The organism is uncultured Ruegeria sp., from assembly GCF_947497005.1.
In the GTDB taxonomy this organism is placed as follows: Bacteria; Pseudomonadota; Alphaproteobacteria; order Rhodobacterales; family Rhodobacteraceae; genus Ruegeria.
Window position 1 is genome coordinate 1 of the sequence record NZ_CANMFF010000014.1, and the last position, 56,018, is coordinate 56,018.

At 57.2% G+C, this 56,018-nt stretch carries 57 protein-coding genes (1 of these 57 running past the window's edge); 29 read left to right on the plus strand and 28 right to left on the minus strand.

The window, feature by feature from the left end; translation table 11 throughout:
* Window positions 1-68: 68 nt before the first annotated feature.
* The 3 genes from Q0816_RS18080 (at window position 69) to Q0816_RS18090 (ending at window position 2,282) form a co-directional block, all read left to right on the plus strand.
* Complete coding sequence (locus Q0816_RS18080) at window positions 69-374, plus strand: chorismate mutase (RefSeq protein ID WP_298853223.1); 306 nt, start codon at window positions 69-71, stop codon at window positions 372-374.
* A 53-nt stretch (window positions 375-427) separates the two neighbouring features.
* Window positions 428-1,318, plus strand: coding sequence for a bifunctional methylenetetrahydrofolate dehydrogenase/methenyltetrahydrofolate cyclohydrolase FolD (gene folD, locus Q0816_RS18085; protein ID WP_298853225.1), 891 nt, complete (start codon window positions 428-430; stop codon window positions 1,316-1,318).
* Window positions 1,319-1,688: 370 nt separating this feature from the next.
* On the plus strand, window positions 1,689-2,282 hold the full coding sequence (locus Q0816_RS18090; RefSeq protein ID WP_298853227.1) for a LytTR family DNA-binding domain-containing protein: 594 nt from the start codon (window positions 1,689-1,691) through the stop codon (window positions 2,280-2,282).
* Window positions 2,283-2,284: 2 nt separating this feature from the next.
* On the opposite strand, the gene pdeM is transcribed toward Q0816_RS18090, so the two are convergent.
* From pdeM to Q0816_RS18165, 15 genes are all read right to left on the minus strand, one after another.
* Window positions 2,285-2,947 carry a ligase-associated DNA damage response endonuclease PdeM gene (gene pdeM, locus Q0816_RS18095; RefSeq protein WP_298853230.1) on the minus strand — a complete coding sequence of 221 codons (663 nt, stop codon included), beginning with the start codon at window positions 2,945-2,947 and terminating at the stop codon, window positions 2,285-2,287.
* Window positions 2,948-2,987: 40 nt separating this feature from the next.
* Complete coding sequence (locus Q0816_RS18100) at window positions 2,988-5,399, minus strand: ligase-associated DNA damage response DEXH box helicase (RefSeq protein ID WP_298853232.1); 2,412 nt, start codon at window positions 5,397-5,399, stop codon at window positions 2,988-2,990.
* A 40-nt stretch (window positions 5,400-5,439) separates the two neighbouring features.
* On the minus strand, window positions 5,440-6,747 hold the full coding sequence (locus tag Q0816_RS18105) for an ATPase (RefSeq protein ID WP_298853235.1): 1,308 nt from the start codon (window positions 6,745-6,747) through the stop codon (window positions 5,440-5,442).
* 116 nt (window positions 6,748-6,863) lie between these two features.
* A complete protein-coding gene (locus Q0816_RS18110; protein ID WP_298853238.1) occupies window positions 6,864-7,409 on the minus strand; it encodes a prepilin peptidase in 546 nt (181 codons plus the stop codon).
* A gap of 3 nt (window positions 7,410-7,412) precedes the next feature.
* On the minus strand, window positions 7,413-8,264 hold the full coding sequence (locus tag Q0816_RS18115) for a tetratricopeptide repeat protein (RefSeq protein ID WP_298853240.1): 852 nt from the start codon (window positions 8,262-8,264) through the stop codon (window positions 7,413-7,415).
* Between the two features lie 29 nt (window positions 8,265-8,293).
* Window positions 8,294-8,821, minus strand: coding sequence for a tetratricopeptide repeat protein (locus tag Q0816_RS18120; protein WP_298853506.1), 528 nt, complete (start codon window positions 8,819-8,821; stop codon window positions 8,294-8,296).
* Window positions 8,822-8,884: 63 nt separating this feature from the next.
* Entirely contained in the window at window positions 8,885-9,868 is a 984-nt protein-coding gene (locus tag Q0816_RS18125; RefSeq protein ID WP_298853243.1) for a type II secretion system F family protein, read from the minus strand.
* A gap of 10 nt (window positions 9,869-9,878) precedes the next feature.
* Window positions 9,879-10,847: a type II secretion system F family protein gene (locus Q0816_RS18130; protein ID WP_298853246.1), complete on the minus strand. Its 969-nt coding sequence runs from the start codon at window positions 10,845-10,847 to the stop codon at window positions 9,879-9,881.
* 11 nt (window positions 10,848-10,858) lie between these two features.
* Complete coding sequence (locus Q0816_RS18135; RefSeq protein ID WP_298853249.1) at window positions 10,859-12,301, minus strand: CpaF family protein; 1,443 nt, start codon at window positions 12,299-12,301, stop codon at window positions 10,859-10,861.
* 22 nt (window positions 12,302-12,323) lie between these two features.
* Window positions 12,324-13,562, minus strand: a complete 1,239-nt coding sequence (locus tag Q0816_RS18140) for an AAA family ATPase (RefSeq protein ID WP_298853251.1) — start codon at window positions 13,560-13,562, stop codon at window positions 12,324-12,326.
* 199 nt (window positions 13,563-13,761) lie between these two features.
* Window positions 13,762-14,388 carry an OmpA family protein gene (locus Q0816_RS18145; protein ID WP_298853253.1) on the minus strand — a complete coding sequence of 209 codons (627 nt, stop codon included), beginning with the start codon at window positions 14,386-14,388 and terminating at the stop codon, window positions 13,762-13,764.
* A 17-nt stretch (window positions 14,389-14,405) separates the two neighbouring features.
* Complete coding sequence (locus tag Q0816_RS18150) at window positions 14,406-15,812, minus strand: type II and III secretion system protein family protein (protein WP_298853255.1); 1,407 nt, start codon at window positions 15,810-15,812, stop codon at window positions 14,406-14,408.
* A 195-nt stretch (window positions 15,813-16,007) separates the two neighbouring features.
* On the minus strand, window positions 16,008-16,886 hold the full coding sequence (gene cpaB / locus Q0816_RS18155; protein ID WP_298853257.1) for a Flp pilus assembly protein CpaB: 879 nt from the start codon (window positions 16,884-16,886) through the stop codon (window positions 16,008-16,010).
* A 292-nt stretch (window positions 16,887-17,178) separates the two neighbouring features.
* Entirely contained in the window at window positions 17,179-17,415 is a 237-nt protein-coding gene (locus Q0816_RS18160; protein WP_298853259.1) for a hypothetical protein, read from the minus strand.
* A gap of 310 nt (window positions 17,416-17,725) precedes the next feature.
* Window positions 17,726-17,956: a hypothetical protein gene (locus Q0816_RS18165; protein WP_298853261.1), complete on the minus strand. Its 231-nt coding sequence runs from the start codon at window positions 17,954-17,956 to the stop codon at window positions 17,726-17,728.
* 353 nt (window positions 17,957-18,309) lie between these two features.
* Between Q0816_RS18165 and Q0816_RS18170 the strand changes: the two genes are divergently transcribed.
* Window positions 18,310-19,176: a lytic transglycosylase domain-containing protein gene (locus Q0816_RS18170; protein ID WP_298853263.1), complete on the plus strand. Its 867-nt coding sequence runs from the start codon at window positions 18,310-18,312 to the stop codon at window positions 19,174-19,176.
* 39 nt (window positions 19,177-19,215) lie between these two features.
* On the opposite strand, the gene Q0816_RS18175 is transcribed toward Q0816_RS18170, so the two are convergent.
* The 5 genes from Q0816_RS18175 to tldD form a co-directional block, all read right to left on the minus strand.
* Window positions 19,216-19,842 carry a 3-oxoacid CoA-transferase subunit B gene (locus tag Q0816_RS18175; protein ID WP_298853265.1) on the minus strand — a complete coding sequence of 209 codons (627 nt, stop codon included), beginning with the start codon at window positions 19,840-19,842 and terminating at the stop codon, window positions 19,216-19,218.
* Window positions 19,842-20,546 (minus strand): CoA transferase subunit A, encoded by a 705-nt coding sequence (locus Q0816_RS18180; protein WP_298853267.1) that lies wholly within the window; start codon window positions 20,544-20,546, stop codon window positions 19,842-19,844. The genes Q0816_RS18175 and Q0816_RS18180 overlap by 1 nt, the downstream gene beginning before the upstream one ends.
* A 91-nt stretch (window positions 20,547-20,637) precedes the next feature.
* Complete coding sequence (gene topA / locus Q0816_RS18185; protein WP_298853270.1) at window positions 20,638-23,259, minus strand: type I DNA topoisomerase; 2,622 nt, start codon at window positions 23,257-23,259, stop codon at window positions 20,638-20,640.
* A 166-nt stretch (window positions 23,260-23,425) separates the two neighbouring features.
* On the minus strand, window positions 23,426-24,550 hold the full coding sequence (dprA, locus tag Q0816_RS18190; protein WP_298853272.1) for a DNA-processing protein DprA: 1,125 nt from the start codon (window positions 24,548-24,550) through the stop codon (window positions 23,426-23,428).
* Between the two features lie 239 nt (window positions 24,551-24,789).
* Window positions 24,790-26,211 carry a metalloprotease TldD gene (gene tldD, locus Q0816_RS18195; RefSeq protein ID WP_298853275.1) on the minus strand — a complete coding sequence of 474 codons (1,422 nt, stop codon included), beginning with the start codon at window positions 26,209-26,211 and terminating at the stop codon, window positions 24,790-24,792.
* 176 nt (window positions 26,212-26,387) lie between these two features.
* On the opposite strand from tldD, the gene coxB reads away from it, so the two are divergent.
* From coxB to Q0816_RS18250, 11 genes are all read left to right on the plus strand, one after another.
* Entirely contained in the window at window positions 26,388-27,299 is a 912-nt protein-coding gene (coxB, locus tag Q0816_RS18200) for a cytochrome c oxidase subunit II (protein WP_298853277.1), read from the plus strand.
* 87 nt (window positions 27,300-27,386) lie between these two features.
* On the plus strand, window positions 27,387-28,337 hold the full coding sequence (gene cyoE / locus Q0816_RS18205; protein ID WP_298853279.1) for a heme o synthase: 951 nt from the start codon (window positions 27,387-27,389) through the stop codon (window positions 28,335-28,337).
* Complete coding sequence (locus Q0816_RS18210; protein ID WP_298853281.1) at window positions 28,334-28,495, plus strand: hypothetical protein; 162 nt, start codon at window positions 28,334-28,336, stop codon at window positions 28,493-28,495. The genes cyoE and Q0816_RS18210 overlap by 4 nt, the downstream gene beginning before the upstream one ends.
* Window positions 28,495-29,070, plus strand: a complete 576-nt coding sequence (locus Q0816_RS18215; protein WP_298853283.1) for a cytochrome c oxidase assembly protein — start codon at window positions 28,495-28,497, stop codon at window positions 29,068-29,070. Before Q0816_RS18210 ends, Q0816_RS18215 begins: the two co-directional genes overlap by 1 nt.
* Window positions 29,071-29,092: 22 nt before the next feature.
* Entirely contained in the window at window positions 29,093-29,908 is an 816-nt protein-coding gene (locus Q0816_RS18220) for a cytochrome c oxidase subunit 3 (RefSeq protein ID WP_298853285.1), read from the plus strand.
* A 156-nt stretch (window positions 29,909-30,064) separates the two neighbouring features.
* Window positions 30,065-30,742, plus strand: a complete 678-nt coding sequence (locus tag Q0816_RS18225; RefSeq protein WP_298853287.1) for an SURF1 family protein — start codon at window positions 30,065-30,067, stop codon at window positions 30,740-30,742.
* Window positions 30,739-32,127, plus strand: a complete 1,389-nt coding sequence (thrC, locus tag Q0816_RS18230) for a threonine synthase (RefSeq protein WP_298853289.1) — start codon at window positions 30,739-30,741, stop codon at window positions 32,125-32,127. The genes Q0816_RS18225 and thrC overlap by 4 nt, the downstream gene beginning before the upstream one ends.
* Entirely contained in the window at window positions 32,124-33,386 is a 1,263-nt protein-coding gene (locus tag Q0816_RS18235) for a pitrilysin family protein (RefSeq protein ID WP_298853291.1), read from the plus strand. Before thrC ends, Q0816_RS18235 begins: the two co-directional genes overlap by 4 nt.
* Window positions 33,386-33,970 carry a GNAT family protein gene (locus tag Q0816_RS18240; RefSeq protein WP_298853293.1) on the plus strand — a complete coding sequence of 195 codons (585 nt, stop codon included), beginning with the start codon at window positions 33,386-33,388 and terminating at the stop codon, window positions 33,968-33,970. The genes Q0816_RS18235 and Q0816_RS18240 overlap by 1 nt, the downstream gene beginning before the upstream one ends.
* Window positions 33,971-34,072: 102 nt before the next feature.
* A complete protein-coding gene (locus Q0816_RS18245; protein ID WP_298853295.1) occupies window positions 34,073-34,891 on the plus strand; it encodes an MBL fold metallo-hydrolase in 819 nt (272 codons plus the stop codon).
* A 38-nt stretch (window positions 34,892-34,929) separates the two neighbouring features.
* Window positions 34,930-36,345, plus strand: a complete 1,416-nt coding sequence (locus tag Q0816_RS18250; RefSeq protein ID WP_298853298.1) for an FAD-binding oxidoreductase — start codon at window positions 34,930-34,932, stop codon at window positions 36,343-36,345.
* Window positions 36,346-36,380: 35 nt separating this feature from the next.
* On the opposite strand, the gene Q0816_RS18255 is transcribed toward Q0816_RS18250, so the two are convergent.
* The 3 genes from Q0816_RS18255 to Q0816_RS18265 form a co-directional block, all read right to left on the minus strand.
* Window positions 36,381-36,863, minus strand: coding sequence for a fasciclin domain-containing protein (locus Q0816_RS18255; protein ID WP_298853300.1), 483 nt, complete (start codon window positions 36,861-36,863; stop codon window positions 36,381-36,383).
* 170 nt (window positions 36,864-37,033) lie between these two features.
* Entirely contained in the window at window positions 37,034-37,573 is a 540-nt protein-coding gene (locus Q0816_RS18260; protein ID WP_298853303.1) for an adenine phosphoribosyltransferase, read from the minus strand.
* Window positions 37,574-37,644: 71 nt separating this feature from the next.
* Window positions 37,645-37,791 carry a hypothetical protein gene (locus tag Q0816_RS18265; protein WP_298853305.1) on the minus strand — a complete coding sequence of 49 codons (147 nt, stop codon included), beginning with the start codon at window positions 37,789-37,791 and terminating at the stop codon, window positions 37,645-37,647.
* Window positions 37,792-37,892: 101 nt separating this feature from the next.
* On the opposite strand from Q0816_RS18265, the gene Q0816_RS18270 reads away from it, so the two are divergent.
* Window positions 37,893-38,072 carry a hypothetical protein gene (locus Q0816_RS18270; protein WP_298853306.1) on the plus strand — a complete coding sequence of 60 codons (180 nt, stop codon included), beginning with the start codon at window positions 37,893-37,895 and terminating at the stop codon, window positions 38,070-38,072.
* Window positions 38,073-38,079: 7 nt separating this feature from the next.
* Here the strand turns inward: Q0816_RS18270 and Q0816_RS18275 are convergent, their stop codons facing one another.
* Window positions 38,080-38,709, minus strand: coding sequence for a LysE family translocator (locus Q0816_RS18275; protein ID WP_298853309.1), 630 nt, complete (start codon window positions 38,707-38,709; stop codon window positions 38,080-38,082).
* A gap of 294 nt (window positions 38,710-39,003) precedes the next feature.
* Here Q0816_RS18275 and Q0816_RS18280 point away from each other — a divergent pair, with 294 nt between their 5' ends.
* Complete coding sequence (locus Q0816_RS18280) at window positions 39,004-39,690, plus strand: hypothetical protein (protein ID WP_298853311.1); 687 nt, start codon at window positions 39,004-39,006, stop codon at window positions 39,688-39,690.
* Window positions 39,691-39,952: 262 nt separating this feature from the next.
* On the plus strand, window positions 39,953-40,738 hold the full coding sequence (locus Q0816_RS18285) for an alpha/beta hydrolase (protein ID WP_298853314.1): 786 nt from the start codon (window positions 39,953-39,955) through the stop codon (window positions 40,736-40,738).
* 91 nt (window positions 40,739-40,829) lie between these two features.
* On the opposite strand, the gene Q0816_RS18290 is transcribed toward Q0816_RS18285, so the two are convergent.
* Together Q0816_RS18290 and Q0816_RS18295 are read right to left on the minus strand one after the other, a co-directional pair.
* Window positions 40,830-41,702, minus strand: a complete 873-nt coding sequence (locus Q0816_RS18290; RefSeq protein WP_298853316.1) for an S-methyl-5'-thioadenosine phosphorylase — start codon at window positions 41,700-41,702, stop codon at window positions 40,830-40,832.
* Between the two features lie 66 nt (window positions 41,703-41,768).
* Window positions 41,769-42,404 (minus strand): hypothetical protein, encoded by a 636-nt coding sequence (locus Q0816_RS18295; protein WP_298853319.1) that lies wholly within the window; start codon window positions 42,402-42,404, stop codon window positions 41,769-41,771.
* Between the two features lie 91 nt (window positions 42,405-42,495).
* On the opposite strand from Q0816_RS18295, the gene Q0816_RS18300 reads away from it, so the two are divergent.
* Window positions 42,496-44,130 (plus strand): SulP family inorganic anion transporter, encoded by a 1,635-nt coding sequence (locus Q0816_RS18300; protein WP_298853321.1) that lies wholly within the window; start codon window positions 42,496-42,498, stop codon window positions 44,128-44,130.
* A 137-nt stretch (window positions 44,131-44,267) separates the two neighbouring features.
* Here the strand turns inward: Q0816_RS18300 and Q0816_RS18305 are convergent, their stop codons facing one another.
* Entirely contained in the window at window positions 44,268-44,873 is a 606-nt protein-coding gene (locus Q0816_RS18305) for a flavin reductase family protein (protein ID WP_298853323.1), read from the minus strand.
* A gap of 71 nt (window positions 44,874-44,944) precedes the next feature.
* On the opposite strand from Q0816_RS18305, the gene Q0816_RS18310 reads away from it, so the two are divergent.
* From Q0816_RS18310 to Q0816_RS18330, 5 genes are all read left to right on the plus strand, one after another.
* A complete protein-coding gene (locus Q0816_RS18310; protein ID WP_298853326.1) occupies window positions 44,945-45,439 on the plus strand; it encodes a GNAT family N-acetyltransferase in 495 nt (164 codons plus the stop codon).
* Window positions 45,440-45,491: 52 nt separating this feature from the next.
* A complete protein-coding gene (locus tag Q0816_RS18315) occupies window positions 45,492-46,235 on the plus strand; it encodes an EcsC family protein (protein WP_298853329.1) in 744 nt (247 codons plus the stop codon).
* Between the two features lie 139 nt (window positions 46,236-46,374).
* Window positions 46,375-46,836, plus strand: coding sequence for an NUDIX hydrolase (locus Q0816_RS18320; protein WP_298853332.1), 462 nt, complete (start codon window positions 46,375-46,377; stop codon window positions 46,834-46,836).
* 71 nt (window positions 46,837-46,907) lie between these two features.
* Window positions 46,908-47,363, plus strand: coding sequence for a DUF1178 family protein (locus Q0816_RS18325; protein ID WP_298853334.1), 456 nt, complete (start codon window positions 46,908-46,910; stop codon window positions 47,361-47,363).
* 2 nt (window positions 47,364-47,365) lie between these two features.
* Entirely contained in the window at window positions 47,366-48,004 is a 639-nt protein-coding gene (locus tag Q0816_RS18330) for an SDR family NAD(P)-dependent oxidoreductase (protein WP_298853337.1), read from the plus strand.
* Here the strand turns inward: Q0816_RS18330 and Q0816_RS18335 are convergent.
* Window positions 47,998-48,354: a hypothetical protein gene (locus tag Q0816_RS18335; protein WP_298853339.1), complete on the minus strand. Its 357-nt coding sequence runs from the start codon at window positions 48,352-48,354 to the stop codon at window positions 47,998-48,000. The genes Q0816_RS18330 and Q0816_RS18335 overlap by 7 nt on opposite strands.
* Window positions 48,355-48,520: 166 nt before the next feature.
* Here Q0816_RS18335 and Q0816_RS18340 point away from each other — a divergent pair, with 166 nt between their 5' ends.
* From Q0816_RS18340 to Q0816_RS18360, 5 genes are all read left to right on the plus strand, one after another.
* Window positions 48,521-49,759 (plus strand): aspartate kinase, encoded by a 1,239-nt coding sequence (locus Q0816_RS18340; protein WP_298853342.1) that lies wholly within the window; start codon window positions 48,521-48,523, stop codon window positions 49,757-49,759.
* 46 nt (window positions 49,760-49,805) lie between these two features.
* Window positions 49,806-52,049 (plus strand): phosphoenolpyruvate--protein phosphotransferase, encoded by a 2,244-nt coding sequence (ptsP, locus tag Q0816_RS18345; protein WP_298853345.1) that lies wholly within the window; start codon window positions 49,806-49,808, stop codon window positions 52,047-52,049.
* Window positions 52,050-52,198: 149 nt separating this feature from the next.
* Window positions 52,199-53,644, plus strand: coding sequence for a glucose-6-phosphate dehydrogenase (gene zwf / locus Q0816_RS18350; protein ID WP_298853347.1), 1,446 nt, complete (start codon window positions 52,199-52,201; stop codon window positions 53,642-53,644).
* A 2-nt stretch (window positions 53,645-53,646) separates the two neighbouring features.
* On the plus strand, window positions 53,647-55,452 hold the full coding sequence (edd, locus tag Q0816_RS18355; RefSeq protein ID WP_298853350.1) for a phosphogluconate dehydratase: 1,806 nt from the start codon (window positions 53,647-53,649) through the stop codon (window positions 55,450-55,452).
* Between the two features lie 3 nt (window positions 55,453-55,455).
* Window positions 55,456-56,018, plus strand: partial view of a bifunctional 4-hydroxy-2-oxoglutarate aldolase/2-dehydro-3-deoxy-phosphogluconate aldolase gene (locus Q0816_RS18360; RefSeq protein ID WP_298853352.1) — the 5' portion only. It continues 70 nt past the right edge of the window; the window shows 563 of its 633 coding nt (coding positions 1-563); it begins with the start codon at window positions 55,456-55,458; the stop codon falls past the right edge of the window.

The window sequence follows — 56,018 nt, forward strand, 5'->3', positions numbered from 1 at the left end:
TGTTCTAAGCCGCTTTTTGAACCATCTCGTGGTCCGGGGATATATTCCCGGGCCATGAGGAGATGACGATGCCCACTCTGACACCGCCCCAGGACTGTAATACGATGCAGAACCTGCGGGTTGAGATCGACAAGCTGGATCGCCAACTGATCGAGATGCTGGTGACACGCGCCAGCTATATCGACCGCGCGTCCCAGCTTAAGCCGGGTGAGGGCCTTCCGGCCCGAATACCGGCCCGCGTCGAAGAGGTGGTGCAACGTGTGCGCGCAAGTTCGGACGCGCTGGGGATGGACCCGGATCTGGCGGAAAAGCTGTGGCGCATCTTGATTGACTGGTCGATTGCACGCGAAGAGCGCGTAATTGGCATCGACTGACTGACCGGGCGCTTTGTGCGCCCGATTTGTTTTTTGAAAGAAGGGATCGAAGAATGGTAGCTCAGGTTATCGACGGTAAGGCCTTTGCCGCAAAAGTGCGCGGGCAAGTGGCCGATCAGGTCGCAAAGCTGAAAGAAGAAAACGGCATCACCCCAGGACTGGCCGTGGTTCTGGTGGGTGAAGATCCTGCCAGCCAGGTCTATGTCCGCTCGAAGGGCAAGATGACTGTCGAGGTCGGCATGAACTCGTACGAGCACAAGCTGGACGTGGAGACCTCGGAAGAAGATCTGCTGGCGTTGATCGACAAGCTGAACAACGATCCGGCTGTTCATGGCATTCTGGTTCAACTGCCGTTGCCCAAGCACCTGAACGAAGACCTGGTGATCAACTCGATTGACCCGGCCAAGGATGTTGATGGTTTCCACATCTCGAATGTCGGCCTGTTGGGCACCGGGCAGAAATCGATGGTGCCCTGCACTCCGCTGGGCTGCCTGATGATGCTGCGTGATCATCATGGTTCGCTGTCTGGATTGGACGCTGTGGTGATCGGTCGTTCGAACATCGTGGGCAAGCCGATGGCACAACTGCTGTTGGGCGACAGCTGCACCGTAACCATCGCGCATTCGCGCACGAAAGACCTGCCTGACGTCGTTCGCCGCGCCGACATCGTAGTCGCCGCTGTGGGCCGTCCTGAGATGGTGCCTGGTGACTGGATCAAGGAAGGCGCCACCGTGATCGATGTGGGTATCAACCGCATCGAACGCGACGGTAAGAACAAGCTGGTTGGTGACGTGGACTATGCCAGCGCGGCCGAACGCGCCGGTGCGATCACGCCGGTACCGGGGGGCGTCGGGCCGATGACCATCGCCTGCTTGCTGGCCAACACGCTGACTGCCTGCTGCCGGTCCAATGGCCTGCCCGAACCAGAAGGCTTGACGGCTTAAGATAAACCGGTCGGGCCGTTCCACTCGGCCCGCCTCCCTCTCTGATTGAGGAAAACTGCGCCAGACAATCTTCGGGTGTCTTGGTCAATATACCCCAAATTGGTTTGACAGCTTGATGAATCGTGATATCCCTGTATTCCCAGTTGGTTACAGGTAAAGGTGCTTCGGCGCCAGTCACGCTCAGGTCGAGCTTTGTTAAATCATGCACAAAAGCGGTATGACGTTTAAATTTAGTACTATACGAAAAGCATGTACCCCACAGCGAGTTACGGCTGGCTTGGTCTTTCTTCCGTTGCTTGCTTACGCATTTCCACCGTTTCTGGTCGCGGATCTGACATTTGGTTTGCGTCTATTGTTTTGGACCGGTGTGATGGTCCTTGCACTGTCTGTCACCGGGTTGGCACGCAAGCTGATGCAGAAAAATCCCGTATTGTTGAATGTTCCTGCCCGTGATCTGGCATTTGCCGGTTTGATCCTTGTTTTGTTTACACCGTCCCTCTGGATGTTGGCCTGGGTTTTGTTCACCTTTGGTGGTCAAATGGTGCCGGGTGCCCAGACAGTAGCGATATACGGGGTTCTGTTCGCCACAGGTTTGGTTCTGGTGCAGCGAAGTGATATGAACGTGTCGGCAGACCCTGTGCCAGAAGTCAAGATGCCACGTCTTTTCAAGCGTTTGCCACCCGGTTTCGACGGCCAAATCCATCGCCTCACGGTCAGAGATCACAACGTGGATGTTGTCACCTCTGACGGTACGTTCACAGTTCGCTCGCGCTTTACCGATGCAATTGCCGAGATGGAGCCTGTCTCCGGTCACTGTTCGCACCGTTCGCATTGGGTGGTGGACGCATCTATCGTTGACGTGGAAAAGACAGGCGGCAAGACATTTCTGCGTCTGGTGAACGGCGACCGTGTTCCGGTCAGTCGCAAATACAAACCCATGCTGGAAAAAGACGGGTTGATCTGATCTTAGCGCGGCATCGGGATCATATGCGGTCGCGGTCCGGTCAGAATGGCCATTGCGTCCGCGCCCATGAGGTCAGCCAGTGCCTGGTCCGTGCAGCGCAATCCCCCTGTGAAGGTGCCGTAGGCGGGCAGGATCAGCCTATCACTGTCCAGCAAAAAAGCTGGTCGCGTTATGCTCCTCCCTTTTAGCCGTATCTGCGCTTTGGGGTGGTAGTGACCCGAGATTTCACCCCGCATGTCACCCTGCGCGATATGGCGGAAGACAATTGGGTCGCAAGGCCATTCGAACAGATGTGCCCCACCCAGTTCAATGGGACCCGGATCGTGATTCCCTTCGATCCAGATCCACTGACGCCCGGCCTGTAATGTTGCGATCCTCAGGCCTTCGGTTACAGGTAAGGTTCTGGCGGCCTCAAGATCGTCGAAACTGTCGCCCAAACAAACGACGGTTTCGGCTTTGGTGTGCTCCAGATCGCCTGCCAGCCGGTCCAGCGTTTCGTGACTGTCATACGGAGGAAGCGTAGCCCCACCGCGCCGGGCCACGCGTTCGGATTTTCCCAGATGCAGGTCCGAGACACAGAGCAGTTGCCGCTCCGGCCACCACAGAGCGCCAGACGGCAAAGCACCGAACCGCTGGCCTGCAAAGGAAAACTCACACACGTTCATGATACGTTCTTGGCGTGATTCTGCGTTTTGTGCAAGAGAATCAAAGTCGGTTCAGCCCTGCAGTGTCCAGCAGACGCGCGCTCTCTTCCGCCAACAGCCTTTCTTCGGCAGCCCCCTTGACCGGCACCTTTCCAACCTCAAGAAACAGCGGCGCGGACAGTGGGGAAACGCGGTCCAGCCGCAACAGGTCGACCCGGTTGCCGATCCGGGCCAGCATCGCCTCGATCCGGCCAAAATCGACCAGCCCTCGCATGGCTTCTTCGTGGGTGATCTGCATCAGCAGGTGATCAGGATCGTATTTCAGCAGAGTGTCATACAAAATGTCCGAGGAAAACGTAGCCTGCCGACCGCTTTTGCGTTGCCCGCCCAAATTGCGCTCAATCAGACCGGCAATAGTGGCCGATGCGCGAAAGGTGCGCTTCATAACGGCGTTACCTGCCAACCAAGTATCCAGCCCGTCGCGCAGCGCGTCAGGCTGAAACAGCGGGGTGGGGTCGATGACTGCATCCAGACCCCAAATCAGCGTGGCATAGTCTGTGGCAACAAAACCCAAGGGGGCCAACCCGGTTTCCTCCATCCGTTTGGTCAGCAGCAGGCCCAGTGTTTGTTGCGCGTTGCGGCCGGCGAACCCGTAGACGCACAGGTGTTCCCGCCCGTCGGCTGGAAAGCTCTCGATCAGCAAGCGGTCGCGTTGAGGCAGTCGAGACATCTGGCGCTGCAAGGCCAACCAATCAGCGGTATGAGAGGGCAGTTGCGGCCAGTCAGTTTGGGCAAACATGCGCAGGATGCGGTCGCTCAACTGAGTGGAGGTCGCAAATTTTGTACCCGAGAAAGTGGCGATCTTGGGCTTGCGATCTGCGCGACGGCTGACCTCGACCACCATTTCACGCAGGCCCTCATACCGCACGATCTGCCCGCCGATCAGGAAGGTATCGCCTGGTGTCAGTGAAGTAGCAAAGGCTTCCTCAACCTCTCCCAACGGTTTACCGCCACGACTGCGTCTTAGGCGCACTTTCAGGGTGTCGGTGTCCTGAATCGTGCCCAGATTCATGCGAATGCGCGCCGCTACGCGCGGATCGCGCAGCTGCCATTTTCCGTCAGCGCGCTGTTGCAACCGTTGCCAGCGATCATAGGCCCGCAAGGCGTAGCCGCCGGTGGCGCAGAAATCCAGGCAGGCGTCGAATTCGGGCCGGGCCAGCCGCGCATAAGGCCCGGCGGATGTCATCTCGGTATACAGGTCATCGGCGTCAAATGGCCCGGCGCAGGCGGCGATCAGGATGTGCTGGCACAAGACATCGCGGGGGCCGGGGCCGCGAGGTTCTCCGTCAAGATCATGGGCCTTGGCGGCCTCCAGTGCGGCGACGCATTCGACCACCTCGAACCGGTTGGCAGGCACCAGCAGCGCCTTGGAAGGCGCGTTATAGCGGTGGTTGGCCCGCCCGATCCGTTGCACCAGCCGTTTGACGTTCTTGGGTGCGCCGATCTGGATCACCAGATCCACGTCGCCCCAGTCAATGCCCAGGTCCAGCGAGCCGGTGCACACGATGGCGCGCAAATCACCGCGGACCATTGCCGCCTCGACCCGCTCGCGTTGTTGCCGGTCAAGGCTGCCATGGTGGATGCCAATGGGCAGGCCGTCTTCATTGGCCAGCCACAGGTTGTGAAAGAAGATTTCCGCCTGAGCGCGCGTGTTATGGAAGATCAGCGTGGTCTTGTGCTGCCGGATTTGTTCCAGCACCGCCGGGATCGCATAGGCAGCGCCACCGCCAGACCAGGGCGGCATTTCGGTGGTTTCCAGCATTTGGATATCCGGGTCAGGGCCTGGGTCGGCCTGCACGATCTGGCAGGGATCCGGGTGCCGGGCCAGAAAGCGGGCAATCGCCGCGGGGTCTTCGACCGTGGCCGACAAGCCAACGCGGCGTAGCTCCGGGTTGAGGCGCTGCAGACGCGCCAAAGCCAACATCAACTGATCCCCGCGCTTGCTTTCGGCCAGAGCATGAATTTCATCAACGATGATCCGCTGAACCCCATCGAACATCCGTGGAGCATCCTCGTATGAGGTGAGCAGCGCCAGGCTTTCCGGTGTGGTCAGCAGGATATGGGGCGGGTCGACCCTTTGGCGTTTCTTCTGCGTGGCTGAGGTGTCACCAGTGCGATCTTCGATCCGGATGGGCAGGCCGATCTCGTCCACCGGTGTGCGCAGATTGCGTTTGATATCTGCCGCCAATGCCTTGAGTGGTGAGACATAGAGTGTGTGCAGCCCGCTATGGCCACCGTCAGCCAGCTCGGACAGTGAAGGCAGAAACCCGGCCATGGTCTTGCCCCCACCAGTAGGGGCGATTAGCACGGTGGCAGGGTCTTGCGCACGGTCGAACATCTCTTGCTGATGCGGGTGAATGGACCAGCCTTTGGTCGAGAACCACGTACCAATCCGAGCGGGAATCTGCGTCATGGACACAGATTACCCGCCCAGAGGAGGGATTGGCACGGCGTTATTTGACGATTTTCTCGTCTTTTACGAACATGTTGGCCCAGGCGCGGTCGATCAGGTCCGGGCTCATCTGATAGGGGATGCCCTCGAACTCGCAGATCGCGATCATCTGGTCGATCAGGAAGATCGGCTGATAGTTGGCATAGATGTTGTCGATAGTCGGGTATTTGACCTTCAGCAGGTGCACCAATGCCGCCTCGTCCAATGGTATTCCGCGTTTACGGGCCACCATGGCGAAGATTTTCAGGAAGTTCTCCTGGTTTGGACCGTCGATCTTGATCTTGAAGAAAATCCGGCGCAAGGCGGCTTGGTCGAAGATCTCGTTCGGGTGGAAGTTTGTCGAGAAGATGACCAGTGTGTCAAAGGGCACTTCGAATTTTTCGCCTGATTGCAGGCCAAGGATGTCCTTGTTTTCTTCCAGTGGAACAATCCAGCGGTTGACCAGCGCCTGTGGCGGTTCGGCCTGACGGCCAAGGTCGTCCACGATGAAGATGCCGCCGGTGGACTTCAGCTGTAGCGGCGCCTGATAGGTTCGCGCGGTTGGATTGTAGACCAGATCCAACATGCTGAGCGACAGTTCACCCCCGGTCACAACAGTGGGCCGTTCGCATTGCACATAACGCGAATCGAACCGTTTGCGACGACGCAGGCTGTTGGGGTCGTCGGCCTCTTGCTCAATCGCGGTGTGTACGATCGGGTCATAGACCGTGATCACCTGACCCGCATATTCGATGGCGTAAGGTACGTAGACGTTATCCCCCAGCGCATCACGGACACCGTTCGAGATCGAAGATTTACCGTTGCCCGGAGGGCCGTACATCAGGATCGACCGACCGGCGCTGACTGCGGGGCCCAAATGGTCCAGCAGACTGTTGGGCAGAACCAGATGACCCATTGCGCCGACCAGTTGGTCCCGCGTCACCTGAATATTTCGAATTGACTGGCGTTTGACCTGCTCGCGATAAACATCCAGCGGTACGGGCATTGCTCCGAAGTATTCCGACTGGCTAAGCGCATCCAGCGCGCGGGCCTTGCCCGCATCGGTCAGCTGGTACCCCATCTCGTTGCCGCTGTTGGCGTTCAGTGTCCCGGTTGCCTCAAGCAATTTCTGATCGCGCGCGATATCAACCAATTCCTGAGTGACCGATCCGGGAAGACAGATGGCTTCGGCCACTTCTGATACGGTGCTGACGTTCTTGCGGAAAATCGTCTTCAGCAGAATATCCCGCATCATTACCAGCGGAAGCTTCATTTCACCCAGACCCTTTGGGGTAGGGGGAGCCATAACAGAGGAAGTCTGCATATTCATGCGCGGTGCTCGTCCATCAAAATGTCACGCCAAAAACCCAAAAATGGGCGTCTTGGAGAAAAATGAACCAGCTTTGTGGCGGGACAAAGGCAGCGACAAGGCGCGCTGATGATAGTTTACGATCCGAGAACAGTGCCCAAAATCAGGTACATGGCCAGCGATCCGCCCAACGCAAAACCCATCGGAAATTGTTTGCCCCGATCCCAGCTTTCCCAATGCGGCGCGATGGTGCGCAGCTTTGTGATTTTTGCCAATCGGTGGGTGACCACGGCCGCCAGAATACATGCGGTCAGAATAAGCAACACAAGTTTGAGATCACCAAGCCAGACAAATGCCGCTGCCGCCGCCAGAAATTTGGCATCGCCTGCACCCATGGCGCCTGCAGCGTTCAGGATGATACCGATAACCAAGACTACAATGATATGCAGCAACTGCCAGAAATAGATCGGCATTGATACATTGAACGGCCCCAGGTTGCCGCTGACGCTTCCGGTGGACCACGGCGGGATGGCGATCAGACCGATCACGACGAAAACCACGGTCAGCGCCACAACTGCATGGTTCTTGATCCGCATCTCACGCATGTCCGTGAATGCCACGTAAAAGCAGATGGGCAGCACAAACGGCAGGAACCAGGCCGCTGCCACCGCTGGTATTTGCATGCGTCAGGCCCCTTCAAGCGCCCGAAGCGAACGTACCGCCTCGTCGAAATGCTGCGGGTGGGTGGAGATGGCTTCGCGGAACAGATTTTTGGCAGTTGTAATGTCACCCTGTTTTACCGCCGAAATACCCATCGTGTTCAGCAGGCGCGCCCGTTCGATCTGTGTCATGGATACGACAGGTAGGTTATAGTTCCCCTGCGCCGATCGGGCCAACACCAGGTTGTTCTTGGCGGTAAACAGCGAGTTGTCCTGACGGATCGCATCAGAGAAAAGCCGCTCGGCTTCGGCATACTGACCGCGGGTCAGTTTAGAGTAACCCCAGTTGTTCATCACACTGCCCGGACGTGTCGTCAGCCCGACAGCGGTTTCATAGAAATGATCTGCCCGTTTCCACTCTTTCCGGGAATCTGCAACCACCGCTTCAAGGCGATAACGTTTGAAAGTTTCAAACGTAGGGGGAACCGAATCCAGAACCGCCTTTGCCTGCGACCAGTCACCGTTCCGGACCAGCGCATCCGCGTATTCGACCTTGTCTGCGGCGTTCGTGCCCTTCATCGTTGTCACGCGCTTCCACGAGGCGGCGGCTTCGGTCGTGCGCTTGGCACGGCCCAAAGAAATTGCCAATCCGCGCTGAAGATCGATCCGGTCCGGGTTCTTTAATGCCGCACCGTGGAAGTAGGTTACCGCCTCGTTTGGGTCAGCGGCGTTCAGAAGCACATCGTTCAGGTTGGTTTCGTCAATAACGTTCACTTCCTGAAATGTGCGTTCAACCTTTTCCTCTTCGGATTCCTTTGCACAGGCCGAAAGGAACAGACCACTGATAATGACAGTCGGAATCAAGAATTGCTGGCGCATTTTTGCGTCCTTTACTGCTCTCGTCTCAATTACTGAATCTTGCGTAGCGTGAATTGCCCGTCGCCAAGCTGCTCCAGTGTATATTCTTGTTGTTCTTGAGGGGTATTATTAACAGGATTTTCCATTTTTGCGAGTGCTAAGCGCAGATTGTCCCGGATTGCGTCACTTTCGCCATTATCCAGTGCATAGGCCCGTTGAAACACTTGTGCAGCTTCTGGGTATTCCTGTTTTTCCATCAGCAAGACACCGAGGTTGTTCCAGGCCACGGGCCAATCCGGGTCATCTTCGACGGCACGGCGCAACAGTTTTTCAGCCTGCCCCAAACGCCGTAACCCGACATTCGCGGTGCCCAGAGAGGTCAGAACTTGGGTTGTCATACCCTGCTCAAGTGCGGCCCGGGTAAATGTTTCAAGCGCCAGTTCGTATTCGCCGGCGGCCATTAACCTGTTTCCGACCGTTATACTGTCTTCAGCCTGAGCTTTTGCGTCAATTCCCGGTGCATCCAGACCCTTCGGCGACTGGCCTTCTGTGCAAGAAGCCACCATGGCGAAAACCATGGTGGCCCGGAATACTCGGCGAAACCCGGAAGGGAAGCACCTGACTTCAGTTTTCATAGGGTTTTATCCGCCCGCACGCCCGAAACTCGAAATGACGTTTGCCGACGGGCCAATCAGAATGATCAGCAATGGCGGCACTGTCAGCATCATTGTGACAAGAGTCATCTTGGTAGGCAACTTGTTCGCTGCCTCTTCGGCGCGCATCACACGTTTGTCACGCATTTCACCGGCATAAACCCGCAACGCTTCGGCAATTGATGTACCAAATGTCGCCGATTGGATCATCACAGTGACAAAAGAATTCACGTCCTGCACGCCGCACCGTACGCCGAAATCGCGCAGGACTGTATCTTTGTCCTTACCGGCTTTCATTTCGTAGGCGACGATTTCGAACTCCTGAGCGATATCAGGGTAGGACGAGCTCATCTCGCTGGCTACGCGCACGATGGCCTGATCCAGCGATTGCCCAGCTTCAACGCAGACAAGCATCAGGTCAAGTGTGTCGGGAAACCCTGCAGTAATCGCTTCTTTCCGTTCTTCAACCCGACGCGTTATCCAGTATTTTGGCGCGAAATAGCCAATCGCCGCCGGAACAAATACCCGGATGATCATCTGCTGCCCGGTAAATTCCTGACCGCCGGAAAAAACCGTGATCAAAAGAACTCCAATCACGATACCAATGATACCCAGTGAAAACTGCGCAAAGTGAAAGAAGCGAACCGAATCCTTTGATCTGTAGCCCGCCTGGCGCAGTTTTAGTTCGACGGCCGAGTATTCTTCTTCATTCTTCGGTTCCAGAAAAGTCGCGAATTTCTCAAGCTGTTCGTTTCGGCCGCTGTTTCGAAGCTGCTCTTTCTTCCCCTTTTTTTGTTTCTGGGGCGCCGCATTCGATTTTTGCAGTCTCTTCAAGGGGTCTTCCGGCTGATTCAACATCAGCGAGACGGCGACCAGAACCATAATCAGGCCAAGGACTCCGACCACGATCAGGGGGCCGAACTCGCCAAGATGCTGGGTCAACAGGTCATTGATGCCGGTCAGAAATTCCATGGTGCTGCCCTCAGACCTTGATGTTGGTGATGATCTTCATGACGATCAGGTTCAGTGTCAGCATGATGGCGACAACAAAACACGCGGGGATGAACCAGGCGTGATCCAGAACCTCGTCATAATAGCCCGGATCCTTGACCAGGATAAAAACCAGACAGGCAATCGGAAACCCGGACAGGAATTTGCCAGACCACTGCGCCTCTGCCGTGATGGCCTTGACGCGGCGAAACAGACGGAAACGAGCGCGGATCACCTGTGCCAGCCCGGCCAGAATTTCAGCCAGGTTACCACCTGATTGCTGTTGAATACCCACGGCCACGGCCAGGAACCGCATATCCTGCATGTCCAGACGTTCGGCCATGTCTTTCAGCGCCTCGCCTACATCGCGGCCATAGGCACATTCATCAGCAATTACACCAAACTCGGTGCCCAACGGATCCTGAACCTCGTTTGAAACCACCTGAATTGTCGAGACAAACGGGTTGCCGACGCGCAAGGAACGCACCATCAGTTCAACCGCATCGGGCAATTGTTCCTCGATCATCCCCATGCGTTTCTTGGCTTTGTGATTGACCCACGCGTAAACGCCGCCGATGCCGATAGCGATTGAAATGACGATGCGCAGAACCGTGTCCGTGGCGGTGCCGATGCTCAGGCCGACAAAGGCCATGGCGGACACCAGACCCATGATCATGATCAACTGGCGCGGAGAGAATGCGATCGCAGCTTTTTGCGCCTTGTCCGCCAGCAGCGAATACAAAGGAATGCTCTGCGATTTCATATGCTGCTGCATCTCTTTGCGCAGCTGTTCCAGCACCTGTTCGCGCCCAGCACCTTTTTCCAGCATATCCAGACGCCGGTTGACCCGGCTGTTCAGGCTGATGGACTTGCCGAACGCGACAAGATAGATGCCCTCGACCAGGGCAAGGACCCCCACAAAGATGGCGACGTAGATGATCGCCTCCATAGGCAATTGCATACCTGGTTCTCCTACATTGTGGTTGGGTCGTAGATGGACGCTGGCAGATCAAAGCCCCACAGACGGAAACGTTCCGAATAGTGGCTGCGCACGCCGGTAGCGGTGAAGTGACCGATGATCTTGTTATCGGGTGTCAGGCCAACACGTTGAAAACGAAATATTTCTTGCATCGAAATTACATCGCCTTCCATCCCGGTGATCTCGGTGATCGACGTCATCCGGCGTGAACCGTCCTGCAGGCGGCTGGCCTGTACGATCAGGTTTACAGCGCTTGCGATCTGACTGCGAACCGCCTTGATAGGCATTTCGATTCCGGCCATTGCGATCATGTTTTCCAGACGCGAAATGCCATCCCGGGCCGAGTTGGCGTGGATCGTGGTCATCGATCCGTCGTGGCCGGTGTTCATGGCCTGGAGCATGTCGATCACCTCAGAGCCACGAGTCTCGCCCACGATGATGCGATCAGGACGCATACGCAGGGCGTTTTTCAAACAGTCGCGGGGGCTGACCTCGCCTTTGCCCTCCACGTTGGGCGGGCGGCTTTCCATGCGACCCACATGGGTCTGTTGCAGTTGCAGTTCTGCCGTATCCTCGATGGTCAGGATGCGTTCGGCATCGTCAATAAAACTGGACAGAGCGTTGAGCGTCGTCGTTTTACCAGAACCGGTACCGCCTGAAACAATGATGTTCAGACGGGTTGATACAGCAGCCTGCAGATAGGCGGCCATTTCTTCAGTGAACGCCCCGAAATTGACCAGATCGTCGATGGCCAGCTTGTCTTTTTTGAACTTACGAATCGACACCAGAGAACCGTCGACCGCAATCGGTGGCACCATGGCGTTGAAACGCGACCCGTCGGCCAGACGAGCATCAACATAAGGGTTTGATTCATCAACACGACGACCCACGGCGGATACGATCTTGTCGATGATTCGCATAAGGTGCTTCTCATCCTTGAAGGTAATGTCGCTGATTTCCAGCTTACCGGAACGTTCCACAAAAATCTGTTGCGGACCGTTCACCAGAATATCGTTGACCGTGTCGTCTTGCAGCAAGGCTTCAAGTGGGCCCAGACCCGTCACCTCGTCATATAGCTCTTTGTTCAGCTGCGTCCGGTCTTCGCGGTTCAGAACGATATTCTTGGTTTCCAGAACTTCGCCGGCGATTGCACTGATTTCGCTGCGCAACTCCGATTCGCCTGCATTTTCCAATGCCGCCAGGTTCAGGTTCTCCAACAATTCGCGATGCAGTTCGATCTTGATTTCGCCCAGCCGCTCTTTGCGCTTGCGGTCCCGGTCCGAACTTGCAACCTCGCCCGACTTCTTTTTTATGGGTTTGCGCGCCACAGCGGTCGCCGTGGGTGCATCCTGCGCAGCGGGCGTTGCCGCTTCGGTTGGTTGCGCCTGTGCTTTGACCGGCTGCGCTGCAGGTTGCTTCTTGTATCTTGAAAACACGGCTTACCCCCTCGGGATGATGTTACGCAGCTTCGTCGGCGCTGTTGCTGCCGAGGCTGTGAAGCGACTTTGCCAGCTTCGCGATTTCCCGGCGCAATGGATTCTTGGCGGCGGCATTTGCCAGGGGTAAACCGTGATCTCCGGCTTGCATGACCGGCTTGCCGCCTTCGGGCAACTGCAGATCTATAGAAATTCCAAGACTTTCCCCCATCCGTTTCACACGGCTTTTCCCGTTAAGATCGGTAAACTTGGGCGCGCGGTTCAACGCAAAACGCAACTTGTTGAACGGCAGCTCCTCGGCCTGCAATGCGCGCTTCAGGCGCAGCGCATTCTGGGCGGATCGCATATCCAGCTCGATCATGGCGAAATACACGTGTGCGGCCTGCAAAACTGTTTCAGACCACAGGACCAGCGTCTTTGGCATGTCGACGATGACGTAATCGAAATGCGCACGCGCCATATCAATCACGCGTTGGATATCTTCCGGTGTAATCAGATCCAGCGGTACCATGTCGGAAGGCGCGGTCAGGACCTGAAGTTTTTCTTCATATGTTTGAAGGGCTTGCGAGAATACCTCGTTATCCATTGCGTCCGTGTCCGACAGCATCTCAAACACTGTTTCCCGCCGTGGCAGATCAAGGTAGGTTGAAACGGTACCGTATTGAAGATCCAAGTCGATCAGACAGACTGAGGGCGCTTCTTTGTCAGAGACACTGGCAAGCTCCCAGGCCAAATTCACGGCCAGAGTTGTTGATCCGACACCGCCAGCCAAACCCTGGACTACGAACAACGCGCCTTCCTTTGATTCGCCGCTCGCCAGAGGAACAGCCGCTGCCTGCGCCACGGCAACTGGGTCCGGTTGCTTCATGCGCTCTATAGCTTCCTGCAATTCACCTTCAGGAAGAGGGTAGGGCACAAACTCATCCGCGCCCTTGCGCAGCAATTGATGCAGCGAAGCCGGAGTGACGTCCTCGGCAATCAGGACAATTTTTATCTTTTTTTCTTTGGCCTGGGCGATGATCTCACCCATCAAAGATAGGTTGTCTTCGTCCTCTCCATCGATGGCCAGCGCTACGAATTCCAGTGTCTCTGCTTCGGGTTGGCTGAAAAATGCCAACGCTTCTGCAAAACCCAAATCGCCCCACCGTTCACCCAGGATGGTTTCCATGTCTTCGATCAAAAGATCGAAATTCTGGACATCCCGACTGATTGTGCAGGCTAAGATTGCAGTATTATCGTCTTGCGGCGTTGCGCTGGTCATAAACATTTTCCTCGTCGTGAGGGCTCAGCATGTCATATGAACGAATTCCGCCAGATTGATGTGCTGTCGCCCCAATACGGTCAAATTTGGCCGCAGGTCACCCTATTGTTCACAATGTTGCTTTGAAGTTGGGCAAGAATTGGGCGCAAAAGAACCAATTGTAGGGAAATGGGCGACGATGCCGCCCATTTCGATTGAATTATCCACCAGCGCCGTCTTCAGCTGTGACTTCCTGGATTGTCGTCGTGTATGTCGCGCTCTCTACGTATTCGCGGTAGATGACGTCTGCGTATTTACCGTCCAGAAGCTGTTGATTTCTATCAACAAAACCCGAAACCTCGGTTACCGTTCTGCGGTTCCGGCGATCCCGATTCTGAGTTGCGACCAGGGGTTGTGTCTTGCCGAATGAAACCACCGCTTCAAGACGTGAGCGTGAGATCCCTTGTTGCCCCAGAAATGTGACGACAGCCTGGGCCCGGCGAAGCCCGAGGCTTTTGTTGTAGCTGGTCGATCCAACGGCATCCGTATGTCCGTAAACGCGGAATCGGGCCTCGGGGAACTGTTTGATCCAGTCAGCCTGTTGCAACAGAATACGCTGCGCCGATGCGTCCAGTTGCGAGCTGTTGAACGCAAAGTTCACCTGGCTGGGTACATCCGCAGCAAATCTGCGGCTGAGAATCTGCGCATAGGTCAGTTCACCGCTTTGAACCTGGACATTGTTTAATGTCGCGTTTCCAAAGGTACCTGTATCGATCTCGTACCCGGCCTCGCGCGTACATGCAGCGACAGCGACCGTAAGACCCAGTGTGATAATCCACTTCTGCATTGGTCCGATCCTCCTGATCAATCTAGGACGTAGCCGTAGGAGCTGCCGAAATCCTGCTTGGCAACCTCTGACGCGCCTCCGGCTCCGGTGCGTTCTGTGCGCGCCACCCGGCCATTTATGAACAGGTCAAATTCGCTGGGCGGTTTGACCCGATCGGTTGGCAGGGTAAGTGCTTCACCCCGTGTCGGTGTTACTAGATGCGCAGTGACGATAACGACGAGTTCGCTTTGCTCGCGCTGGTAGTTGGAGCTACGGAACAATGCACCTAGAATCGGCACATCGCCTAGCCACGGGACCTGGTTGCTCAGATCCGCGAAATCATCTTGGATCAGGCCGGCAATGGCAAAGCTTTCGCCATCACGCAGTTCGATCGTGGTGTTCGCCCGGCGCGTGATGAAACTTGGAACCGAATCGCCGTTAATGGTGAAATCCGAGCTGTTGTCGATGCTTGAAACCGCTGTAGCCATTTCAAGGTTAATCAGGTCGCCATCAACCACGCGTGGAATGAAGTCCATCTCGACACCGAAGGCTTTGTATTCGATGGCCACAACGCCATCATCCTGTGGTACCGGGATCGGAACTTCGCCACCGGCAAGGAACGATGCTTCCTGGCCCGACAGGGCGGACAGATTCGGTTCAGCCAGACTGCGTGCCAGCCCCTTGGTCTCGAGAGCCTCCAGCAACAGGCGAACCTGCGTCGAACCCGCGCCAAACCCAAAAAGGATCGCGCCGGTATTGGACTGAACGACCGGGATGTTGTTCGACAGAGCGTTGTCCAGTGAGAACTGGTTGTTGAGCGTGTTGAAGCCGCCGGTCACATCACCACCGCCGAAGCCAAGCGACGCTGTAAGGCTTTTGGCGACTGAGCGATTCATTTCGGCGAAGCGTACTTTCAGCATGACCTGCTGGACACCGCCAACAGACATCAGATTTGAGACACGCTCGGGCGCGTATCGCTCAGCCAGTTCCAGGGCCCGGGCCAATTTGGCTGAGCTGGACACAGTGCCGGACAAAACGATGCCATCATTGGCTGTGCGAACCTCGATGGGTTCGTTGGGCAGGATCTGGCGCAGACGTTCCTTGAATTCTGTAACGTCTGGCGCGACACGGACGCGTACGTTGGCCAACAGGTTGCCTGCGCCATCAAACAACGTCAGTGTGGTCAGACCCGGAGCCTTACCCAAAACATAGATTGTGCGATCCGACAAAGAAGAGATATCTGCAATGCCCGCGTTGGCAATGCTGAGCTCTGCAAAGGGTTCTTCGCTTTCTACGACAATCGCGCGGTTCATCGGGACGTCGAGTGTTTCCACTGTCCCTTTTTTCACCACGCGTAAAGATTCAGCCCAGGCGGCATCGCCGACGGGGCCCATAACAAGCGACAACCCCAGCAGGGTCGCGCTGATCCAGGAACGTATTGTCATGTGACCTGCCTCTCCGATCACGCCTCATTTTTTCGGGTCTTATGCCCTATAGGAAAAGAGACTGCGCGAAATCCGAATTTATTGCAATAATCAATGGTTTCCGGAAGTTTCCTTATGTGGGGAATTGGCAACAATCACAAAAAAATGAGCCGCACCAATGGCGCGGCTCTGACCTTGTAACGTTCTGAATTGGCGTCAATTTGTGCAGGGGATTGGTACGTTAACGATCTCGCCCCCGCGGCGAATACGTGTTGTGCAGACTTTTTCGATTTCTGCCTCGGGTTCCGGGGCTGCGTCCTGGATTCCCAATAGCTTGCGCTGGTCCACTTCGATCGTGGACGCAACGGTTTCATCCTGCACCCCGACCAGAGCCAAGGAAAGGCGCCCGGTGTTTTGCGCCTGAGCCAATGCAGCGACCTGTTCAGGTGTTGCTGCGACGGTGACAGTCCGCGCAATTGTCGTGTTGGTGACATCCGATCCTGCGGTCTGGTCGACAGCGATAAGTTGTACATTGGTTTCGATCAGACGAGTAATGCCGCCGCTGTTGCCTTCAATGGTTCCGCTGGAGCCGGTCCAGTAGATGTCGACATTGTCACCGGGTCGCAAAAAGCCAGAAACGCCCGAGGCCACGTCAACGCTGATCGCAAATGCGCGCATACCTTTTTCCAGGCGTGACGTCAGGCCAGCTTTTTCACCGGGGTTGGTGATCTTGACCTGCATGATCGCTTCGTCTTTTTCCATGGTTCTTAGAACGAAACGTTCATTCGCACCGCTTTCCGGGAACAGGGCCGCAAGATCAGAGAATGTACCCTCTGGAATGGCGTTTTCGGGCCAATCGACAGCGCGGATATCTTCTTCGGTCAACCGCTCGCCGTATTTCAGCGTGCGGGTAGAGACATAAACAGAGACAGTCGGAACAACGTCAACTTTGGCATTGGCCAGTGCTTCTTCTGCCGCGAGCCTTTGTTGGGCCAGCTCGTTCTGGTAAGCCGCAATATAATTGCGCGCCATGTAAACGGCGCCCCCAGCCAGAGCAACGCCGACAATCAGGACAAGTCCGAATACTGCTCGCATGCGTGTACCTCATTATTTTGTTTGGTCGATTATTTAGCGGCCAAGGAACCACATTGAAACAGCGTATTTGTTAACTGCAAATTGTGTCGAAATGTGGGACAAATATGCCTGATTGTCAGATTCTGCGTCGCTGTCCGCACAATTCTGTACAGCTAATGCCGTCTTTCACTGCGGCTTACACCACAGCAGGAACAACAAAAAACGCCGCACCTCCAAAGGTCACAGCGTTTTATGTTCAACCGGTCGAACACGAGGCCTGGGGAACCCAATTGATGCGTAATCCTGCCGAGGTTCAGTTCCCGCCCGCAGTTCCCGCCGTGATGATACCAGAGGGAGCGCTGTTTGAGCCGGTGCTGACAACCGCAGTGTTCATGGCTTCGTTGATATTGCCGCCCATGCTGTCCACGCTTGAGCTGATCACGAGGTAGGTTGCGCCTGACAATCCGATGACCACAGCCGTCAATACAACCCAGTCAACCGTCACCGCTCCTGTTTCGTCTGATTTGAATCGATTAAGGAATCTGATCATGTGCTTATCTCCCAATACGTCGTGTCAGTATTGTCATAAAGTTGGCCTATGACTGGTTCGCCTGAATGGCAAAAATTTGACTAAATGTTGGTTTCGTCAGGAAAATTGGGGTTCCAAGAGGATTCCCTTATTTTTTGACACGAATGTACCGCATGAGCTTGGGGTGCTTCGGGGGCGTATCTAGGGCGCGGCGTGGCCTGGAAAGCTTGTTCGAATATAAAGTCAGATAAGTTTGCGCTGGCGGTGTTTCAGAGCACAAAAAAGGCCGCGCCTGTTGGGCACGGCCTTGGAATTTCGCTATGTCTGCAGCTTACTGGCTTTTGCCTTCGCCGGTGATACCGCCAGCTGCGGTGTTGCTGCCGGTGCTCAGCGATGCGGCGTTCAGCGCTTCGTTAACGCCAGTTGCCAGGCCGGTGGCGCCAGTTTCGATCTGCTGGTATGCAACGGCTGCCAGGCCGATGACTGCTGCGGTCAGAACAACCCAGTCAACTGTTACTGCGCCGTCTTCGTCTTTGCGGAAGTTCTTGATGAACTTGATCATGTTACGTCCCTCCTAAAGGATCAAATAAAGTTTAACAAACCTCGGCGTCTTTCAGAGCTTTCTCTCTCAGTCCGCTCATGTCCGTCTCGGTATGGGACTATGTTTGACGGTTGGGCGTGGCAGGAATTGGGCCAAACGCCGATTTTTTTCCGTACAGCTTAACTTTTTGGTTATGAATTATGTAGAGCATTGAAAATAAATGAAAAAAAAATCAAACTGGTCCAAACGAACGCTCTGTAGCGATGCAAAATTGCGCCAAATGAGGCGAAATTGCCCCATTTCGCTTTGTTTTTCTGGCTTTGCGCGAAGATTCGGGGTTCAAATCGCGTAAAAAGAAAGCACGAGGCAGGCAAATGAATCTCCGGAACGCACTCCAATGCGCCGGTGTGCTGGCGTTTCTGATATCGGGCACTGCATCCTTGAATGCGACCGAGTTGGAACCGCGTGGCGTATACAAGCGAGTCAAAGCCCCCAAGACCGGCGAACGCCCGCGTGTAACCGTTCAGATTACACCGGAAGAACATGCAGCCAAACCGTCGGCGCCCAGTACGGGCACCGAACTGGTGGTTCCTGAAATCATCGCGCGTACCAAAGTCTCTCCACCTACAGTGCCGGGAACGGAAGTCAAACGGGATCCCAAAGGATCGTACAAGGCATTCTGGAACCGGATCTCACCGCATATTGATGAAGGCGGAGCCGGGCGGATTGATGCGGCTATCAACGCTTTGGCCGCGACCAACGTAAGATCACCGCGACTGCAAACGCTGCAAAACATCGCAAAAGAACGCGGGATCGAGATTCTGCGGTCTACTGTAGGAACAAATGTGTCACCTGCGCTGGTGCTGGCTGTGATTTCGGTGGAATCAGCCGGCCGTGCTGACGCTGTCAGTTCTGCCGGTGCGCAAGGTCTTATGCAGTTGATGCCCGCCACGGCGGCCCGGTTCGGAGTAAAAGACAGTCTTCAACCTTCCGAGAACATCGCGGGTGGCGTGAAATACCTCAACTGGCTGATGGAAGAGTTCGGGAATGACCCGATTCTTGTACTCGCCGGGTATAATGCGGGTGAGGGTGCGGTACGTAAACACAGCGGAGTGCCGCCTTATACCGAAACCCGGGATTATGTGCCCAAGGTTCTGGCCGCCTTTCAGATCGCGCGGGCCTTGTGCACCACGCCGCCGGATCTGATTTCGGATGGCTGCGTGTTCCAGACCTCTAACTGAAAAAAGGTCCGCCAAAATCTGGCGGGCCTTTCCATTTGATCAGGAAACGATTGTCGCCTCTGTGGCGGCGCGCATCTCTTCTGTGCTGACACCTTCTGCCAGTTCGACGATTTTCAATCCACCATCGACCACATCCAGCACACCCAGATTGGTGATGATGCGATCCACGACGCCCTTACCCGTCAACGGCAGGGTGCATTCCTTCAGGACCTTACTGTCGCCGTGTTTGTTGGTGTGATCCATCACAACGATCACGCGGCCAACGCCTGCGACCAGATCCATGGCACCGCCCATGCCTTTCACAAGCTTGCCGGGAATCATCCAGTTGGCCAGATCGCCTTTCTCATCCACCTCCATGGCGCCCAGAATCGCAGCTGCGATCTTGCCGCCGCGGATCATGGCGAAAGATGTGGCGCTGTCGAAATAGGCCGTGCGGGACAATTCGGTGATCGTCTGTTTGCCCGCGTTGATCAGGTCGGGGTCTTCTTCGCCTTCAAAAGGGAAGGGGCCCATGCCCAGCATTCCGTTTTCCGACTGCAGGGTGATATCCTTGTCCCCCACAAAATTCGCCACTAGCGTCGGAATCCCGATACCGAGGTTCACATACATGCCGTCTTCAAGCTCTTCCGCCGCACGTGCGGCCATCTGATCGCGATCCCAGGGCATTATGCTTCCTCCTTTTTACGGGTGGTGCGCTGTTCAATGCGCTTTTCATGGGTCCCCTGCACAATGCGGTTCACATAGATGCCGGGCAGATGGATCATGTCCGGGTCCAATGAGCCGCGCGGTACGATCTCTTCCACTTCAGCTACGCAGATCTTGCCGCAGGTCGCTGCGGGAACGTTGAAATTGCGGGCGGTCTTGCGGAATACCAGATTGCCGGTGTCGTCCGCTTTCCACGCTTTCACGATGGCCAGATCAGCAAAGATACCTTCTTCAAGGATGTAGGTTTCGCCGTTGAAGTCCTTGTGCTCCTTGCCATCGGCGATCACGGTGCCAACGCCGGTTTTTGTGTAGAATCCCGGGATGCCAGCGCCACCGGCACGCATCCGTTCCGCCAGAGTGCCCTGCGGGTTGAATTCCAGCTCCAACTCACCGCTCAGATACTGGCGCATGAATTCGGCGTTTTCGCCGACATACGAACTGATCATCTTCTTGACCTGTTTCGTTTGCAGCAGGATGCCGATGCCGAAATCGTCCACACCGGCGTTGTTCGATGCAAAGCTCAGGTCTTTGACGCCCGATTCCCTGATGGCCTCAAGCAACACTTCCGGAATGCCGCACAGGCCAAACCCGCCTGCGGCAATCAGCATGCCATCCGTCAGCACCCCATCGAGCGCCTCGGTGGCATTGGCATAGATTTTCTTCATGGAAAACTCCCCCAATGACATGGTGATGGGCAGGTTGTGCCGCCACGTCATTGGGAAGTCAATGAAACCAAGGGGGTGATGGTATTTCTACCTACCCAGCCGCTTTCTTGGTTGTCTTTTTAGCGGCGGCCTTTTTCTTGGTGCCTTTCTTGGCCGCGCGTTCGTTAACTAATTCGACGGCCATTTCCTGTGTCACGTCCTCGGGCTTAATATCTTTGGGGATGGTCGCGTTTACCTTTTCCCATTTCACATATGGCCCATAGCGTCCGTCCAGAACCTGCATCGCACCACCATCGGGGTGTTCGCCCAGTTCTTTCAGCGGCTTCGCGGCGGCACTTCCGCGCCGACCTGGGTTGGCACGCTTCTCGGCCAGCAGCTCGACGGCGCGGTTCATGCCGATCTCGAACACGTCGTTGGGATCCTTGAGATTGGCGTAGACCGGCTTGGATTCATCGGCCAGCTGATGCATCAGGTATGGGCCGAACCGTCCGAAATTCGAGCTTATCGTGCCGCCTTCGGGGTGTTCGCCGATCTGACGGGGCAGGGACAGCAGCGTCAGAGCCTTGTCCAAATCCATGTCGTCCTTGCTCCAGCCGCGTGGCAGTGAGGCACGTGGCGGTTTTTTGTTCTCGGGCGTTGGTTCGCCGCGCTGAACATAGGGGCCAAAGCGACCGGATTTCAGCCAGATATCGTCACCGGAATCTTCTCCCAGCAAACGTTCTTCACCCTCGGCGCCTTCGCCCGCGATCGGACGGGTATAGGTGCATTCGGGGTAATTGCCACAGCCCACGAACCCGCCTGTGCGCGAGGTTTTCAGGTGCAGCTGGCCTGCGCCGCATTTCGGGCAGACGCGCGGGTCTGATCCGTCCTCGCGGGGGGGGTAGAGCTGCGGCGCCAGTGCCTCATCCAGCTTGTCCAGCACTTCCGAGATGCGCAGTTCGGAGGTTTCGCCAATTGCGGCCGAGAAATCCCGCCAGAACTTGCTCAGCAACTCTTTGTAATCTCGGCCGCCCGCGCTGACATCGTCCAGTTGTTCTTCCAGATTGGCGGTGAACTCATAGCCCACATACTGGCGAAAGAAATTCAGCAGAAAAATCGTGACGATCCGCCCCTTTTCCTCAGGGATCAGGCGGTTCTTATCCTTGCGCACATATTCGCGGTCCTGAATCGTGGTTACGATCGACGCGTAGGTCGATGGGCGCCCGATCCCCAACTCTTCCATCCGCTTGACCAAAGTCGCCTCGGTATAGCGGGGTGGAGGTTGGGTGTGGTGCTGCAGGGCAAGAACGGATTCGTTCTCGGACAGGATTGCCTCTTTCGCGACCTTGTCACCGCTATCGCTGGTCGCCTTGGAGAACTGATCCTTCAGGGACGTCCTGGCAAAACGCGCCGGATCACCCTGCATGATTTGCGGCAGGCGTTTTTCATCCTCGTCTGCGACGTCATCACGGCCTTCTTCATAGACTCGCATAAATCCGTCGAACATCACGACCTGACCAGTGGCGCGCAGACCGACCTGCCCGTCATCGCTGCCAATCTCGACCGTCGTTCGCTCCAAACGGGCGGCAGCCATCTGACAGGCAATAGTGCGCTTCCAGATCAGATCATAAAGCTTGCGCTGATCCTCATCAGTAACTTTCAGGGCCTTGGCATCACGTGACATATCAGTTGGACGGATACATTCGTGCGCTTCCTGAGCGTTCTTGGCTTTGTTTTTGTAGATGCGCGGGCTGTCCGGCACATATTCCGCGCCATACCGATCGGTAATGGCGTTGCGTGCCGCAGAGACGGCTTCAGGCGCCATGTCGATGCCGTCGGTCCGCATATAAGTAATGTATCCGGCTTCATACAGCCGCTGCGCCACCTGCATTGCATGACGTGCACCCATGCCGAATTTGCGGCTGGCTTCCTGCTGCAGGGTCGAGGTCATAAACGGTGCGCTGGGGTTGCGAGCGGCAGGCTTGGCCTCGACTGAGGTGACAGAAAGCGCGCGGCTGGTTATGGCCTGAACCGCCAGTTCCGCCTGTGTGGCGTTGGCCAGATCGTGTCTGTCCAGCTTTTTGCCTGCCAGCGTGACCAGTCTCGCCTCATAGGTCTGACCGCGCGGTGTTTCGAACAACGCCCGGACCGACCAGTATTCGATCGGCTTGAAGGCCTCGATCTCCATCTCGCGCTCAACGATCAGGCGCAGGCAGACCGATTGCACGCGGCCTGCGGATTTCGCACCGGGCAGTTTGCGCCACAGAACCGGCGAAAGGTTAAAACCTACCAGATAGTCCAAAGCGCGGCGGGCCAGATAGGCCTCGACCAGCGGCATATCCACATCGCGTGGGTTTTGCATCGCCTCGGTCACGGCATCCTTGGTGATCGCGTTGAAAGTAACCCGGCTGACCGGTGTGTCTTTTTTGATCGAACGACGCTTGGTCAGCGTCTCTTGCAGGTGCCAGCTGATCGCCTCGCCCTCGCGATCAGGGTCGGTGGCGAGGATTAGCGCGTTGTCTTCCTTCAGCGCGTCAGCGATGGCTTTGACATGTTTGCGGCTGTCGTTTCCGACCTCCCATTTCATGGTAAATTCGTGCTCGGGATCGACCGATCCGTCTTTTGGCGGCAGGTCCCGCACATGGCCGTAAGAGGCCAAAACAATGTAGTCGGGGCCAAGGTACTTATTGATTGTTTTTGCTTTGGCCGGAGATTCTACAACAACTACAGGCATTTAAGGGAAAACCTCGCTCGACGAATATGGCGCCTTCTATGGTGGAGCAAAATGTGTGGGGCAAGCGGGAATTGTCAATGCGTTCCTTTCGCAGCTTGAAAAGCGTCGTTATTTCAGCACGCTATCCGATGTTTTTTATGCCTGATGCATCCAGAGATCAGCGAGATCAGCCAGCCAGCGACAACAAACCTCCGGGTTGACGCTGGATTCGCCCGTCCAGTTCAAGATCGACCAACGCAGGACCGAGCTCACCGGCAGTGGCCGTGATATCACGCAGCAATTGGTCTTCTGCGATGGGTGAAGGACCCAGCCGCTCGAGGATTTGCACATGCAAGTCCTGTGCAGGACGCACAATTGGTTCAGGGGGTGATGCGGGCTGTCTGGAAAACAGATCAGGCTTCTGCGGCAAGGCCTCAATAATGTCATCTGCAGATCGGACCAGCATTGCGCCATCGCGAATCAACAGATTGCATCCGGCGGCCCGCGCATCGAAGGGATGGCCGGGAACAGCCAGAACCTCGCGCCCCTGATCCAACGCGTCACGTGCCGTGATCAGGCTGCCGGACTTGGCGGCCGCCTCGACCACGACAACGGCCTGCGCCAGGCCCGAAATAATCCGATTTCGGCGTGGAAAGTGCCGGGCCTGGGGTGTCACGCCCATTGGTTGCTCCGACAAACGCAAACCTTTAACGGCGATTTCGTGGGCCAGTTCCGTGTTCTCAGCAGGGTAGATTACGTCCACACCGCCCGCCATGACTGCGATGGTGCCGGAATCCAGCGCAGCCCTATGCGCGGCCGTATCGATGCCACGCGCAAGACCGGAGACAATCACATGCTCTTTGTTGCCCAATTCGGTCGCCAGCCCACGTGCCATCCTGGCGCCTAGCGAAGAGCAGTTCCTTGCCCCTACCACCGCAACGGCGGATTGTTGCAAAAGCGAAACATCCCCGATCGCCCACAGCATCGGGGGGACGTCATTCAAGTCATTCAGCGCTTCGGGAAAATCAGCGGACCCAAGGCACAAAAGCCGCGCTTTGGCAGCTTTTGCGGCCTTGAGTTCCGTCTCGATCACGCCGGGGGGGCAGGTTTCATACCCTTCTATACCGGCAGCACGCGCCATTTCAGGCAGCGCGGCCAGCGCGTTCTGCGCCGAGCCGTGTTCGCGCAGCAGTCGACGAAACGTCGCCGGACCGACCTTGCGGGACCGCAAAAGGCGAAGCCACGAAAACCGGTCCTCTTCCGTGGTGGGTGGGAGTGGGGGGTGATTGGAAGAAAGCTGCTCTTCGGTCATCCGTTGCTCCGCCTTGTTGCAGAACTGGTTTACGGGACGGGCGGTTAACAGCTTGTGAATCGTCGAAAATTAGAAGCGAATTTTCGCAATCCAATAGGATGAAAGACATCTAAGTATATGAAAATAAGTAAAAGAATTAATCTGTGACAAAGGGCGTAATCTGAACACGCAGAACAAAATACGTGGGAAAAAGAGGCGCGATGTTAACCTTGCGCCTCTCTCCGAACCATGAAACCGACTCAGGCCGCCGAGCCGCCGACAGTCAACCCATCCATCAAGACGGTCGGCTGGCCAACGCCTACCGGTACCCATTGTCCATCCTTACCGCAGGTACCCATGCCCGGGTCCAGGGCCATGTCGTTGCCGAGACCACGGATACGTTTCAACGCCGAAGGTCCGTCGCCGATCAGCGTGGCCCCTTTGACGGGCGCGCCGATCTTGCCGTTTTCGACCCGGTAGGCTTCGGTGCACGAGAAAACGAACTTGCCATTGGTGATGTCCACCTGACCGCCGCCAAAACCAACCGCCCAGATGCCGTCTTTGATATCCGCCACCAGAGCCTCTGGGTTTGACACACCCCCCAACATGATTGTGTTGGTCATGCGTGGCATGGGTTTGTGCGCATAGCTCTGCCGCCGCCCGTTTCCAGTGGGCGCAACACCCATCAGCCGTGCGTTCTGACGGTCCTGCATATAGCCGGTCAGAACGCCGTCTTCGATCAGCACCGTGCGCGAACTGGGCGTGCCCTCGTCATCCACAGTGATTGAGCCGCGCCGGTCTGCAATCGTGCCGTCATCCACAACAGTCACACCCTTCGAGGCGATCTGTTGCCCCATCAACCCGGCAAAGGCCGAGCTGCCCTTGCGGTTGAAATCGCCCTCAAGCCCGTGACCAATGGCTTCGTGCAGCAGAATGCCAGGCCAGCCGGGGCCAAGCGCGACTTCCATGACACCCGCTGGGGCTGGGATTGCGTCCAGATTGACCAAAGCAATGCGCAGGGCTTCGCGGGCCTTGGCTTGCCAGTCGATAGGGTCGATCAACCCGCTCAGGCCGACCCGCCCGCCGCCGCCCGCCGATCCGCTTTCGCGACGCCCGTTCTGCTCGACGATCACCGAAACATTCACGCGTGTCATCGGCCGAACGTCGCGCACCAAAACGTCATCGGGGCGCAGAATCTCCACCTCCTGCACAGCTGCAGCAATCGTTGCGCTGACCTGAACGACACGCGGGTCAAGATCACGGGCAAAGGCGTCGATCTCGCGTAATGTCTCGATCTTGACCGGGAACGCGGCGGAATCGATTGGGTCTTCGCCCGTATACAGGCGGGCATTGGTCGAACGTGGAGCGTCGTCCAACGTGCCGCCGCCATCTCCCACTGCCAGCCTGGCGGTTTCTGCGGCCCGTTTCAGCGCCGAAATTGAAATATCCGTCGAATGCGCGTACCCGGCCACTTCACCCTGTACGGCGCGCAGACCGAACCCCTCGGACGCATCATAAGACGCGGTCCGCAAACGCCCGTCATCGAACACCAGAGATTCGGATTTTCGTCTTTCGACAAAAAGCTCCCCATCCTCGGCCCCGCCCGTTGCCGAGCGCAATATGGCCAGCGCTTCATCATGCGGAAGAGCGCTCTCAAAAGGGCGAAACGGTGCGTCGGACATGGGTTGGGACCTTTCGGGTTTGATCCAGATCAAAAATAGCGTCTGTTTGACGCAAGCATTTTGCTTTATCTACCCGACGGAATATGGTTTTTAACGCGGCCAAAGACAACGGGAGAGGTGTGACCGATTCACATCTTTTCGCCAGGGACGCAAAGATCAAACGATCAGGACAGAACATGAAGAATGCTTTGATGCTTTCAGGGTTTATGACAGCCCTCTCCAGCCTTCCCGCCATGGCTCAGGAGCTTGAGATTATTGGTAAGCCGGTTGACGGTGGCGTGGGTTTCCAGCCCGCAGCTACCAGTCTTGCTCAGGGTATCCGGGATCTGGACGACCTGATTCTAGTGATCATCACAGCGGTCTGTATCCTGGTCGCCGGCCTGCTGGTCTGGTGTATCGTACGCTATAACCAGCGCGTGAATCCGACCCCGGCGCGGTTCTCGCACTATACACCGGTCGAGATCGCTTGGACGCTGGGCCCGATCTTGATTCTGGTAATCATCGGTTCATTTTCGCTGCCGGTTCTGTTCAATCAGCAGGAAATTCCCGAAGGTGACATCACCATCAAGGTTGTGGGCAACCAGTGGTACTGGACCTACGAATATGTCGATCACGATTTTGCGTTCGACAGCTATCTGCTGGGTCATCCGGCCACTCTGGACGAAGGCGCGCGCCCGGCCGATGCGGATGTGACCCCGTTTGTTCTGGATGACGCGATGCGCGCCAAGCTGGCGGATGCAGGCTACAGCGATGACGAATGGCTGCTGGCTACTGACACCGCGGTTGTTGTTCCGGTCGGCAAGGTCATCGTGATGCAGGTTACCGCGTCTGATGTGATCCATTCCTGGACCATCCCGTCTTTTGGCGTGAAACAGGACGGCGTGCCCGGACGTCTGGCTGAACTGTGGTTCGAGGCGGATAAAGAAGGCATTTACTTCGGTCAGTGTTCTGAACTCTGCGGCAAGGATCATGCCTATATGCCGATCACAGTCAAAGTGGTCAGCCAGGAAGTCTATGACGCGTGGCTGCAAGGCGCGATCGACGAATATGCAGGATTGCCGCAAAGCTATCAGGTCGCTTCGAACTGAGCGCACCAAGGGCGGGTTGGTGCCCGTCTGACATAAACGCAGGCTGTGCGGTTGGACCGCGCAGCTTTGGCCCCCAAAGGACCCGAGATGACCGACGCAAGCATCAATGCCAGCACAGCGACTGCCCATGCGGACGAGGCCAGCTTCGGCGATTACTTCGCCCTGCTGAAGCCGCGGGTGATGTCTCTGGTTGTGTTCACGGCACTTGTCGGTTTGTTGGCGGCTCCTGTTCCGGTCCATCCCTTTGTCGGCTTCTGCGCCATTTTGTTTATCGCCATTGGTGGCGGCGCATCCGGCGCGCTGAACATGTGGTGGGACGCGGATATCGACAAGGTGATGAAGCGTACCAAAGGCCGTCCTATCCCATCCGGCAAGGTGGAAGAGGGCGAGGCAATGGCCATCGGTCTGGCCTTGTCCGGCCTTTCGGTGATCATGCTGGGACTTGCGACCAATTGGTTCGCAGGCGCGTTTCTGGGTTTTACCATCTTTTTCTATGTCGTGGTCTACACGATGTGGCTGAAACGTTCGACGCCGCAGAACATCGTGATCGGTGGCGCAGCGGGTGCGTTCCCGCCAGTGATCGGATGGGTCGCCGCAACCGGGTCCATGGCGGTTGAGCCCTGGCTGATGTTCGCCCTGACCTTCATGTGGACTCCGCCGCATTTCTGGGCGCTGGCCCTGTTCATGCGCTCGGATTATGACGATGCTGGCGTGCCAATGCTGACCGTTACGCACGGTCGTAGGGCGACGCGCGTTCATATTCTTGTCTACACGGCTTTGCTGGCGATTCTAGCCGTGGGGACTGCATTCTCTGGCATCGGCGGCCCGATTTACCTGACGGTCGCACTGGTGATGAACGCCTTGTTCCTGCGTGGCGCCTGGCGGATATCACGCCGGACAGAGGACGATTCTGAGTTCGATAACTTCAAGGTTGAGCGCAGTTTCTTCAAGCTATCTCTGCTATACCTGTTCCTGCATTTCGGCGCGATTCTGGTCGAAGCCCTGTTGAAACCCCATGTTCTGGGAGGCTGGTCATGAGCCTGCGCAAAAGTCACGAGCTGCATCAGCGCCGGTTCAGCCGCAATCTGGGGGTTGGTCTGACGCTGGCGGCCTTTATTGTGATTGTCTTTGGCCTGACCATCGTCAAGGTCTCGGGCACTGATTTTAGTATGGCCACGCAAGAGATCCAGAACTGATGGCGTTGTCCGGTCCTCAGAAAACAGTCGCTCAAACCGTCGGCGTGGTTGTCCTGATGGGCAGCCTGGCCTGGGCATCGGTTCCTTTCTACGACTGGTTTTGCCGCGTGACCGGGTTTGGTGGCACCACCGGTGTCGCCGAAGCCGCCCCGGAAGAAATTCTGGATCGTACCGTCACCGTAAGGTTTGACGCGTCCAAGGCCAGAGACATGGCCTGGGAATTCAAACCCGTCGTACGTGAGATGGAAGTGCGCATCGGCGAGACAGGACTGGCCTTCTATGAAGCGTACAACGCGACGGATCGCCCGATCGCTGGTCAGGCCTCATACAACGTGGCACCCTACTCGGCAGGCGGATATTTCCAGAAAATTGCCTGTTTCTGCTTTGAAGAGCAGGTGCTGCAACCCGGTGAACGCGTAGAGATGCCGGTAACTTTCTTCGTCGATCCCGACATGGTCGATGATCTTGAAGCAAAATATGTTCATACGATCACTCTGTCGTATACATTCTACGAAATTGACCTGCCCGAGGGCTACGCCGCCCTTGACGTGCAGGCTGAGACAACCAAGAACTAACGCCTGTAGGTGAGGGACGCTGATGGCACATGCTAAAGACCATGACTACCATATTCTGAACCCGTCGATCTGGCCGCTAATCGGCGCCGTCAGCGGCTTTGTGATGCTGTTCGGGGCCGTTTTGTGGATGCATGATAAGACCCCATGGATTTTCTGGATGGGGGTTGTGGGTGTACTCTACACCATGTTTGCCTGGTGGTCCGAAGTTGTTGTTGAAAGCCGTCAGGGGGACCACACACCGGTTGTTCGCATCGGCCTGCGCTATGGCTTCATCCTGTTCGTGATGTCCGAGGTGATGTTCTTCTTTGCCTGGTTCTGGTCGTTCTTCAAACATCGCATGTATCCGATGTATGATTATGCAGGCACCGAATATATCCAGCCGGATATCCATGCAGTCGACCCGTTCCACCTGCCATTGATCAATACTCTGGTCCTGCTGCTGTCGGGTTGTGCCATTACCTGGGCGCACCATGCTCTGGTTCATGACAATGACCGCAAAGCACTGATCAATGGTCTGGCCATAGGTATCGTATTGGGCATCGCCTTTACCGCGCTGCAGGCGTTCGAGTACTATGAACTGCTGGCCCATGAAGGCTGGGAATTCGGCGGCGACCAGTTCTATTCGAACTTCTTCATGGCAACTGGTTTCCACGGCGCGCATGTGCTTATCGGAACAATCTTCCTGTCGGTCTGTCTGATACGGGCCCTCAAGGGCGACTTTACACCCGAAAAGCATGTCGGCTTCGAAGCCGCAGCCTGGTACTGGCACTTCGTGGACGTCGTCTGGCTGTTCCTGTTCTTTGCCGTTTACATCTGGGGTCAAGCCCCGCTGATGTAACGCCGGTCAGGTGATCCAATTGCAAAAGCCGCCCTTCGGGGCGGCTTTTTCTCTATTCCGGGCGCAAGATTGCGCTCCATACAATTGCGTGGTTGCAATTTGGACCGCGCGCCCCTTAACAAGACGCCGGTTCCTGCAACGAGGTTTGATCCTGACATGCGCCGCATTCTGTTCCTGCTGATCTTCGGCCTCGCTGGTTTGGGCGTGCTGCTGTCGCTGGGCATTTGGCAGGTGCAGCGTCTTGCGTGGAAGCAGGAGGTGTTGGCCGAGATCGAAAGCCGTATCTCTGCCGATCCCATCGCCTTGCCGTTGCAGGTTTCAGAGGGCGCTGACAAGTACCGTCCGGTGACAATTTCGGGTGAGCTGGAACCAGGCGAAATCCATGTTCTGGTCTCGGTCAAACAAGTCGGGGCAGGGTATCGTATCATCCAGTCTTTCAGCACCAAGGACCGGACCATTCTGGTGGATCGGGGTTTTGTTCCGACAACAGCCAAACAGACGCGTCGCGAGACCGGCCCGATGGAGATCACCGGCAATCTACACTGGCCGGATGAGATCGACGGTTATACGCCTGAACCGGATATCGATGACAATATCTGGTTTGCCCGCGATGTGCCCAATCTGGCCTCCGCTTTGGGCGCCGAACCGGTGCTGCTGATCGCGCGCTCCGAGACTGACCCGAACGTGACGCCCTTGCCGGTTAGTACGGCAGGCATCCCCAACGATCACCTGCAATATGCAATCACCTGGTTTGGTCTGGCTCTGGTCTGGGCCGCGATGACCGGATACTTCCTGTGGCGCAAACGTGCCAATTCTGAGAGTGACGCGACATGAAATACATCTCGACCCGCGGGCAGGCGCCCGAACTGACCTTTGAAGAGGCAATGCTGACCGGCTTGGCCCGCGACGGTGGCCTGTATCTGCCGGCTGAGATCCCAGTGATGTCGCAGGACGAGATCGCAGCCTTGGCAGTTTTGCCGTACGAGGAGATCGCGTTCCGCGTGATGTGGCCCTATGTCAGCGGCTCGTTTGCCGAGGATGAGTTCAAGGCGATTATTGCCCGCGCCTATGAAAGTTTCGGCCACGATGCGCGCGCGCCGCTGAAACAGTTGAACGAGAACCACTTTCTGCTGGAGCTGTTCCATGGCCCGACGCTGGCCTTCAAGGACTTTGCCATGCAGTTGATTGGCCAGCTGTTCCAGGTGGCCTTGAAGCGTCGCGAAGACCGTGTGACCATCGTTGGGGCGACCAGTGGCGACACCGGTTCGGCAGCCATCGAGGCATTCCGGGGCCTGGATGCGGTGGATGTGTTCATCCTGTTCCCGCATGGCCGTGTATCCGAGGTGCAACGCCGCCAGATGACGACACCTAAGGACAGCAACGTACATGCCTTGGCCGTTGACGGAGACTTCGACGATTGTCAGGCTGCTGTAAAAGACATGTTCAACGATTTCGACTTCCGCGACGGGGTCAGGCTGGCGGGTGTGAACTCGATCAACTTCGCCCGCGTGTTGGCGCAAGTTGTCTATTATTTCTCCTCCGCCGTCACTCTTGGCGCGCCGCATCGCAAGGTCAGCTTCGCTGTACCGACCGGCAACTTCGGTGACATTTTCGCGGGCTATCTGGCAAAGCGCATGGGCCTGCCCATTGACCGGCTGGTAGTAGCGACCAACCAGAACGACATCCTGCATCGCTGTCTGTCGGGCGAGGGGTATTTCAAGGGCGAGACCATCCCTTCAATCAGCCCGTCGATGGATATTCAGGTCAGCTCGAACTTTGAACGGGCGCTGTATTATGCCTATGGCGAGGATGGTGGGGCCGTCGCGCAACTGATGGATGAGCTGAAGACCGGCGGTTTCAACGTCAGCCAAGGCGCGATGGAAGCGTTAAGTGAAAACTTCGACTCAGGTCGCGTTTCCGAAGAGGAAACGCTGGAGACGATCAGGCACACTCTGGCGCACAGCGCCGAACTGGTCTGTCCACACACCGCCGTGGGTATCAAAGTTGCCGAGGAACACCGTTCTGTCGACGTACCGATGATTACACTGGCCACCGCGCATCCGGCGAAATTCCCGGCTGCGGTGGAGAAGGCAAGCGGCGAACATCCGCCTCTTCCATCCCGCATGACTGATCTGTATGAACGTCCGGAACGGGTGACCCGCATTGCCAATGATCTGGGCGCCCTCGAGGATCATATCAAAAGGCATATTGCTGAGTGACTGTCAGACAAGACCAACTGAAGAACGGATTTCGTATCGTCAGTGAACATATGCCAGGGCTGCAATCAGCGTCCATTGGCATCTGGGTGACCGCAGGTGGGCGGCATGAGCGCATCGAACAGAACGGTATTGCGCACTTCCTTGAACATATGGCGTTCAAGGGAACTAAGCGCCGTTCTGCGCTGCAAATCGCCGAGGCGATCGAGGATGTGGGTGGCTATATTAATGCTTACACCTCACGCGAGGTCACGGCGTATTACGCGCGCGTCCTGAAAGACGACGTGGCACTGGCCATGGACGTGATCGGCGATATTGTCCTGAACCCAGTCTTTGATCCACGCGAGATCGAGGTCGAGCGTGGCGTGATCTTGCAGGAGATCGGTCAAGCCTATGACACGCCCGATGACGTGATCTTTGATTGGCTTCAAGAGCAGAGCTATCACGACCAGCCTTTGGGCCGCACCATTCTGGGCCCGACCGAACGGGTCAGCGCGTTTTCGCGCGAGGATCTGTCCGGCTTTGTGGCCCAGCACTATGGGCCGGAGCAGATGATCCTGTCGGCGGCAGGTGCCGTTGATCACGATGCGCTGATGAAAATGGCCGAAGAGATGTTTGGTCATCTGCAATCGCGCGAGGGCCTGATCCCTGAAACGGCTCGGTTTACCGGTGGAGAGGCACGACAGGAAAAAGAGCTTGAACAAGCCCATTTCGCGCTGGCGCTGGAAAGCCCGGGTTACAGCGATGACGCGATTTATACGGCGCAGGTTTATTCGACTGCTTTGGGTGGGGGCATGTCCTCGCGCCTGTTCCAGGAAGTGCGCGAGACGCGTGGGCTATGTTACACAATCTTTGCGCAGACTGGGGCCTATGCCGATACCGGTACGACGACGATCTATGCTGGCACCTCGGAGGATCAGGTGGGCGAACTGGCGACAATCACCATCGATGAGATGAAGCGAGCGGCCGAAGACATGAGCGCCGAAGAGGTTGCCCGTGCCCGGGCGCAGATGAAGGCCGGGATGTTGATGGGGCTTGAAAGCCCTTCGAACCGGGCCGAACGTCTGGCGCGGTTGGTGCAAATCTGGGGCCGGGTGCCTCCTTTAGAAGACACTGTTGCCAAGATCGATGCGGTCGGTACCGAGGATGTGCGCACCTTCGCTGAGACCATGGCCTTGCAAGCCCCGGCGGCACTGGCGCTGTATGGTCCGGTTTCAGGCGCACCGACACTGGCAGAGCTGCAGGAGAGGCGGGCGGCTTGATGCTGTTGGGCAGACGCAAGCTGAAACTCGAAACCGCGCGGCTCAGCTTGCGCCCGCCTGTGCACTCCGACTTTAATGACTGGGCGGCGTTGCGGCGGGCCTCAAAAGAATACCTGACACCTTGGGAGCCGATATGGGCGAGGGATCACCTGAGTCGCAAGTCCTTTACCAATCGTGTGTATTGGGCGCAGCGCTCGGTTGCGGGCGGGACGGCGATCCCGCTTTTCCTGTTTCGCCGCGAAGACAATGTTTTGGTTGGGGCCATTACGTTGGACAACATCCGGCGCGGACCTGCACAGGCGGGCACATTGGGATACTGGACCGGTCAGGCTTTTGCCCGGCAGGGATATATGCGTGAGGCGATCGGGGCCATGGTTCATCATGCCTTTACCCGCCTGGATCTGAGCCGGATCGAAGCGGCCTGCCTGCCGGAAAACCGGGCTTCGCGCGGGCTGCTAGAAAGCTCGTCCTTCAAGTACGAAGGCGTGGCGCAGTCTTATCTGCAGATCAACGGGCGGTGGCGAACGCATGTTCTGTATGCCAGCCTGCGATCAGACCGCCGCGGGAAAACCGACGCGGGGTAGGGGGCTCTGCCCCCGTCGCGGCAAGCCGCACCTCCCCCGAGGTATTTTGGGCCAGATGAACAAGGGGCATGACTTGTCGGCATTCTGCGCTACACTTCGATTATGCGCTGGTTGGTTGCGGCATTGATGGTGATTTCGGGCGGGGCCGCAGCGCAGGAGCGGCGGCCAAGCCATTGTATCGCCATCGCCGATGCAACGCCCGGAATTGAATTTCTGCACAAAGCGGCGTGGCAGGATCCTGTACCGGAGTTTTCAGTGCGGATCAGCTATATCGCGCACGCGTCTTTCATGATCCAGACCCGTGGCGGGCTGAATGCGGTCACCGACTTCACCGGGTTTATTGGCAGCGCAGACCTGATCCCTGATGTTGTGACGATGAACCATGCCCACAGCACGCATTGGACGGCACATCCCGACCCGGCCATACCGTACGCTCTGCCCGGCTGGGGTGCGTTCGGGCAAGGCATCGAGCATTATCTGGATCTGGGCGAGATGCTGGTGCGCAATGTCTCGACAGATATCCGTTCTGCCTTTAGCGGGATCGAGGAGCGCGGTAATTCGATCTTTGTGTTCGAGGTTGAGGGGCTGTGTATCGGTCATCTGGGGCATTTGCATCATGTCCCGTCGGATGAACAGTTTGCAGCGCTTGGGCGGTTGGATGTGGTGATGGCCGCTGTCGATGGTGGGACCACCATGCCTCTGCCGGATATGATCTCGGTTCTGAAACGGCTGAAGAGCTCTGTCATTATTCCGATGCACTGGTTCTCACAGTTTTCACTGGACCGGTTCCTGGTGGATATCCGGGATACATTTCCGGTTGAACGCAACGGGGTGTCGGAAATCACTGTTTCCTTGCGCGACCTTCCGGACCGGCCAACCGTTGTGGTACTGGAGCCGCGCTACCTGATTGATCAGGAATAGGGGTTGCCGCCGCGATATTGGTTGGGCAATGAAAGTGTATGAGTTTGAACCCTGCTGATGACCTTGTTGCCGCATTGATCCGTTCGAAATTGGGCGACCACGTACTGCGCCCCGTGGAAGAACGGTATCTGAATGAACCGCGCGGACGATTTGCAGGGCAGGCCGGTCTGTTGGCTTTGCCGCGCACCGCCGAAGAGGTGGCGACGCTGGTGCAGATGGCCTCTGACGCGCGGGTTCCGATCGTGCCTTATGGCGGCGGCACCGGTCTGGTCGGCGGGCAGGTGATGACGGATGGTCCGGCGCCTTTGCTGATCTCAATAGAACGGATGACGGCCATTCGATCTGTCTTCCCTATGGAGAATATCCTGATTGCCGAGGCGGGTGCCGTTCTTCAGGACGTTCAGGTCGCAGCCGAAGCGGCAGATCGGTTGTTCCCGCTGTCACTGGCGGCACAGGGGTCTTGCCGGATCGGAGGCAACCTGTCTACCAATGCTGGAGGCGTTAATGTTTTGCGCTATGGCAATGCCCGCGATCTGTGTCTGGGGCTCGAGGCGGTGCTGCCCAATGGCGAGATCTGGCACGGTCTCAGCCGGTTGCGAAAGGACAATACGGGCTACGATCTGCGCAACCTGATGATCGGGGCCGAGGGCACGCTGGGGATCATCACCGCGGCATCGCTCAAACTGTTCCCCCGGCCTGCTGCTGTGGGTACCGCGATGCTTCAGGTCACCTCACCCGAGGCGGCCATCGATCTTCTGGCCATGGCGCGGGATCAGGTGGGTGAGACGGTCAGCACCTTTGAACTGATCCATCGGCAAGGGCTTGATTTCCTGTCCGAGGTTCTACCGGATGTCCGCCAACCGTTCAGCGCGCGTCCTGAGTGGTCCGTGTTGATTGAACTGGGGATGGCCAAGGGGCAATCACCTTCCGAAGCGCTGGAAGACATTTATACCCGCGCAGAAGCGATCAATCTGGTTCAGAACGGTGTAATTGCGCAAAGCGAGGCGCAGCGGGCCGCTCTTTGGGCGATACGTGAACGCATCCCAGAGGCCAATCGCCTGATCGGTTCGGTGTCGAGCCATGATATCTCGATCCCGATTTCAAGAATTCCCGAATTCATTTGCAAGGCAGGTGCGACGATTACAAGCCTCGGTCCGTTTCGGATTAATTGTTTCGGTCATCTGGGCGACGGCAATCTGCATTACAATGTGTTCCCACCCAAGGGGCAAAGCCGATCGGATTTTGACAGCCAGAAGGCTGCCGTAAAGCACCTGGTGCATGATCTGGTTGACGCCTTTGACGGATCAATCAGTGCGGAACATGGCGTGGGCCGAATGAAAACCGACGATCTTGAACGCTATGGCGATCCGGTAAAGCTGGCGGCGATGCGGGCAATCAAGGCTGCCCTTGACCCTCTGGGCATCATGAATCCGGGGGCAGTCTTCAAGAGGTGAACACGGCCCAAGGGTGAGCCGTGCCCGATCCATGATTACGACGCAGGAAGGATCACCTTGTCGATCATGTGGATCACGCCGTTTTTGGTTTCAATGTCGGCCTTAACAACGTTGGCGTCATTCACCATCACACCGGAATCGAGGTCAATGGTGATATCACCGCCCTGCACGGTTGCAGCAGTCATATCATCGCTCAGATCACCCGACATCACCTTACCCGGCACCACATGGTAGGTCAGGATAGCAACAAGCTGATCTTTGTTTTCAGGTTTCAGCAGGTTCTCGACAGTACCTTCAGGCAATGCGGCAAACGCATCGTCGGTGGGGGCAAATACTGTGAACGGGCCTTCGCCCTTCAGTGTGTCCACCAGTTCAGCGGCTTGAACTGCGGCGACAAGGGTTTCAAAGCTGCCTGCCGCGACAGCAGTGTCGACAATGTCTTTACCATGGCCATCTGCGACGGCTGTAGTGGTAAGGATGATCGAAGCAACACTGGCGGCGGCGAATTTGCGGAACATAGCGTAGTCTCCCAAGGTTGAAATGCTTAATGCAGCATCACCCGGGGTACGCGTCATCCTCACAACAAGATCACTGGTTTTGAGCAGTGTTGTAGGTTGATCAAAACAAAAGCCGCGCTAAACCAGCACAGCTTTTGTTTTCCAATCACATCTTTGTGACGTTTCTTGGGTCAAAGACCTTCAAACTCGCACAGGATGTGCACGTCCATACCCATATCTTTCAGCACTTTGCGACCGCCAAGATCGGGCAGGTCGATGATGAATGCGCAGGAAACGATCTCACCCCCTAACCGCTCAATCAGTTTGATGCCGGCGGCAGCAGTGCCGCCCGTGGCCAACAGGTCGTCCACAACTAAAATCTTCTCGCCCGGCTGAATGGCATCGTCGTGAAGCTCGACAATCGCTTCACCGTATTCCAGTTTGTAATCTTGGCTGATCGTAGTGCCGGGCAACTTGCCCTTCTTGCGGATCGGTACGAACCCGACGCTCAGCTGGTGCGCAATAGCGCCGCCCAGAATGAACCCGCGCGCCTCAAGACCAACGACCTTGTCGATCTGTTCTCCGGCATAGGGGTGCAACATCTGGTCGATGGCCATCCGAAACCCGCGAGGGTCGGCAAAAAGAGTGGTCACATCCCGAAACATGATCCCTTCATGCGGGAAATCGACGATGGTTCGGATGTAATCTTTGACAGTTTTGTTCCTGGACATCAGCCAACCTTTATTGCGTCAAATACCAACACCGTGTTTGGCCCATGGGGGTTGACCATGCAAGGAACAATTCAATCGCGCGACCAGGAACGGCTTGAGATTACAGCCTTGGGCAGGCCGTAATACCGGTACAGCGTGGCTGGCAACCAAGACAGGTGCGGTTTGCGCCAATTGCGTTGATCTCGCAAAAGAAATGCCTGAGCAGCATGAAGGTTCATTGCCATATTCCTTTAATTGTTGTTAAGTGCCCGATAACGACAATCACTATGCTATGTATATACATTGCATCGTCATAAATTGCAAGATTTTGTTAGGAATAATGCGCGTGGCTAAGAAAGACGGCAAAGGATCAACCAAGAAAAACAGCCAGTTGGTCTTACGCCTGGACAAGGACGAACGTGACGCGTTTGTCGAGCTTTGCAAAGAACTGGACACGTCAGCTGCGCGCGAAATCCGCAGATTTATTCGCGGCTTCATGAAAGAACATGCCGAGGATTAAGGCAACCTCAGGCCGGACGGCGCAGCACTGCCGTGGCCACGCCCATCCCGATCAGGGTCAATCCGCCAAAACGTGTCATTGCAGTGATAACACCGGTTCGGCCGATCAGACGTCGCAACTTGTCCGCCAGAAGGGCATAGGCAAGCGCGTTCAACCAGGCCAGTCCCACGAAGGTGACGATCAGGATGGCGAATTGCGGCCCCAGAGGTTCGGCGGGGCGCAGGAATTGCGGCACGAATGCAATGAAGAAGGCGATTGATTTCGGGTTCAGCGCCGTAACCGCAGCCGCGTGGCCAAACACGCTGCGTGCGGTGACATCACGCCCGGTGTCGACCGTGCTCAAACCACCAGACGGCGCGCTGCGCAACAGTTTGATCCCAAGCCAGACCAGATAGGCTGCGCCGACCCATTTGAGCACAGAAAACAATGTGGCTGAGGCCAGAACAAGCGCGCCCAACCCCAGCAGTGACGCAGACATGGCCACAAGATCCCCCACCGCGACTCCGGTAGCAGAGGCAACGGCAACACTTCGCCCTTTGGACAAGGCATAGCTGAGCACCAGCAACACGGTCGGACCGGGGATCAACAGCAAAGCAGTGGAGGCCGCGACAAAGGTCAGCCAAAGTTCAAGGGACATCAATTTCAGACCATTGCATAGGTTTCGATTTCACCGCAGCAAAATCCGATGGCAGTGGATTGTCAATCGGATCTCCCAAGCTCCGGCTCTGACCCCTGACTGACTCGCTTTTTGTTCACGTTTATGTTACATTATGCATGTTTTAAGAAGGAATTTAGCTATGAAACACTTTGCTGCGGGGCTTTCGCTCCTTCTGTTTGTCGTTATTCCTACATATCTGCTGGCTCAGGGATGCCCAGAGGGTTACACGGATTGTGGAGGGAATTTGTGTTGTCCAACAGTGACGGAGCAACCATGACCTTTCCAAATCTCTTCGATGTATTTCGTAAACGGGCGGGGTATCTGATTGGAATCGCTGCCGTTATCGCCGTGCTGGCCTTCTGCAGGCCCTTAGTTCTGGACGCAGATGAAGCAGATCTGCGTTATGATCGCAACAGTATTCCGGCCCATCGGCTGGACAGCCCCAAACCCGGGGACGCTTATGCCTTTAATCACGGCACAGGTGATTTCTCACCTATCAAACTATGTGCATTGCATAAGGCTGACGAGTATCCCGTAACCCGCGTTCGGTTTGAGGGGATCAACGACTGGGGGCGGGGTTTGAATGGCGCGATCTCTGAAGTCGGTCAGTTTGTCGGTGAAAAGATTCTGGCCGGAATGCAAATGGACAAAGCCAGCGTTGTCTGGGAGTTCAACAAGACCTTCCGTGGGGACGAGCTTAGCACAACCCTTGAAACCGCGTGCCTGGACAAGGTTGTGGAACATGTCCGCAGACCGGACCAGTCCGTCTTCATCGTGGACATGGTGTATTTTGCACCGGATGACCCCAACCGACCGCAGATGGTTCAATTGTCGCGTTCCAGCATTATCCCCAAAGGATGTGATGCGGACTGCATCAATCCCGTGCCACAGCATCAGGTTCTCAAGATCGGTTGGCTGACGCGCAAGAAAGCAGATTGGGATCTGGTTCGGATCGAATAATTCGGATCCCCAACCATGGCTTCGGGCGGTTCAAAGACGCCGCCCGGTTGCCGAAAAAACCTCGCCGCCAAACCGGGATCACGCTTTCTGATCGGTCGCACATGCTTGCTTTGCATAAAAACAGGTGTGATCCTCGGGCTGAATGGTTGGCGCGGGGCAGGTCAAACACGATCTGAAGCGAGAATTAAGCCTTCTCCATGTTCCTTGAAACGCGCGAGTTCTCTACCAGTCTATGGTGCGAACGGATGCAAATGAGGGTGTGATGGATCAGAGCCAGTACGTAAATTCCGAACAGATTTCAAAAGCCGGTTCTTCGATCCGTCGCTGGAAGACTGCGGGTATTGCCCTGATCGTTCTGGTCGGGATGGTTTACGCCGCTGCCGTCGGGTACATGTACCTGAACCAGCGCACGCTGCTGTTCAAACCATCCGGGGTTTTGCCTGAACCCTCCGCAGTTGGATTGGCGGATGTAGATGTGTCCATGGTCTCCATGGCAGATGGAACAGAACTGACCGTCTGGTCTGCCTGCGCAGCTACCAAAGACGCGCCAACCGTATTGTTCTTTCACGGTCAAAGCGGAAACCTTGGGGACCGCGCGGACCGGCTCAAAGAGATACTGAACAGTGGTTACGGCCTGCTGGCTCCTAGCTACCGCGGGTATCCGGAAAGTAGCGGAACACCATCCGAAATGGCCTTGATCTCGGATGGGCTTGAGCTGTTTGATCAGCTGGACCGGGCGGGGGAAAGGATCGTTCTGCACGGTCAAAGCCTTGGCACTGCCGTCGCGGCAGCAGTTGCGGCTCAGCGACCCACGGCGGAACTGTTGGTGCTTGAGGCACCTTTCACGGCGACTGTGGATGTCGCAGCGGAACGGCACCCATGGTTGCCGGTTTCAGCCTTGATGAAAGACCATTTCGCCACGCGCGACATTATCACCGAAATCGACGTGCCCACGCTGATCTTCCACGGCACGGATGACGAAACCGTTCCGATGCATCATGGCAAACCCTTGCTGAATTGGCCGAAGACACGGTTCAGCTCTATATAGTACCCGGCGGCACGCATGGTGATTTGTGGACGCATGGTCTGTGGCAAACCGTACAGGACAGCCTGCCACGTAACTGAAGCCAACTCAGAACTTAAAGAATCCGCCCGGCTACCGCGTCCAGTTTGGCCAGCAGCGCCGGGTCGCGTTTTTCGGGGGCAGTGAGAATGGCAAACTCCAGCGCCCGGTCGCACCCATGTGGGCAGGGCGCGCGCTCGGACCCCAACAGGGGGGGCAGGCCTTTAACCAGTGCCCGACCTTTGTCGGCATTGCCGGTCAGGGTGGCGATGATGGTCGAAACGTCCACCTCACCATGGTCCGGGTGCCAGCTGTCATAATCCGTGACCATCGCGATCGAGGCATAACAGAGCTCGGCCTCGCGGGCGAGTTTGGCTTCGGGCATGTTGGTCATGCCGATCACATCGCAGCCCCATTGCTCGCGATACATCTTCGATTCAGCAAGGCTGGAAAATTGCGGCCCTTCCATCGCCAGATATGTTCCACCACGATGGATGGTGATACCTGCAGTCCTGCCTGCAGTCTCGCAAGCGTCCGACAGGCGCGGGCAAGTGGGATGGGCGACGCTGACATGGGCGACGCACCCGGTGCCGAAAAAGCTCTTGTCTCGTGCAAAAGTGCGGTCGATGAATTGATCGACAACCACGAAATCGCCGGGCGCCATATGCTCTCGGAACGACCCGCAGGCCGAAACCGAGATCACATCGGTCACCCCCAACCGCTTCAACGCGTCGATATTGGCGCGATAGGGTACATCGGTCGGCGAATGCACATGACCGCGCCCATGACGCGGCAGAAAAGCCATTTCGACGCCGTCCAGCGATCCGGTCAGGATCTGGTCCGAGGGCGTCCCCCATGGGGTCTCAACTTCAACCCATTCCGCGTTTTCCAGCCCATCGATTTCATAGATGCCTGATCCGCCTATGACGGCTATCTTGGTTTGGGTCACTGTCCTGCTCCGCCTGAAAAACTGATATTGAATTTGTGCGGGTTCAGCCGGGATTTGACAAGAGGTCTAATCCTGTACCGCCAACAGGTTGCGCTGTTGCGATTGCGCAGTGAAATCGGCCCACGCAGAACCAAACGTGTCCAGTGGCCAGGTCAGATCCTGCGATTGCCCGTGCCGGTCTCGGAACACAAAGCGATACGCGTCTCCATTCAGCATGGCATCCAGCACTTCCTGGCCGCGATGGTCGTCGAAGGTGCAGCTCAACCCTGTCAGGCATCCCGGACGCCGTGTGCGCCAGATGGTTTCGTCACCTTTGTCGATGCGAAACCCTGAAGGGCTGTAAAAGGTGCCGGGCTCTATCCCGAACTCAACTTTGAACCCTTCTGGTTCTGGCGTTATGAATACGAACTGCGCCGCAAACTTTGGCCGAAGCGAAAACACCTCTGCCCGCCGGATGTAACACCGCTGCCGCAACGCGCCGTTTTCTTCGCGCTCGTCGCAGATCGAATTCCAGATCCCGAAAATCTCATGATGGGTGACACGCCAGTTTCCGGCCGTGTCATTGCCCTGCAAGTCCTGCCCAAAGGCGGGAAGGGCTGAGACGAGAAAGAGGATGATCCAACGCATGGTCTCACAGTTGGGTGCCTGGCTTGGGTCCGGCAAATCACGTTGCCGCGAGGTTGAGGTATGTGAGGGGTGCATGGCTGCATCCCACCTAATGCAGTAGCTCAACACTGTCGTGCCCGCTACAACGGCCCCTTCGCGCGAACATAAAACCCCATAGGACTGATCAATGCCCCGAGCCTTGCTGGCAAGCTTTGCCAAACGCGTCGCCATACCCGATCTGCGCTGGGTTCCGGATGAGGGGCTGACCGTCTCGCGCCTGCGGATCGAGCTGCTGTCCGGCCTGACCGTGGCCCTTGCACTGGTGCCCGAGGCCGTGGCCTTTGCCTTTGTGGCAGGCGTGCACCCGCTGGTCGGTCTGTATGCGGCCTTTTTGGTGGGTCTGATCACCGCGCTGATCGGCGGGCGACCCGGCATGATCTCGGGCGCGACCGGCGCTCTGGCTGTCGTCATGGTGGCGCTGGTGGCCGAACATGGAGTGGAATACCTGTTCGCGACCGTTGTCCTTATGGGCATTCTCCAGATTATCGCGGGGGCCATGCATTGGGGGCGCTTTATCCGATTGGTGCCGCACCCGGTGATGCTGGGTTTTGTGAATGGCCTGGCCATTGTGATTTTCCTGGCGCAGATGGGGCAGTTCAAAGTGCCTGGAACCATGGAAAACACCGGTCACGGCATGAGCGGCGGAGACTGGCTGCCGGGGATGCAGCTTTACACCATGCTGGGTCTTGTTGCTCTGACCATGGCGGTGATATGGGTGATGCCCCGCATCACGCGTGTTGTACCAGCTCCTCTGGCGGGGATTGTTGTCGTGGCGGCAATTGTGATCGGCTTTGGCCTGGATGTTCCACGGGTCGGCGATCTGGCGTCGATCGAGGGCGGTCTGCCTGCATTCCACATTCCAATGGTCCCGCTGAACTGGGAAACATTCGAAATCATCCTGCCCTATGCTGTCATTCTGGCCGCCATTGGCCTGATCGAATCCCTGCTGACCCTGAACCTTGTTGGCGAGATCACCGGCAAGCGCGGTGGCGCGTCTCAGGAGTGTATCGCTCAGGGTGCATCAAACATTGTAACCGGTTTCTTCAGCGGTATGGGCGGCTGCGCGATGATTGGTCAGTCGATGATCAACGTGAAATCTGGTGGCCGTACCCGCATCGCCGGTATCGCGGCGGCACTTTTCCTGCTGGTCTTCATCCTGTTTGCGTCGCCTCTGATCGAGCAAATCCCACTGGCAGCGCTGGTCGGCGTGATGTTCATGGTGGTGATAGGCACCTTCGCGTGGAACTCGTTCAAGATCATGCGCAAAGTGCCCATGACCGATGCCTTCGTCATCGTTCTGGTCACCGTCGTCACAGTGATGGAGGACCTTGCGGTTGCCGTTGTTGTCGGTGTTATTGTCTCGGCGCTGGCCTATGCGTGGAACAACGCCAAACGCATTCACGCCGTCACGCGCGAATCCGAGACCGAGAAGGGTGCGAAAGTCTATGAAATTCAGGGGCCGTTGTTCTTTGGATCGTCGGAAGGCTTTATCGAATTGTTCGAAGTAGTGAACGACCCTGAAACTGTCATCGTCGATTTCGCCGAAAGCCGTGTCGTGGATCAGTCCGCCCTTCAGGCCATCGAAAACATTGCGGCAAAATACGAGGCTGCGGGCAAACGCGTTATGCTGCGTCATCTGAGCCGCGATTGTCACAAGCTGCTGAACAAAGCAGGTCACCTGATGGTCGACAGTGATGATGACCCGGATTACGAGCTGGCGGTCGATTACTCTGTTCGAACCGGTATTCTAGGCGGTCACTGAAGCCTTATGCGAGGCTCTGCCTCGCGCTCCGAGGTATTTGAAGCCAGATGAAAACAGGATCCCTAGTTCATCTGGCCTAAAAATACCTCGGGGGAGGCGCCCGGAACGGGCGGCGGGGGCAGAGCCCCTGGATCACGTCAATCATCCGGGCGATCGAGTGAGAATAACTCGGATACTACTGAATAATCCCTATACCCGAGCCGCGCCAGAGGTTTGAAAGAGGTCACATCGAACTTGCCGTCTCGGATGTGCTCGTCGTGAAGGTGAACGCCAGTTACTTCGCCAAATACAACCCGGTTGGCTTTGCCGGGCAGGGTTATGATCTGGGTCAGTTTGCATTCCAGCGCAGCGGGAACCCCTTCAATCCGTGCGCAGGGAATGGTTTCGCATTCGGTGGGTTTCAGCCCGGCATGTGAAAACTCGTCAACGTCTTTCGGCAGGCCAGCCGAGCTTGCGTTCATCGCGTCCCGATGAGCATGTGCAACGACGTTCACGCAGAAAACACTCGTTGCCTCGATATTGGCGATACTGTCTTTGCCGCCATTCTGATCGTGCTTGGTGCCAGTCGAGGCAAACATCACTTGCGGCGGCGCGTATGCAACGCCGTTGAAAAAGGAATACGGTGCCAGATTGTTGATCCCATCTGCATCCCGGGTTGATATCCAGCCGATCGGGCGCGGTGTGATAATGGCGTTGAACGGGTTGTGCGGCAGGCCATGGCCGTCTTCGGGGCGATAGAACATCTGATCTCCAAGCGTTTGCCCAAGGCGTACCGAAGTGCTAGGGCGAATTCCAGCAAGGAAAAGAGGGCAGGGTGCAGCAATTCGGGATCAGGCCGGAAGAGCCGGACGATTGGTGGGAGGTCGAGGCGCTCTATGATCTGTGCTTCGCACCAGGTCGTGAGGCTCTATCGTCGTATCGGTTGCGCGATGATGTGCCGCCGGTTGCGGGCCTGTCTCTGGTCGCGCGCGACGGTCAGGGCATTCTGGCTGGTGCGATCCGGTTCTGGCCCGTCCATGTTGGCGATCACGATGCTTTGCTGTTGGGGCCGGTAGCCGTGCACCCGACCCATCAGGGCGAAGGGTTGGGCCGTTACCTGATCCACGCCGGAGTAGAAGCGGGTCGGAGCCGCGGGTGGAAACGCGTTATGTTGGTCGGGGACGAGCCCTATTACAAGCGATTTGGATTCGCCCGGTTGCGGGGGGTCGAGATGCCTCCGCCCACCAACCCGGACCGGGTTTTGGGGTTGGAACTGGTCCCCGGTGTCTGGTGCGGGGTTCAGGGAACAGTTACGCGCTGGAGCCGCTGACCTATTGAATCCACACCGTCCAACGCCGATGTTGATAAGCAGGAGGGCGTGAATGCAGAACGTGGTTCTTGTCGAAAATGTGGATGCCGAGGCCGAACTGGATCGTCTGGCGGATCACTATCGATCTGCCGGAGGCGTTGGTGTCAAACTGCTGAACAAACTGGGCGGTTCAGCTGAGTCTTTGTTGGAGCAATTGCCGGAACCTGTGCGACACGGCCTGACCGGCGCAACCGAGCAGGCGTTATGGCTGGCGATGCACGCGGCTCAGGGCTCGCGGCGCGCTGTGCCCGATCAGCAGCCCTGGGTGAACACCGCCGTGACCACCGCCATGGGCGCGGCCGGAGGGCTGGGCGGTGTTTCGACAGCCCTTATGGAGCTTCCGGCAACCACAACCATGCTGCTGCGCGCCATTCAGGGGGCCGCCGCCCGTGAAGGGTTTGATCCATCTGAAGAAAATGTAAAGTTTGACTGTGTACGTGTGTTGTCGGCGGCAGGACCGCTATCGCATGACGACGGGGCAGATCTGGGCTTTTTCTCCGTGCGTCTGACCTTGACCGGTCCGGCGATGCAACGTCTTATTGCTGCCGTTGCGCCTCGTTTTTCGATTGTGCTGGGGCAAAAACTGGCGGCCCAGTCCATTCCTGTACTCGGGGCCTTGGCCGGCGGTGGCACGAACTACGTCTACACACGGTATTATCAACAGATCGCGCGCGTGCATTTCGGTCTGCGGCGACTGGCGATTGATGCCGACGTAGCGCACGACGAACTGATGCGACGGCTTTCAGCCCGGATGTGAGCAATACCTTTGACAATGTGACAGCCTTGGCGGGCGCCACATCATGTGGTATCCTCGTAGGTGCTAGCCGCTAAATAAGTCTGTTTTGGACCAGGGCGGCAGGCCGACGAGGGATATGGCCGAAAGGGTGTGCCGCTCAATGAATGCAAGACCGTTGCTTCAGGACCGTCCCAAAGCTGCAAAGCAGCCTGTTTTGCAGCAATACTCGGCCTTATGTTTTCGGATCAAACGCGGCCGCCCAGAGGTGCTGCTGATCACGACACGCAAGTCACGCCGCTGGATTATTCCCAAAGGGTGGCTCATCCCCGGCCTGAGTCCGCAGGAAACCGCATTGCAAGAGGCGTGGGAAGAGGCAGGCGTTACCGGCCATTGCAGCGAGGTGCGGTTAGGGCAGTTCCTGTATCATAAGCACCGTTTGAACCGGCTCCCAACCTTGTGCCTTGTGGATGTTTTCCCGGTGCATGTGCTGGCAGTGGAGCAGAACTATCCCGAAACTGGCGCGCGAAAGCGCAAGTGGTTTTCGCCCAAAAAAGCGGCGCAAAAGGTCAATTCGCCCGAGCTTGCTGAAATGTTACGCGACTTTAAGCCGTACACACATTAAGATCGCATCTGACAGGCTTGATATTGTCACTTCAATCGGTATCTATTCGCCAATCTTTTTTTGGACTGAACATGATTCAATACGCGTTGAAATGTAGCCACGACCACACATTCGACAGTTGGTTCCAATCCGCCGAAGCCTATGACAAGCTGGCCGCTGCGGGTATGGTCACTTGCGCGGTTTGCGGATGTACGCAGGTTGAAAAAGCGATCATGACGCCACGGGTCCGCCCGGCGCGGAGCGCGCAGAAGAAAGTCGAAAACCTGCCCGCCGCCGAAGAAAGAATTGACGTGGCTACCTCATCGCCAAAGATCGAGAAGGTGCTGGCTGAGATGCGACGCCACGTCGAAGAGAACTCGGACTACGTGGGTAGGGACTTTGCCAGCGAGGCGCGCAAGATACACTTGGGCGAGGCCCCGGACCGCGCCATCTATGGCGAAGCTAAGCCCGATGAGGCGAAATCGCTGATCGAAGACGGCGTGCCAGTGGCCCCGCTGCCGTTTGTGCCCAGCAGAAAGACCAACTGACCATGCATATCGTGATCACCGGTGCCAATCGCGGCATCGGGCAAACCCTGGCAGAGCAGTATCGCCACCGGGGGGATAGCGTCATCGGAACGGCGCGCGATGGCAGTATGCAGGTTCGCCTTGATGTATCTGATACCGCGCAGCAATCGGCTATGGCGGAACAGTTGAAGGGTCAGCCCGTTGATCTGTTGGTCTGCAACGCCGGAGTGTATTTGGACAAAGGTCACTCGATCAACGATTATCCGGCGGACATGTGGGCGCAAAGCTTTGCGATAAATGTCACCGGTGTGTTTCTGACGGTTCAGGCCTTGTTGCCAAATCTGCGCGCTGCGGGCGGCAAAGTCGCGATCATCTCGTCGCAAATGGCATCGCACACCCGTGCGCCAGGCGGCAGCTATATCTACCGGGCGTCCAAAGCGGCGGCTTTGAATCTTGGGCGGAATCTGGCGACGGATCTCAAAGAGGACAGCATTGCCGTGGGTATTTATCATCCGGGCTGGGTTCAGACAGATATGGGCGGTGAGACAGCCGACATCAATGTGGATCATGCCGTGCTCGGCCTGATTGAACGCTTTGATGCCCTGTCACTCAGCACCACTGGCTGTTTTGAAACCTATGACGGGCAGCAGCACGCCTACTGAGAGGTCAGCGCCGCTTTGGGAATCTCAAAGACCTCACCCGGGTCAATGTAGACAACCAGCAAATCACCGCGCGTCTCATACGACATTTTCGAAGTCGAACTGCTGGATTCCGGCACGCCTTCCTTGAAATAGATGTTGCGCACATGTCCACCACCCAAGGCCACCGCAACAGTTATGGTGCCGTCGTCATGTCGGCGCAGCTCGGCGTTGCAGCTTTGCACGGGATCACCGGCATTTGCGGCGCAAGGAATTGTACCCAGTGCGTTCTTGCCGTCCGTCCCGGCGACACTCGCGCTCTGGGCCAGTGCTGGCGATGACAAAAGGGCAAAGGCAAGGGCTAGGCGAAACATGAAGAACCTCTTGATTTGGTTGTTGTCCATAGGCTGACACCGCGCCTGTGCAATGTAAAGTGGCCCAGCGCCGCAGGGGGCAACTCCTTTGCGCCCTTGCCCTTGCGGTGCCCCTCGCTTATGAGGCACGGAACTTCCAATCCAAGGCGCGGAGACTTTTGCCCCCATGCCCGTACTCGTAATGAAATTCGGCGGCACATCGGTCGCCAATCTGGACCGCATCCGCCGCGCCGCCAAGCGTATCGGCGTTGAAGTTGCCAAAGGCTATGACGTGATCGTCATCGTCTCGGCCATGTCGGGCAAAACCAATGAGTTGGTGGGCTGGGTGAACGAAACATCGCCTCTGTTCGATGCGCGGGAATACGACGCGGTTGTGTCTTCGGGTGAGAATGTGACCGCAGGTCTGATGGCCTTGACGTTGCAGGAAATGGACGTCCCAGCGCGCAGCTGGCAGGGCTGGCAGGTGCCGCTTATGACCACCAGCGCGCACAGCCAGGCGCGGATCGAAGAAATCCCGACCGAGAATCTGAACCAGAAATTCGGTGAAGGAATGCGCGTGGCCGTGGTTGCCGGGTTCCAGGGCATCAGCCCCGAAGGCCGGATCACAACGCTGGGCAGGGGGGGGTCGGACACCACCGCCGTCGCCTTTGCGGCAGCCTTCGGTGCAGAACGTTGTGACATCTATACGGACGTTGATGGGGTCTACACGACCGATCCGCGCATCTGCGAAAAGGCCCGCAAGCTGGACCGCATTTCGTTCGAGGAAATGCTCGAACTGGCGTCACTGGGGGCGAAGGTGCTGCAGACCCGCTCGGTCGAGCTGGCGATGCGGTACAAGGTGAAACTGCGCGTTCTTTCAAGCTTTGAAGAGCAATCCGATGAGGCCGGCACGCTGGTCTGCGACGAGGAGGATATCATGGAATCCAATGTTGTGGCCGGAGTGGCCTATTCCCGCGACGAAGCCAAGATGACCGTTGTTTCCGTGGCTGACCGCCCGGGCATCGCCACGACCATCTTCTCGGCCCTCAGCGAAGAGGGCGTGAACGTCGACATGATCGTCCAGAACATTTCGGACGAGGGCCGCACGGACATGACCTTCTCGTGCCCCACCGATCAGGTGGCCCGCGCCGAAAAAGCACTGCTGGCGATCAAGGAAAATGGCGAGCTGAACTATGCCGAGCTGGTTGCAGACATTGATGTCTGCAAGGTTTCGGTTGTGGGAATCGGCATGCGCTCGCAATCGGGTGTTGCGGCCAAGATGTTCAAGGTGCTCTCGGATGAGGGGATCAACATCAAGGTCATTACAACCTCCGAGATCAAAATTTCCGTGTTGGTGGACAGGAAATACATGGAACTTGCTGTTCAGGCACTGCATGATGCCTTTGAACTGGACAAGGCGGCCTGAGCTGATCGGCCAAAGGTTTCGCCTGACACACTAAATTGGTTGGGCCATGTCGGACGGCACGGAAACTGAATCCCGCAAGCTGCTGCGGCGGCTGCGCGAAGAAATGGCGAGCGAAGCCGCCGGTCAGGAACGTCTAGACCGGATCACCCACCTTATTGCAGACAGCATCAGGGCTGAGGTGTGCTCGATCTACCTGTTCCGGGATGAAGACACGCTCGAGCTTTGTGCAACCGAAGGTCTGTCACCGGAATCGGTCCACAAGACCCGGATGCGCATGGGCGAAGGCCTTGTGGGGCGGGTTGCCAAATTCGGCAAGGTTGTGAACACCGCCGACGCGCCGTCCGAAAAAGGCTTCCGCTATATGCCGGAAACCGGCGAGGAACGGTATTCGTCCTTCCTGGGCGTGCCGGTCCAGCGCCTTGGGGAAAAGCTGGGTGTTCTGGTCGTTCAGTCCCGCGATGCGCGGGAATTTTCAGCGGACGAGATATATGCGCTGGAAGTTGTCGCCATGGTGTTGGCCGAAATGGCCGAGCTTGGTGCCTTTGTCGGCGAGGGCGCGGCCCTGTCACCACTACACCAGCAATCGGTTCTGTTGCGCGGCGGCCCTGCGCAGGAAGGTTCTGCCGAAGGGCATGTCTGGCTGCACGAACCCCGCGTTGTTGTGACTAACCCTATTGCCGAAGACCCACACCGGGAACGCGAGCGTTTGGTCGAGGCGGTGGAAGAACTGCGCGTCGGTGTCGACAAGATGCTCGAGATTTCGCAGGGCGGCGACAAGGACCAGCTCAAGGTGCTGGAAGCCTACCGCATGTTCGCCAATTCCAAAGGCTGGATGCGACGGATGGAAGAGGACATTGCCCTGGGCCTCAGTGCCGAAGCCGCGGTCGAGAAAGAACAATCTCAAGCCCGTGCGCGCATGGGGCAGGTCACTGACCCCTACCTGCGCGAACGGTTGGCGGATTTGGATGACCTCAGCAACCGCCTGCTGCGCATTCTGACCGGGCAGGGCAAGACCGACAGTGCCGACCTGCCACCGGACCCGATCCTGATTGCACGCAATATCGGCCCCGGCGACCTGCTGGAATACGGGCGGGCGTTAAAAGGCATCGTACTCGAAGAAGGGTCGGTCGGCAGCCACGCCACCATTGTGGCAAGAGCATTGGCGATTCCTTTGGTCGTACATGTCGGCCGGATTACGACCGAGGCCTTGAACGGCGATCACGTTCTGGTCGATGGCGACCAAGGTGTAGTTCATCTGCGTCCGGAAGACAGCGTGGTCAGCGCCTTCCGCGACAAGATCGCGATGCAGGCTAAGGCGCAGGAGCGCTATGCCTCGATCCGCGAAACCCCGTGTGTGACGCGGGATGGATCGCGCATCAATCTGGTGATGAATGCGGGCTTGATGGCCGACCTGCCGTCGCTTGGAACTTCGGGCGCCGAAGGGGTTGGCCTGTTCCGCACTGAACTGCAATTCCTGATCCGCAACCAGATGCCCAAACGGTCTGAACTGGTCACGCAGTATCAGCGCGTTCTGGACGCAGCGGGTGACAAAAGGGTTGTGTTTCGCACGCTCGATATCGGGTCCGATAAGGTTTTGCCTTACATGAAACATGTGGCCGAGCCGAACCCGGCTTTAGGTTGGCGCGCCATTCGGGTTGGTCTGGACAAGCGGGGCGTCATGCGGATGCAGCTACAAGCTCTGTTGCGTGCCGCAAACGGCCGTCCGCTGACTATTATGTTCCCGTTTGTTGCTCAGGCCGAAGAATTCCGGGAAGCCCGCTGGGAGGTGAACAAAACCATCGAGCGTGAGAAGCGGTTGGGCCATGTCCTGCCTGAAACGCTTGAGGTTGGCGCGATGCTGGAAACCCCGTCGCTGGCCTTTTCCCCGCAGAAGTTCTTTGATGAGGTTGATTTCATCTCGATCGGAGGCAACGACCTCAAGCAGTTCTTTTTCGCCGCCGACCGAGAAAACGAACTGGTCCGGCGCCGTTATGACACGCTGAACGTCAGCTTCCTGAGCCTGATGGAGCGCATCGTGGAGCGTTGCGATATCTCTGACACGCCACTCAGCTTCTGTGGTGAAGATGCGGGTCGCCCGGTCGAGGCACTGTGCCTTGCGGCGATGGGGATACGGACGCTGTCGATGCGCCCTGCCTCGATTGGCCCGGTCAAAAGCCTTCTGTTGCGATCCAACCTGACAGAGGTTCGCAAAATCATTGCCGATGCACGCCATCGCGGCGACCAATCCGTGCGTCCTGCGGTGATGGAATGGCTGCGCAATCAGACTTAATGCGGAAAACGACCGGGTTTCCTCAAACTATGCTTGATTTTTTTGCGGCATCTTTCTATCAGACAAGCAATGTTAGCGATAACATATCAAGTTTTGCGCAGTATCACACCGTGCTAACCTGATATCGGCAAACTCAAAAGGAGCCTGAGATGGTTTCACGCGTAATTCCGGTAGAACCATTCGATTTGGTGCTGTTCGGCGCGACCGGCGATCTGGCGCAGCGGAAAATCCTGCCCGGCCTGTACCATCGCTTCGAGGTCGGGCAAATGCCCGACGGCGCGCGGATTATTGGCACGGCACGCTCAGATATGGACAGCGACGGTTTTCGTGATCAGGTTCGCAAATCGATGCAACAATTCGCTCCGGGTTTCTCGAAAGAGACGTTGGATCGGTTTCTTGCCCATGTCGAATACATTCCCGTGGACGCTCTAGGCGAAGCGGGATGGTCCGATCTGAAAAAGCTGGTGCGCGATGATGTCGTGCGGGCCTTTTATTTGTCTGTTAGCCCAAGCCTGTTTTCGGGTATCGCGAAGCGGCTGCATGACTTCGGTTTGGCGACGCCGGACAGCCGTATCGTCGTCGAAAAACCGTTCGGTCATGACCTCGCCTCGGCCAAGGCACTTAACGAAGGCTTGCGTGCCTGTTTCGAAGAACATCAGATTTACCGGATCGACCATTATCTGGGTAAAGAAACCGTGCAGAACCTGATGGCGCTGCGCTTTGCGAACTCACTGTTCGAGCCGCTTTGGAACTCGACCCATGTTGATCACGTGCAGATCACCGTTGCCGAGACCGTGGGCGTCGAAGGGCGCGGCGCTTATTTCGATCAATCCGGCGCGATGCGAGACATGATCCAGAACCATCTGGTGCAGTTGCTGTGTCTGACTGCGATGGAACCGCCGTCGAAATTCTCGCCTAATGCCGTGCGCGATGAAAAGGTCAAGGTGATCGAAGCATTGGATCCTGTGGCGCCGTCAGACATCGCGCGCGGCCAGTACCGGGCCGAAAAGGGCGAGGGCGGTTATGTTGATCATGTCGGCAACCCGGCCAGTCGCACGGAAAGCTTCATTGCGCTCAAGGTGCACTTGGGCAATTGGCGCTGGGCGGGTGTTCCGTTTTATCTGCGTACCGGTAAACGTCTGCGCGCGCGCGAATCCGAGATTGCGGTGTTCTTTCGTGACCCACCGCATACGATCTTCCCCAATGTCGGTCCGCTGCATGGCAACGTGCTGGTGATCCGGTTGCAACCCGACGAAGGCATCACCCTGCGCACCACGATCAAGGATCCAGGTCCGGGTGGCTTCCGCCTGTCGGACGTCGCTCTGGACATGAGTTTTGCTGACGCGCTGGGGGCAGAGGCTCAGGCTCCGGACGCCTATGAGCGCTTGGTGATGGACGTTATCCGCGGCGACCAGACCCTGTTCATGCGCGGGGACGAGGCTGAGGCCGCCTGGGCCTGGGTCGACCCCATCATACAAGGATGGGAACAACGCGGTGATCGTCCCTCACGATACGATCAGGGCAGTTCAGGCCCCGAAGAAGCATTGATGCTGATGCATCGCGATGGACGCCGCTGGCGTCAGATCGGAGGGTAATCATGGTTCACTCTGTAATTTCCGATGTCACCAAACGGATCATCGACCGCAGCGCCGATCTGCGTGGCCCACATCTTGAGCAAATGGAGCACGCGCGATCCAAAGGCCCCGCCCGTGCGCATCTGTCTTGCAGTGGTCAGGCTCATGCCTATGCGGGCGCAGGCGAAGATCAGCAGTCCATGGCCAGCGGCACCGCCGGAAACCTCGGCATCGTCACGGCCTATAACGACATGCTCTCGGCCCACCAGCCGTTCGAACGCTATCCCGGCCTGATCCGCGACGCGATCCGCGCCGCCGGAGGTACTGCTCAGGTGGCGGGCGGCGTGCCGGCCATGTGTGATGGCGTCACTCAGGGCGAAGCTGGGATGGAGTTGTCGCTGTTCTCGCGCGACGTGATTGCGCTGGCGACCGGTGTGGCGCTTAGCCACAACACCTATGACGCGGCGGTGTTCCTTGGCGTCTGTGACAAGATCGTCCCCGGTCTGATCATCGGAGCGCAGGCCTTTGGCCATCTGCCTGCCGTATTCCTGCCCGCAGGACCAATGACCAGTGGCTTGCCGAATGATGAGAAAGCCAATGTTCGTCAGAAATTCGCTGCCGGAGAGGTGGGGCGCGAAGACCTGATGAAGGCGGAAATGGCTGCCTATCACGGTCCCGGCACCTGCACTTTCTATGGCACCGCCAACACCAACCAGATGTTGATGGAGTTCATGGGCTTGCACCTGCCGGGCTCCAGTTTCGTCAATCCGAACACCCCTTTGCGTGATGCCCTGACCGAGGAAGGCGCCCGTAGGGCCCTGTCGCTCAGCGCGCTGGGCAACAATTATACGCCAGTCTATCAGGTTCTGGATGAACGCGCTTTTGTGAACGGTATTGTCGGCCTAATGGCAACCGGAGGTTCAACCAATCTGCTGATCCACCTGATCGCCATGGCGCGCGCTGGTGGTATCGTATTGGACTGGCAGGATTTTTCAGACATCTCCGCCGTGGTGCCGCTCGTCGCTCGGGTTTACCCCAACGGTCTGGCGGATGTGAACCATTACCACGCCGCAGGCGGTCTGGGATACACGATCGGCACGCTGCTCGAGGATGGCTTGCTGCACGCAGACACGCTGACCGTCGCGGGGCAGGGACTGCAAAACTACACCAAGGAACCCAAGCTGATCGGTGGCGAACTGATTTGGCAGGATGGTGCGGGCCACAGCCTGAACGACAAGATTCTGCGCCCGGCCAAGGATCCGTTCCAACGCACTGGCGGCCTCTCGCGCCTGACGGGCAATCTGGGCACCGCTGTCATGAAAGTTTCCGCTGTAGCGCCTGAACATCAGATCGTCGAAGCCCCCGTACGCGTCTTCCACGGTCAGGATGAGGTCAAAGCCGCCTTCAAATCCGGAGAGTTCACCGATGACGTCATTGTGGTCGTGCGTTTTCAAGGGCCAAAGGCAAACGGGATGCCCGAACTGCATTCACTGACACCGATCCTTTCGATTTTGCAGGGTCGCGGGCACAAAGTTGCGCTGGTCACCGACGGACGGATGTCAGGTGCCTCGGGTAAGGTTCCCGCCGCCATTCATGTCTGCCCCGAGGCGTTGGACGGCGGTCCCATCGCTTACCTACAAGACGGTGACCTACTGCGCGTCGATGCAGTCAAGGGCGAATTGGAAATCCTGACCGAAGGCGCTCTGGACCGCGCACCCGTCACTGCCGATCTTTCGGCCAATCAACACGGTGTCGGGCGCGACCTCTTCGGTGCGTTCCGCCGGAATGTCGGGTCTGCCGATACCGGTGCCAGCATATTCGGAGCATGAGAGATGTCGAAAACCCAACGCACCCGCGAAATCTGCGCTCTTGCGCCCATTGTTCCGGTACTGGTCGTCGATGACGTCGCACAGGCCCGCCCTCTGGCCGAGGCACTTGTCGCGGGTGGTTTGCCCGCGCTCGAAGTCACCTTGCGCACACCAGCTGCATTGGACGTCATCCGCGCCATGGCTGAAGTGCCCGGGGGTGTCGTCGGCGCAGGGACTTTGGTCACGGCCGACGATGTTCGCGCTGCCAAAGCAGCGGGAGCGCTGTTCGGCGTTTCCCCTGGAGCCACAGATGCCCTGATCGCGGCTTGCGAGGCCGAAGGCCTGCCGCTGTTGCCCGGTGCCGCCACAGCAAGCGAAGCGATGGCGTTGCTGGAAAAAGGCTATGACATGCTGAAATTCTTTCCGGCCGAGGCTTCGGGCGGTGCGCCAGCATTGAAGGCAATCGGTGCGCCCCTGCCACAGATCAGCTTCTGTCCGACAGGCGGGGTATCCCCGTCCAACGTCCTCGACTACTTGTCATTGTCCAACGTGGTCTGCGCAGGCGGCAGCTGGGTCGCACCGAAGCA

Excerpts from the sequence above, each read along its gene's own strand:
- Q0816_RS18080 (WP_298853223.1), top strand. The coding sequence starts at position 69 with ATGCCCACTCTGACACCGCCCCAGGACTGTAATACGATGCAGAACCTG.
- folD (WP_298853225.1), top strand. The coding sequence starts at position 428 with ATGGTAGCTCAGGTTATCGACGGTAAGGCCTTTGCCGCAAAAGTGCGC.
- Q0816_RS18090 (WP_298853227.1), top strand. The coding sequence starts at position 1,689 with ATGGTCCTTGCACTGTCTGTCACCGGGTTGGCACGCAAGCTGATGCAG.
- pdeM (WP_298853230.1), bottom strand. The coding sequence starts at position 2,947 with ATGAACGTGTGTGAGTTTTCCTTTGCAGGCCAGCGGTTCGGTGCTTTG.
- Q0816_RS18100 (WP_298853232.1), bottom strand. The coding sequence starts at position 5,399 with ATGACGCAGATTCCCGCTCGGATTGGTACGTGGTTCTCGACCAAAGGC.
- Q0816_RS18105 (WP_298853235.1), bottom strand. The coding sequence starts at position 6,747 with ATGAATATGCAGACTTCCTCTGTTATGGCTCCCCCTACCCCAAAGGGT.
- Q0816_RS18110 (WP_298853238.1), bottom strand. The coding sequence starts at position 7,409 with ATGCAAATACCAGCGGTGGCAGCGGCCTGGTTCCTGCCGTTTGTGCTG.
- Q0816_RS18115 (WP_298853240.1), bottom strand. The coding sequence starts at position 8,264 with ATGCGCCAGCAATTCTTGATTCCGACTGTCATTATCAGTGGTCTGTTC.
- Q0816_RS18120 (WP_298853506.1), bottom strand. The coding sequence starts at position 8,821 with ATGGTTTTCGCCATGGTGGCTTCTTGCACAGAAGGCCAGTCGCCGAAG.
- Q0816_RS18125 (WP_298853243.1), bottom strand. The coding sequence starts at position 9,868 with ATGGAATTTCTGACCGGCATCAATGACCTGTTGACCCAGCATCTTGGC.
- Q0816_RS18130 (WP_298853246.1), bottom strand. The coding sequence starts at position 10,847 with ATGCAATTGCCTATGGAGGCGATCATCTACGTCGCCATCTTTGTGGGG.
- Q0816_RS18140 (WP_298853251.1), bottom strand. The coding sequence starts at position 13,562 with ATGACCAGCGCAACGCCGCAAGACGATAATACTGCAATCTTAGCCTGC.
- Q0816_RS18145 (WP_298853253.1), bottom strand. The coding sequence starts at position 14,388 with ATGCAGAAGTGGATTATCACACTGGGTCTTACGGTCGCTGTCGCTGCA.
- Q0816_RS18150 (WP_298853255.1), bottom strand. The coding sequence starts at position 15,812 with ATGACAATACGTTCCTGGATCAGCGCGACCCTGCTGGGGTTGTCGCTT.
- cpaB (WP_298853257.1), bottom strand. The coding sequence starts at position 16,886 with ATGCGAGCAGTATTCGGACTTGTCCTGATTGTCGGCGTTGCTCTGGCT.
- Q0816_RS18160 (WP_298853259.1), bottom strand. The coding sequence starts at position 17,415 with ATGATCAGATTCCTTAATCGATTCAAATCAGACGAAACAGGAGCGGTG.
- Q0816_RS18165 (WP_298853261.1), bottom strand. The coding sequence starts at position 17,956 with ATGATCAAGTTCATCAAGAACTTCCGCAAAGACGAAGACGGCGCAGTA.
- Q0816_RS18170 (WP_298853263.1), top strand. The coding sequence starts at position 18,310 with ATGAATCTCCGGAACGCACTCCAATGCGCCGGTGTGCTGGCGTTTCTG.
- Q0816_RS18175 (WP_298853265.1), bottom strand. The coding sequence starts at position 19,842 with ATGCCCTGGGATCGCGATCAGATGGCCGCACGTGCGGCGGAAGAGCTT.
- Q0816_RS18180 (WP_298853267.1), bottom strand. The coding sequence starts at position 20,546 with ATGAAGAAAATCTATGCCAATGCCACCGAGGCGCTCGATGGGGTGCTG.
- topA (WP_298853270.1), bottom strand. The coding sequence starts at position 23,259 with ATGCCTGTAGTTGTTGTAGAATCTCCGGCCAAAGCAAAAACAATCAAT.
- dprA (WP_298853272.1), bottom strand. The coding sequence starts at position 24,550 with ATGACCGAAGAGCAGCTTTCTTCCAATCACCCCCCACTCCCACCCACC.
- tldD (WP_298853275.1), bottom strand. The coding sequence starts at position 26,211 with ATGTCCGACGCACCGTTTCGCCCTTTTGAGAGCGCTCTTCCGCATGAT.
- coxB (WP_298853277.1), top strand. The coding sequence starts at position 26,388 with ATGAAGAATGCTTTGATGCTTTCAGGGTTTATGACAGCCCTCTCCAGC.
- cyoE (WP_298853279.1), top strand. The coding sequence starts at position 27,387 with ATGACCGACGCAAGCATCAATGCCAGCACAGCGACTGCCCATGCGGAC.
- Q0816_RS18210 (WP_298853281.1), top strand. The coding sequence starts at position 28,334 with ATGAGCCTGCGCAAAAGTCACGAGCTGCATCAGCGCCGGTTCAGCCGC.
- Q0816_RS18215 (WP_298853283.1), top strand. The coding sequence starts at position 28,495 with ATGGCGTTGTCCGGTCCTCAGAAAACAGTCGCTCAAACCGTCGGCGTG.
- Q0816_RS18220 (WP_298853285.1), top strand. The coding sequence starts at position 29,093 with ATGGCACATGCTAAAGACCATGACTACCATATTCTGAACCCGTCGATC.
- Q0816_RS18225 (WP_298853287.1), top strand. The coding sequence starts at position 30,065 with ATGCGCCGCATTCTGTTCCTGCTGATCTTCGGCCTCGCTGGTTTGGGC.
- thrC (WP_298853289.1), top strand. The coding sequence starts at position 30,739 with ATGAAATACATCTCGACCCGCGGGCAGGCGCCCGAACTGACCTTTGAA.
- Q0816_RS18240 (WP_298853293.1), top strand. The coding sequence starts at position 33,386 with ATGCTGTTGGGCAGACGCAAGCTGAAACTCGAAACCGCGCGGCTCAGC.
- Q0816_RS18245 (WP_298853295.1), top strand. The coding sequence starts at position 34,073 with ATGCGCTGGTTGGTTGCGGCATTGATGGTGATTTCGGGCGGGGCCGCA.
- Q0816_RS18250 (WP_298853298.1), top strand. The coding sequence starts at position 34,930 with ATGAGTTTGAACCCTGCTGATGACCTTGTTGCCGCATTGATCCGTTCG.
- Q0816_RS18255 (WP_298853300.1), bottom strand. The coding sequence starts at position 36,863 with ATGTTCCGCAAATTCGCCGCCGCCAGTGTTGCTTCGATCATCCTTACC.
- Q0816_RS18260 (WP_298853303.1), bottom strand. The coding sequence starts at position 37,573 with ATGTCCAGGAACAAAACTGTCAAAGATTACATCCGAACCATCGTCGAT.
- Q0816_RS18265 (WP_298853305.1), bottom strand. The coding sequence starts at position 37,791 with ATGAACCTTCATGCTGCTCAGGCATTTCTTTTGCGAGATCAACGCAAT.
- Q0816_RS18270 (WP_298853306.1), top strand. The coding sequence starts at position 37,893 with ATGCGCGTGGCTAAGAAAGACGGCAAAGGATCAACCAAGAAAAACAGC.
- Q0816_RS18275 (WP_298853309.1), bottom strand. The coding sequence starts at position 38,709 with ATGTCCCTTGAACTTTGGCTGACCTTTGTCGCGGCCTCCACTGCTTTG.
- Q0816_RS18280 (WP_298853311.1), top strand. The coding sequence starts at position 39,004 with ATGACCTTTCCAAATCTCTTCGATGTATTTCGTAAACGGGCGGGGTAT.
- Q0816_RS18285 (WP_298853314.1), top strand. The coding sequence starts at position 39,953 with ATGGATCAGAGCCAGTACGTAAATTCCGAACAGATTTCAAAAGCCGGT.
- Q0816_RS18295 (WP_298853319.1), bottom strand. The coding sequence starts at position 42,404 with ATGCACCCCTCACATACCTCAACCTCGCGGCAACGTGATTTGCCGGAC.
- Q0816_RS18300 (WP_298853321.1), top strand. The coding sequence starts at position 42,496 with ATGCCCCGAGCCTTGCTGGCAAGCTTTGCCAAACGCGTCGCCATACCC.
- Q0816_RS18305 (WP_298853323.1), bottom strand. The coding sequence starts at position 44,873 with ATGTTCTATCGCCCCGAAGACGGCCATGGCCTGCCGCACAACCCGTTC.
- Q0816_RS18315 (WP_298853329.1), top strand. The coding sequence starts at position 45,492 with ATGCAGAACGTGGTTCTTGTCGAAAATGTGGATGCCGAGGCCGAACTG.
- Q0816_RS18320 (WP_298853332.1), top strand. The coding sequence starts at position 46,375 with ATGAATGCAAGACCGTTGCTTCAGGACCGTCCCAAAGCTGCAAAGCAG.
- Q0816_RS18325 (WP_298853334.1), top strand. The coding sequence starts at position 46,908 with ATGATTCAATACGCGTTGAAATGTAGCCACGACCACACATTCGACAGT.
- Q0816_RS18330 (WP_298853337.1), top strand. The coding sequence starts at position 47,366 with ATGCATATCGTGATCACCGGTGCCAATCGCGGCATCGGGCAAACCCTG.
- Q0816_RS18335 (WP_298853339.1), bottom strand. The coding sequence starts at position 48,354 with ATGTTTCGCCTAGCCCTTGCCTTTGCCCTTTTGTCATCGCCAGCACTG.
- Q0816_RS18340 (WP_298853342.1), top strand. The coding sequence starts at position 48,521 with ATGCCCGTACTCGTAATGAAATTCGGCGGCACATCGGTCGCCAATCTG.
- ptsP (WP_298853345.1), top strand. The coding sequence starts at position 49,806 with ATGTCGGACGGCACGGAAACTGAATCCCGCAAGCTGCTGCGGCGGCTG.
- zwf (WP_298853347.1), top strand. The coding sequence starts at position 52,199 with ATGGTTTCACGCGTAATTCCGGTAGAACCATTCGATTTGGTGCTGTTC.
- edd (WP_298853350.1), top strand. The coding sequence starts at position 53,647 with ATGGTTCACTCTGTAATTTCCGATGTCACCAAACGGATCATCGACCGC.